At 72.0% G+C, this 42,014-nt stretch carries 40 protein-coding genes (1 of these 40 cut by a window edge); 14 read left to right on the top strand and 26 right to left on the bottom strand.

Annotated elements, in window-relative coordinates; translation table 11 throughout:
* The 8 genes from EU555_RS37530 to tsaD form a co-directional block, all read right to left on the bottom strand.
* On the bottom strand, nt 1-380 hold a 380-nt coding region (locus EU555_RS37530; RefSeq protein ID WP_135418207.1), incomplete at its 3' end, for a PE family protein.
* A gap of 526 nt (nt 381-906) precedes the next feature.
* On the bottom strand, nt 907-1,428 hold the full coding sequence (locus tag EU555_RS36675; RefSeq protein ID WP_135418205.1) for a PE family protein: 522 nt from the start codon (nt 1,426-1,428) through the stop codon (nt 907-909).
* A gap of 585 nt (nt 1,429-2,013) precedes the next feature.
* Nucleotides 2,014-3,480, bottom strand: coding sequence for an outer membrane protein (locus EU555_RS25840; protein WP_135418203.1), 1,467 nt, complete (start codon nt 3,478-3,480; stop codon nt 2,014-2,016).
* A gap of 144 nt (nt 3,481-3,624) precedes the next feature.
* Nucleotides 3,625-4,620: an NAD(P)H-dependent glycerol-3-phosphate dehydrogenase gene (locus tag EU555_RS25835; RefSeq protein WP_135418201.1), complete on the bottom strand. Its 996-nt coding sequence runs from the start codon at nt 4,618-4,620 to the stop codon at nt 3,625-3,627.
* Nucleotides 4,617-4,985 carry a type II toxin-antitoxin system PemK/MazF family toxin gene (locus EU555_RS25830; protein ID WP_135418218.1) on the bottom strand — a complete coding sequence of 123 codons (369 nt, stop codon included), beginning with the start codon at nt 4,983-4,985 and terminating at the stop codon, nt 4,617-4,619. The genes EU555_RS25835 and EU555_RS25830 overlap by 4 nt, the downstream gene beginning before the upstream one ends.
* Nucleotides 4,986-4,996: 11 nt before the next feature.
* On the bottom strand, nt 4,997-5,200 hold the full coding sequence (locus EU555_RS25825; RefSeq protein ID WP_135418199.1) for an antitoxin MazE-like protein: 204 nt from the start codon (nt 5,198-5,200) through the stop codon (nt 4,997-4,999).
* Nucleotides 5,201-5,309: 109 nt separating this feature from the next.
* Complete coding sequence (locus tag EU555_RS25820; protein ID WP_135418197.1) at nt 5,310-6,212, bottom strand: GNAT family N-acetyltransferase; 903 nt, start codon at nt 6,210-6,212, stop codon at nt 5,310-5,312.
* A gap of 14 nt (nt 6,213-6,226) precedes the next feature.
* Complete coding sequence (tsaD, locus tag EU555_RS25815) at nt 6,227-7,270, bottom strand: tRNA (adenosine(37)-N6)-threonylcarbamoyltransferase complex transferase subunit TsaD (RefSeq protein ID WP_135418195.1); 1,044 nt, start codon at nt 7,268-7,270, stop codon at nt 6,227-6,229.
* Nucleotides 7,271-7,404: 134 nt separating this feature from the next.
* On the opposite strand from tsaD, the gene EU555_RS25810 reads away from it, so the two are divergent.
* The 3 genes from EU555_RS25810 (at nt 7,405) to EU555_RS25800 (ending at nt 12,265) form a co-directional block, all read left to right on the top strand.
* A complete protein-coding gene (locus tag EU555_RS25810; protein ID WP_135418193.1) occupies nt 7,405-8,205 on the top strand; it encodes a uroporphyrinogen-III synthase in 801 nt (266 codons plus the stop codon).
* A gap of 121 nt (nt 8,206-8,326) precedes the next feature.
* Nucleotides 8,327-10,639, top strand: a complete 2,313-nt coding sequence (locus EU555_RS37205) for a hypothetical protein (protein WP_245524496.1) — start codon at nt 8,327-8,329, stop codon at nt 10,637-10,639.
* A 141-nt stretch (nt 10,640-10,780) separates the two neighbouring features.
* A complete protein-coding gene (locus tag EU555_RS25800) occupies nt 10,781-12,265 on the top strand; it encodes a heme biosynthesis protein HemY (protein ID WP_135418191.1) in 1,485 nt (494 codons plus the stop codon).
* Between the two features lie 79 nt (nt 12,266-12,344).
* Here EU555_RS25800 and EU555_RS25795 read toward each other — a convergent pair whose 3' ends face one another.
* The gene (locus EU555_RS25795; RefSeq protein ID WP_135418189.1) at nt 12,345-13,115 is read right to left on the bottom strand and encodes a potassium channel family protein; all 771 of its coding nucleotides are present in this window, start codon (nt 13,113-13,115) and stop codon (nt 12,345-12,347) included.
* Between the two features lie 450 nt (nt 13,116-13,565).
* Here EU555_RS25795 and nhaA point away from each other — a divergent pair, with 450 nt between their 5' ends.
* A complete protein-coding gene (gene nhaA, locus EU555_RS25790) occupies nt 13,566-14,777 on the top strand; it encodes a Na+/H+ antiporter NhaA (RefSeq protein WP_135418188.1) in 1,212 nt (403 codons plus the stop codon).
* Between the two features lie 438 nt (nt 14,778-15,215).
* On the opposite strand, the gene EU555_RS25785 is transcribed toward nhaA, so the two are convergent.
* The 7 genes from EU555_RS25785 to EU555_RS25755 all read right to left on the bottom strand — a co-directional run bounded on the left by EU555_RS25785 (nt 15,216) and on the right by EU555_RS25755 (nt 22,507).
* Nucleotides 15,216-16,211, bottom strand: coding sequence for a branched-chain amino acid ABC transporter permease (locus tag EU555_RS25785; RefSeq protein ID WP_135418186.1), 996 nt, complete (start codon nt 16,209-16,211; stop codon nt 15,216-15,218).
* A gap of 27 nt (nt 16,212-16,238) precedes the next feature.
* The gene (locus tag EU555_RS25780; RefSeq protein WP_135418184.1) at nt 16,239-17,126 is read right to left on the bottom strand and encodes a branched-chain amino acid ABC transporter permease; all 888 of its coding nucleotides are present in this window, start codon (nt 17,124-17,126) and stop codon (nt 16,239-16,241) included.
* A gap of 80 nt (nt 17,127-17,206) precedes the next feature.
* The gene (locus EU555_RS25775; RefSeq protein WP_135418182.1) at nt 17,207-18,412 is read right to left on the bottom strand and encodes an ABC transporter substrate-binding protein; all 1,206 of its coding nucleotides are present in this window, start codon (nt 18,410-18,412) and stop codon (nt 17,207-17,209) included.
* Between the two features lie 102 nt (nt 18,413-18,514).
* Complete coding sequence (locus tag EU555_RS25770) at nt 18,515-19,756, bottom strand: ABC transporter substrate-binding protein (protein ID WP_135418180.1); 1,242 nt, start codon at nt 19,754-19,756, stop codon at nt 18,515-18,517.
* Nucleotides 19,756-20,502, bottom strand: a complete 747-nt coding sequence (locus tag EU555_RS25765; RefSeq protein WP_135418178.1) for an ABC transporter ATP-binding protein — start codon at nt 20,500-20,502, stop codon at nt 19,756-19,758. The genes EU555_RS25770 and EU555_RS25765 overlap by 1 nt, the downstream gene beginning before the upstream one ends.
* Complete coding sequence (locus EU555_RS25760) at nt 20,495-21,301, bottom strand: ABC transporter ATP-binding protein (RefSeq protein WP_135418176.1); 807 nt, start codon at nt 21,299-21,301, stop codon at nt 20,495-20,497. The genes EU555_RS25765 and EU555_RS25760 overlap by 8 nt, the downstream gene beginning before the upstream one ends.
* Before the next feature lie 123 nt (nt 21,302-21,424).
* Entirely contained in the window at nt 21,425-22,507 is a 1,083-nt protein-coding gene (locus tag EU555_RS25755; protein ID WP_245524495.1) for an acyltransferase family protein, read from the bottom strand.
* A 242-nt stretch (nt 22,508-22,749) separates the two neighbouring features.
* Between EU555_RS25755 and EU555_RS25750 the strand changes: the two genes are divergently transcribed.
* Nucleotides 22,750-23,460: a DUF4142 domain-containing protein gene (locus EU555_RS25750; protein ID WP_135418174.1), complete on the top strand. Its 711-nt coding sequence runs from the start codon at nt 22,750-22,752 to the stop codon at nt 23,458-23,460.
* Nucleotides 23,461-23,906: 446 nt separating this feature from the next.
* Here the strand turns inward: EU555_RS25750 and gyrA are convergent, their stop codons facing one another.
* On the bottom strand, nt 23,907-26,657 hold the full coding sequence (gene gyrA, locus EU555_RS25745; protein ID WP_135418172.1) for a DNA gyrase subunit A: 2,751 nt from the start codon (nt 26,655-26,657) through the stop codon (nt 23,907-23,909).
* Between the two features lie 287 nt (nt 26,658-26,944).
* On the opposite strand from gyrA, the gene EU555_RS25740 reads away from it, so the two are divergent.
* Entirely contained in the window at nt 26,945-28,174 is a 1,230-nt protein-coding gene (locus EU555_RS25740; protein WP_135418170.1) for an MFS transporter, read from the top strand.
* Nucleotides 28,175-28,250: 76 nt separating this feature from the next.
* On the opposite strand, the gene EU555_RS25735 is transcribed toward EU555_RS25740, so the two are convergent.
* Complete coding sequence (locus EU555_RS25735; protein WP_135418168.1) at nt 28,251-29,183, bottom strand: glycosyltransferase family 2 protein; 933 nt, start codon at nt 29,181-29,183, stop codon at nt 28,251-28,253.
* Between the two features lie 523 nt (nt 29,184-29,706).
* On the opposite strand from EU555_RS25735, the gene EU555_RS25730 reads away from it, so the two are divergent.
* Nucleotides 29,707-29,937, top strand: coding sequence for a hypothetical protein (locus tag EU555_RS25730; RefSeq protein ID WP_135418167.1), 231 nt, complete (start codon nt 29,707-29,709; stop codon nt 29,935-29,937).
* 26 nt (nt 29,938-29,963) lie between these two features.
* Here EU555_RS25730 and EU555_RS25725 read toward each other — a convergent pair whose 3' ends face one another.
* The gene (locus tag EU555_RS25725; RefSeq protein WP_135418165.1) at nt 29,964-30,155 is read right to left on the bottom strand and encodes a hypothetical protein; all 192 of its coding nucleotides are present in this window, start codon (nt 30,153-30,155) and stop codon (nt 29,964-29,966) included.
* An 82-nt stretch (nt 30,156-30,237) separates the two neighbouring features.
* Here EU555_RS25725 and EU555_RS36345 point away from each other — a divergent pair, with 82 nt between their 5' ends.
* Nucleotides 30,238-30,381, top strand: a complete 144-nt coding sequence (locus EU555_RS36345; RefSeq protein ID WP_167858664.1) for a hypothetical protein — start codon at nt 30,238-30,240, stop codon at nt 30,379-30,381.
* A 73-nt stretch (nt 30,382-30,454) separates the two neighbouring features.
* Here the strand turns inward: EU555_RS36345 and EU555_RS25720 are convergent, their stop codons facing one another.
* The 5 genes from EU555_RS25720 to EU555_RS25700 form a co-directional block, all read right to left on the bottom strand.
* Nucleotides 30,455-31,930, bottom strand: a complete 1,476-nt coding sequence (locus tag EU555_RS25720; RefSeq protein WP_245524494.1) for a methyl-accepting chemotaxis protein — start codon at nt 31,928-31,930, stop codon at nt 30,455-30,457.
* 480 nt (nt 31,931-32,410) lie between these two features.
* Entirely contained in the window at nt 32,411-32,650 is a 240-nt protein-coding gene (locus tag EU555_RS25715) for a hypothetical protein (protein ID WP_135418214.1), read from the bottom strand.
* 221 nt (nt 32,651-32,871) lie between these two features.
* Nucleotides 32,872-33,237, bottom strand: coding sequence for a septal ring lytic transglycosylase RlpA family protein (locus EU555_RS25710; protein WP_135418162.1), 366 nt, complete (start codon nt 33,235-33,237; stop codon nt 32,872-32,874).
* Between the two features lie 224 nt (nt 33,238-33,461).
* Nucleotides 33,462-34,088, bottom strand: coding sequence for a response regulator transcription factor (locus tag EU555_RS25705; RefSeq protein WP_135418160.1), 627 nt, complete (start codon nt 34,086-34,088; stop codon nt 33,462-33,464).
* 48 nt (nt 34,089-34,136) lie between these two features.
* Nucleotides 34,137-35,021, bottom strand: a complete 885-nt coding sequence (locus EU555_RS25700) for a fumarylacetoacetate hydrolase family protein (protein ID WP_135418158.1) — start codon at nt 35,019-35,021, stop codon at nt 34,137-34,139.
* A gap of 428 nt (nt 35,022-35,449) precedes the next feature.
* On the opposite strand from EU555_RS25700, the gene EU555_RS25695 reads away from it, so the two are divergent.
* Nucleotides 35,450-36,745 (top strand): OmpP1/FadL family transporter, encoded by a 1,296-nt coding sequence (locus EU555_RS25695; RefSeq protein ID WP_135418156.1) that lies wholly within the window; start codon nt 35,450-35,452, stop codon nt 36,743-36,745.
* A gap of 176 nt (nt 36,746-36,921) precedes the next feature.
* Here EU555_RS25695 and phaC read toward each other — a convergent pair whose 3' ends face one another.
* On the bottom strand, nt 36,922-38,736 hold the full coding sequence (phaC, locus tag EU555_RS25690) for a class I poly(R)-hydroxyalkanoic acid synthase (RefSeq protein ID WP_135418154.1): 1,815 nt from the start codon (nt 38,734-38,736) through the stop codon (nt 36,922-36,924).
* 140 nt (nt 38,737-38,876) lie between these two features.
* Between phaC and EU555_RS25685 the strand changes: the two genes are divergently transcribed.
* The 5 genes from EU555_RS25685 (at nt 38,877) to EU555_RS37200 (ending at nt 41,894) form a co-directional block, all read left to right on the top strand.
* Nucleotides 38,877-39,248, top strand: a complete 372-nt coding sequence (locus EU555_RS25685; protein WP_245524493.1) for a hypothetical protein — start codon at nt 38,877-38,879, stop codon at nt 39,246-39,248.
* A 99-nt stretch (nt 39,249-39,347) separates the two neighbouring features.
* Nucleotides 39,348-40,568, top strand: coding sequence for an LL-diaminopimelate aminotransferase (locus tag EU555_RS25680; RefSeq protein WP_135418152.1), 1,221 nt, complete (start codon nt 39,348-39,350; stop codon nt 40,566-40,568).
* Between the two features lie 175 nt (nt 40,569-40,743).
* On the top strand, nt 40,744-40,959 hold the full coding sequence (locus EU555_RS25675) for a hypothetical protein (protein ID WP_135418151.1): 216 nt from the start codon (nt 40,744-40,746) through the stop codon (nt 40,957-40,959).
* Between the two features lie 103 nt (nt 40,960-41,062).
* Nucleotides 41,063-41,431, top strand: coding sequence for a hypothetical protein (locus EU555_RS25670; protein ID WP_245524492.1), 369 nt, complete (start codon nt 41,063-41,065; stop codon nt 41,429-41,431).
* Nucleotides 41,432-41,459: 28 nt separating this feature from the next.
* Nucleotides 41,460-41,894, top strand: coding sequence for a hypothetical protein (locus tag EU555_RS37200; protein WP_245524491.1), 435 nt, complete (start codon nt 41,460-41,462; stop codon nt 41,892-41,894).
* 73 nt (nt 41,895-41,967) lie between these two features.
* Here EU555_RS37200 and EU555_RS25660 read toward each other — a convergent pair whose 3' ends face one another.
* Nucleotides 41,968-42,014, bottom strand: partial view of a pyridoxal phosphate-dependent aminotransferase gene (locus EU555_RS25660; protein ID WP_135418147.1) — the final stretch only. The gene runs 1,132 nt beyond the window's last position; the window shows 47 of its 1,179 coding nt (coding positions 1,133-1,179); the start codon falls outside the window, past its right edge; its stop codon occupies nt 41,968-41,970.

The raw sequence follows: 42,014 nt of genomic DNA, 5'->3' as shown, positions 1-42,014 counted from the left end.
GAGCCCATGCCGCCCTTGCCGCCGCCGCCGCCCACGCCGCCATAGGCACCCGAGCCGCCGCCGCCGCCGCCGCCGCCCGCACCGCCATAATAGCCGCTGCCGCCGCCGCCGCCCTTGCCGCCCTTGCCGCCGTAGGACCCGGTGCCGCCCCAGCCGCCGCCCCCGCCGCCGCCGCCGTAATAGCCGCTGCCGCCCTTGCCGCCGCCGCCGCCCTTGCCGCCCTTCCAGGCGTCGCCGCCGCCGCCGCCCTGGCCGCCATAGCCGCCGTAGTAGCCCCCGCCGCCCTTTCCGCCATACCCGGCGACACCCTGCGCGAAGGCCTGGGGCGCGGCCGCCATCAGGGCGACGGCCGACACGATCACGGACAGCGTCTTCTTCATGACAACCTCCTGCAGCGGCACGCGCGGTGCCGGCGTGAGCGATGGATCGGGATGGTGGTTGGGGCCGCTTTCTGAGCGCGCCGACCCCTTGCGCGGATACGCCGTGACGAGCGTCGTCTTGCGTCGGAGCCGCTCCGTAACCGGCACCCCCGGGATCATGGGGCGCACGAATGGCTCGCCGTGTCCGTTGGGTCTAGTGTGGTCCTCGCGACTGGACACTTTCGGAACATTAACAAGTTCTTAATCGTGACACAATCCCGATACATGCCAGTCCGGTGCTATTTTTTGCTTCAATTGATCGAAATTGATGATCTGGTAAATACTAGTGCTAAGTTGCTGTATATGCGCCTGTAAAACTGCGAATGTCCCGCCCGCGGCAAGTCTCTGCGAAGCTGCCGTCACGACCACGGTCTGCGTCAGCGACGAGGTGATGCGACCGGATTGGCGGAACGCTGCGGCGCTGCCGCGCGAGAGGCCGAGCGGCCCGGTCAGGACTGCGACCGGGCCGCAGGAGGATTGCGGAACCTCAGTAGACGTTGCCGCCCTGGCCGCCGGCGCCGCCGACGCCGCCGTGGCTGCCGTTGCCGCCGGCCCCGCCCTTGCCGCCCTTGCTGCCGTAGCCCGCGGCCGAGCCGCCGCCGCCGCCCTGGCCGCCCTGGCCGCCATAGGAGCCCATGCCGCCCTTGCCGCCGCCGCCGCCCACGCCGCCATAGGCACCCGAGCCGCCGCCGCCGCCGCCGCCGCCGGCGCCGCCGTAGTAGCCGCTGCCGCCGGCCCCGCCGCTGCCGCCCCTGCCGCCATAGGACCCGGTGCCGCCCCAGCCGCCGCCGCCGCCGCCACCGCCGTAATAGCCACTGCCGCCCTTGCCGCCGTTGCCGCCGCGCCCGCCCTTCCAGGCGTCGCCGCCGCCGCCGCCGGCCCCGCCGTAGCCGCCGTAGTAGCCTCCACCGCCCATCCCGCCGTTCCCGGCGATCCCGCCGGCGAAGGCCTGGGGCGCGGCCGCCATCAGGGCGACGGCCGACACGATCACGAACAGAGTCTTCTTCATGACAACCTCCTGCAGCGGCACGCGCAGTGCCGGCGTGATGGATGGATCGGGATGGTGGTTGGGGCCGCTTTCTGAGCGCGCCGACCCCGTGCGCGGATACGCCGTGACGAGCGTTGTCGTTCCTCGGAGCCGCACCGGAACTGGTACGCATCCTCTGTCTAGAGGATATCTGCGGGCGGCTTGTCGTGTTCGTTGGGACTAATCTGTTCCTGAGGCACTGAACGAAGTCTGAATGTTAACCATTCTCTTGGTTCAGCCGCATCGCCGGTCCGCGCCCGGGCCGGGTAACTGGGAGCCTCCAGAGAGGCGGGCGGGTGCCCCGCCGTCGTCGTGTCGATGTGAAGGTTTCGCCGCGATCACTGTTTGCTCCGGCGATGAGGTGACAGTACCGGATTGGTAAATCGCCGCCGTGCCGCCGCGCACATGGGCGTATCGGCCGATCGGGTCCGCCAATACTCGGTTTGGGAGATCTCGCGAGGCGCGCGGAACGGCTCTGGGCGGGCAGGCCAGCAGAACGACCCGCCGCCCGGCGGATCCGGGGGCGGGTTCTCGTCGCGCGACGATGGACGGGGGAAGCCCCCGCCGTCAGGGCAGGAAGCTGACCGAGAGGCGCGTGCGCAGCACGAGCGCGTCGTTGCCGCGGCCGGCGACGAGGAGGCGGCCGGGACCGGGCGCCGCGGGCGTGAAGGTCCGGTCGGACAGGCCGTAGTACAGGGCCTCGGCGCCGGCGCTGACGCGCTCGCTCAGCCGCGCCTCGAGGCCGCCGCCGACCACGAAGCCGAGCTCGGTGTCGCGGGAGCGGAACGCCAGGGCCGCGCCGCCTGCACCGCCCGCCCCGCCCGGTCCGGCGAGGATGGCGCCGCCATTGCCGCCGGGCCCGCCGTCGCCGGCGAAGACCGCCCGCACGCCCTCGTTGCGGGCGATGGCGAGGCCCGCCGTCCCGTAGAGAAGGGTGGAGCCGACGCTCCAGCCGAGGCGGCCGCGGACCGTCCCGAGGGTGCGATAGCGGTCGGAATCCGCGAAGGAGACGTCGCCCTCGGCGCCGTAGACCAGGGCCGCCCGCTGCCAGTTGTAGCCGAGATGGACGCCGCCGAGGATCGCGGGGCTCACCGCCACGCCCCCGAAGGCGAGGGCACCACCGCCGCCACCGCCGCCGTCGATCCCGCGCGTGCCGGCGCCGCCGGGCTCGCCGCCCGACAGCGCGGTGCTGCCGAAGCTGCCGTTCGAGAGCGCGTGCAGCGCCCCGAGATGGCCGCCGAGATAGGCGCCGGCCCAGGAGGCCGGTGCGGCATCCGCCCAGGCGGCCCCGGGATGCACCGTCAGGCGGCCGCGCACGGTGAGGAAGTCCCGCGGGGCGCCGAGGAGGCGGGGCCCGTCGAAGCTGTAGTACAGGGCCTCGACGCCGGTGCTCACGCCGGGCGTCAGCCGGACCTCGACGCCGCCGCCGCCGACCACGCCGACCCCGTCGGTGCCGCCGCGCGCGAGGGTGAAGGTGCCGAACCCGTTGCCGCCGACGCCGCCTGCGCCGCCCGGGCCGGCATTGCCGCCCGCCCCGCCATTGCCGCCCACGAAGGTGCCGAGGACCAGGCTCGGCACCGAGCGGACCGCGAGGCCGCCGGTGCCGTAGACGAGGACCCGGCCGCTGGCGAAGCCGAGGCGGGCGCGCACGCTGCCCAGCACGTCGTCGAGGGGGCCGAGGCTCGCCACGTCGGCCTCGACGCCCGCCACGGCGGCGCCCCACTGCCCGTTATAGCCGGCATGCAGGCCCTGGAAGACGGTGCGCCCTTCGACCTGTCCGACGACGATGCCGGTGCGCCCGCCCCGGCCGCTGAACACGGTCGGTATCACGCCGCCGCCATCCCCGCTGACGATGCCGCGCGCGCCGCGGCCGGTGACCGCGCCGCCGACATGGCTGCCGACGTAGAAGCCGGACCAGTCCGGAGCGGCGAAGACCGGCACCGGGGCCACTAGCGCCGGCAGATCGGCCGCGCGCGGCGCTCCCACGGCCAGCAGGCTCGCGCCGACCGTGCTGAGAAGGAGGTTGCGAATCATCGTCGGGTCTGCCGCGGGCGCGCTTCTGCTGTCGAGAACTGGCGGAAGACTAGCTTGGCCGGTCCGGCCGGACAGTTAAAAAGCCGCGCCGGCGCGGTTTTTGGGCACTGGCGCGGCTTTTCGGCCACGATCGTACGGGGGCGTTCAGATCTCGGCCCGCAGGGGCCGGCTGAGCAGGCCGGCGATCGCCTCGTCGAGATGCAGGGTCCCGGCGACCAGGCCGGCCACCGCCTCCGCCACCGGCATCTCGACCCCGCGCCTACGGGCGAGCGCCACCAGCCCTTGCGCGGTGAGCGCGCCCTCGGCGAGCTTGCCGCCGGCCGCCTCCGCGGGGCGCGCCCCGCGGCCGAGGCGCTCGCCGAAGGCGAAGTTGCGCGACTGCGCCGAGGCGGCGGTGAGCACGAGGTCGCCGAGGCCGGAGAGGCCCATCAGGGTCTCGGGACGGGCGTCCCAGGCCCGGGCGAAGCGCATCAGTTCGGCGAAGCTGCGGGCGACGAGGGCCGCCCGGGCGCTCTCGCCGAGGCCCCGGCCGATCGCTGCCCCGCACGCGATGGCGAGCACGTTCTTGGCCGCCCCGCCGATCTCGACCCCGCGGGGGTCGTCGCCGTGATAGACCCGGAAGGTCGGCCCCGACAGCGCCGCGGCGAGCTGCGCTGCGAGGGCGCCGTCGCGGCTCGCCAGCGTCACGGCGGTCGGCAGCCCGCGGGCGACGTCCGCCGCGAAGCTCGGGCCAGACAGCACCGCCAGGGGCGATCCCGGCGCGGCCGTGGCGGCGACGTCGGTCAGGAAGGCGTCGGTGCCGCGCTCGATGCCCTTGGCGCAGAGGATCAGGGCCGCGTCCGGCCGCAGCCGGGCGTGCAGGGCCGTCAGCACGCTCCGGAGGGTCTGGGCCGGCGTCACCACCAGCACCGCCTCGGCCACGACCAGGTCCCCGGCCATGGCCGTCGGGCGCACGCCCGGATGCAGCGGCACCCCGGGCAGGTGGCGGGCATTCTCGCGGGTGCGGGCCATGGCGGCGGCGGCCTCGGCGTCGCGCATCCACAGCACCACCGGCCGCGGTGCCGCCGCGGCGGCCGCGTTGGCGAGCGCCGTGCCCCAGGCCCCGCCGCCCAGGACGGCGACCGCGCCGATGTCGGTCATGGCGTCCTGCCGCGGGCGCGACCGCCGCTCGCCAGAGCGCCGGCCAGCCCGAGGAAGACCAGGATGGCCTCGTCGAGGTGTCGCATGTCCGCCGCGTCCAGGCCGCCGACGCGGGTGCCGATCTTGTGCCGCGGCACGGTGGTGATCTTGTCGACCATCAATCGGCAGGGTGCCCGCAAGCCGTTGCCGTCATTCGGGGGAACTGGAATTCGAAACAAAGGGGCGTCCGTGGGATCGGTCGTGAAGGCGCAGATCGTGACGGACTCGGTCGCCGCGAAGGCGTCGTCCTGCAGAATGACGGCGGGGCGCGCCTTCCCGGCATAATCCTTGCCGCCCGATACAGTCCAGATCTCCCCGCGCTCCATGGCGATGCCGGTCACTCTTCCGCATCGGAGGAGACGGCGCCGATGAAGTCCTGGTCGTCCTGCGCCTGCCTGCTCGCAGCGACGGCTGCCGCCTGCCGCTGCGCCTCGAGCCGGAAAGCCGGGGCGTGGACATCCTGTACCAGGACCTCGATGCGGCGCTGACCGGGCGCGGGACTCGCCCGGCGCGGCGGTCTCGACGGCTTCGGCTGCACCATGACGCTCCTTCCAGGCTCCCTGCGCACGCGTCCAGGGCATCGTCCGACAGGATGGCGACCGGCCCGTCGCGCGGCGGAGCCGGGGGTCCGAGGATGGTGCGAGTGAGCGCTACCTTAAGCGGCAAGCGCGCGGCCCGCCACCGTCCAGGACATCGGCCGCCTCCAGCCGGTAGAGCCGGTGCGGCCGCAAGGGGTGGCCCTCGGGCAGGCCGGGATGGTCGAACCCGCCGATCTCGGTCATGCCGAGCCGCTCCATCACCCGCCGCGAGGGCGCGTTCACGTCCGCCGTATAGGCCACGACCTCGGTGAGCGCGCAGCGGGAGAAGACGTCGTCGAGCGCCAGGCGGGCGCCGCGCACGGCGAAGCCCCGGCCCCAGGCGTGGCGGGCGAGGCGCCAGCCGATCTCGACGAAGCCGGTCTCCCGCCCGAGGAGCGGCCCGAAGGGCAGCGGCCGGGCCGGGCGCCAGCAGCCGACGAAACCCGAGAAGCCCTCCGGCGTCTCGAGCGCCCAGGGGCCGAACCCGTCCTCCTCGAAGCGCCGGTCGAGGGCCCGGGCCTCGGCCTGGCTCTCCCGCGCGGTCTTGGGCGCGGGGAAGAACCGCATCACCTCCGGGTCGGCGCAGAGGGCCGCGAAGGGCGCGTCATCCGCGAGGCGCCAGCGCCGCAGGCCGAATCCGTCCCCCGGCAGGCGCGCGGGCGGCGCCGGCACCGGGCGCTTGCGCCGCCACAGCAGGGAGCGGTGGTTCAGCACCGCGAGGTCCTGCCGTCCCGCCAGCACCGCCTCGCCGAGGCTCAGGGCCAGGGCGAGCCGCTCGGGCGGCATGTTGACCCAGGCGGGCGGGGCCACGCTCTCGCGCCAGGGCCCGCCGCAGGCATTGTCGAGCAGGATGCGGGCGAAGCAGTGGTTGCGCGAGACCGGCCAGTCCGGATGCGCGGCCGCGGCGGCGGGCAGGCGCTCGTCGATCAGGTCGCGCCAGCGGCGCCGCTGCGCCTCGACGTCATCGGGTGCCATGGCGGGGTGTCACGTCATCCGGCGGCGGGCGCCTGCGCGAAGGGCCAGCGCGGCCGGGCCGGGGCGGTGATGTCGTCGGTGAGGCCGAGCCGCAGGCGCTCGATGCCGGCCCAGGCGATCATCGCGCCGTTGTCGCCGCAGAGCGGCAGGGGCGGGGCGACCAGCGGCAGGCCGGCCTCGCCGGCCTGCTGGGTCAGCGCCCGCCGCAGGGCGCCGTTCGCCGCGACGCCGCCGGCCACCACCAGGGCGGTCGGGTGGCCGGCGACGTCGCCGAAGTCGCGGAGCGCCACCCGCACCCGGTCGACCACAACGTCGACGACGGCGGCCTGGAAGCCGGCGCAGAGGTCGGCGACGTCCTGGTTGGTGAGCGGCGCGATGCGCTCTGCCTCGATCCTGAGCGCCGTCTTGAGGCCCGAGAGGGAGAAGTTGGGCTCGCGCCGGCCGAGCATCGGCCGCGGCAGGGCGAACCGCTCCGGGTTGCCGCTCTCCGCCGCGCGCTCGACCTCCGGCCCGCCCGGATAGGCGAGGCCGAGGAGCTTCGCCACCTTGTCGAAGGCCTCGCCGATGGCGTCGTCGATGGTGCCGCCGAGGCGGACATACTCGCCGACGCCCTTCACGGCGACGAGCTGGGTGTGGCCGCCGGAGGCGAGCAGCAGCAGGTACGGGAAGGCGAGCCCGTCGGTGAGCCGGGCCGTCAGGGCGTGGGCCTCGAGGTGGTTGACGGCCAGCAGCGGCTTTCGCGCCACCAGCGCCAGGGTCTTGCCGGTGACGAGCCCGACCAGCACCCCGCCGATCAGCCCCGGCCCCGCCGCCACCGCGATCCCGTCGAGGGCGGACAGCGCGAGCCCCGCATTGGCGAGCGCCCGGGCGATCAGCCGGTCGAGCACCTCGACATGGGCGCGGGCGGCGATCTCCGGCACCACGCCGCCATAGGCGGCGTGCTCGGCGATCTGGCTCAGCACCTCGTTGGAGCGGATCTCGCCGCGCCCGTCCTCCCCCAGGGCCACGATGGCGGCCGCGGTCTCGTCGCAGGTGGTCTCGATCCCGAGGACGTTCATGGCAGGACGGTCTTCATGGCAGGACGGTCATGGCGTGAGGCGAGGTCGCGCGAGGGGGCTGGCACGCCGCGCGGCGGCCAGTATGGTGCGTCCAGATAACCCGCCGGCGCGGGGCCGGCCAAGGGGGAGGATGAATGGGGGGAGAGCGCGCGACGCGGGCCACGGACGACCGGACCGCCCTGCGGGTCTGGGTCGCGCGGCCCCTGCCGGCCGGCGCGCGCACGGCCGAGCGCGTCGCGGCGCTGGGCCACCGGCCGCTTCTCGCCCCCGTCCTCGATCTGGCCGCCAGCGGCGCGCCGCCCCCCGCCGGCCCCTTCGACGCCCTGGTGCTGACGAGCGCCAGCGCGGTGCCGGCGGTCGCGGTCTCCCCGCTCGCCGGACTGCCGGCCTATTGCGTCGGGGCGCGGACCGCCGCCGCCGCGCGGGCGGCGGGGCTCGGGCCGGTGCAGGAGGCCGAGGGCGACGCCCGGGCGCTCGCCGAGCTGATCGGCGGCGCCCTGCCGCGGGGGGCGCGCCTCCTCCACGCCGCCGGGCGCGAGCGCAAGGACGAGCCGGGCGACACGCTCGCCGCCCGCGGCTACCGGCTGACGGTCTGGGTCGCCTACGCGGCGCGGCCCCTCCCGGCCCTGCCCGGACCGGTGGCGGAGGCGCTCGCCGGGGGCGGCCTCGACGCGGCCCTGCACTATTCCCGGCGCAGCGCCGCGACGGCGCTCGGCCTCGCCCGCGCGGCGGGGCGGGAGGAGGCCTTTCGGCGGGTGGCGCATCATTGCCTGTCGGCGGACGTGGCCGCGCCCCTGGTCGCGGCCGGCATCCTGTCCCATGTCGTCGCGGTCCGGCCGGACGAGGACGCCCTCCTGGCCGGCCTCGACCCCATCCGAACGGACAGTGACGCAGAGGCGTCGCCGGGCCTTCGCCCCGGCCTGGAGCGATGCTAAGGGACGATGAAGCAGTGCGCGGCCCGGGCGGGATCCTGCCCCGCGGTCGCGCTCCCGCCGAGCCGATGGGCCCGCTTTCCGGCGGGCTCCCGGCCCGGCCCACAGGTGAGGATCTCCGGCCGTGACCCCATCCGACAAGGACCAGAAGGATTCGCGCAACCGCCCCGGCGGCCGCAGCGGCAACCCGGCGGATGGGCCGATCATCGACCTCAAGGCCACCCGCGTCTCCGAGGCGCCCAAGGCCGAGCCTGGCAAGTCCGAACCTGGCAGGACAGAGCCTTTCAAGACCGAGCCGGCAAAGCCCGGGACGCCGCCCGCGGCGGCCGCGAAGCCCGGTGAGCCGCCGAAGGCCCCGGAGGTCAGGCCCGGGGAGACCAGGCCGGCCGAGGCGCCAAAGCCCGCCGTGACCGGCGCGACGCCTGGCGCCGCGACCGCACCGAAGCCGCCCGGCAGCGTACCGGCCGGCGCCGCGACGCCCGCGGGTGCCGCGGCGGCGACCACGCCGCCGAAGCCGGCCGAGGCGGCCAAGCCAGGTGACACCAAGCCAGTTGACACCAAGCCCGGTGCCCCGACCGCCGCGGCCACCTCGACCCCAGGCGCTGCCGCGACGCCGGCTGCGCCGGCGGGAGCTGCGAAGCCCGCGACGACCGGACCGGTCGCCGCGGGACCCGGCAGCGGCCCGCTCAAGCTCGGGGATGCCAAGCCCGGCGAGATCAAGCCCGGCGAGATCAAGCCAGCGGACGGCAAGCCCGGCGCGCCGGTGACCGGCGGGATCGGCACCAAGCCGCCGGAGCCAATCAAGCCGCTCGACGGAAAGCCGCTCGACACCAAATCCTCGACCGCCGGCACCGGCGCGACGGCGGGCGCCGCCTCGGCCGGCTCGGGTCCGAATCCGGCGGGATCGGCCGCGACGGGCGCCGCCGCTCCCAAGCTCTCCACGGTGCCGAAGACCGGTCCGCAGGCCGGTCCTGCCGCCGGTGGTGCGGTGAAGGACGCCCCGAAGGCCGACCCGACCCGGACGGCGAGCGCCGCCCCGGCGGTCGCGGCTGCGCCGCAGGGCCGCTCCGGCGCCGGCTTCGGCTCGCTGCTGGCCGCCTCGCTCCTCGGCGGCGTGGTGGGCGCCGGCCTCCTCTACGGCGTGACCACCTACGGCCCGGCCTACGGCATCAACCTGCCCAAGCCCCCGGCGCCCCAGGCCGACGCGCCCGGCGCCGTGCCGCTCGAGCAGCGCCTGGCCGACCTCGCGCCGCGCGACAGCGTCCAGGCCCTCGACCGCCGCATCGCCTCGATCGAGACGACGGTGCGCCCGCTGCCCGACGCGGTGCGCTCCGCCGACGCCGCCGCCAAGGCGGCCGGCCAGCGCGCCGACGAGGCCCTGCGCAAGGCCGAGGCGGCACCCGCCGCGGCCACCCCGGCCTCCGGGCAGCCGGCCCCCGCCGCCGCCTCGACCCCGAGCGCCGGCATCGACCCGGCCCGCCTCCAGGGCATCGAGAAGCAGCTCGCCGACCTCCAGGGCCGGTCGGGCGGTGATCCGGGCCTGCGCCAGCGGGTCGACAGCCTCGCCCAGGCCGTGACGGCCCTGCAGGGCCGCGGCGACAGCGCCGACCTGCGCGGCCGCCTCGACGGGCTCGACAAGGGGCTGAAGGCCCTCCAGGCCGATCTCGGCGCCCGCGCGGCGGCCGACGAGCAGGCCGACAAGGCGCTCGGCCAGCGCCTCGACGAGCTGCGCCAGGCTCTCGACGGACGCGCCAAGGCGGCAGACCAGCGCTTCGACGGGCTTCAGCAGGCGCTCGACGCCCGCACCAAGACCGTCGACCAGCGCCTGGCCGACCTCGCCAAGGCCGTCGAGGGACGGGCCGAGGCCGGCACCGTGCAGGCAGCGCTCCGGGTGGTGGCCTCCGACCGGATCGCCAGCGCGCTCGCCTCCGGCGCGCCCTATGCCGACGCCCTCGCGACCCTCAAGCAGCTCGATCCCGGCCAGGCCGGGGCGCTGGCGCCGCTCGAGGCCTTCGCCCAGGGCGGCGCCCCGACAGCCGCCGCGCTCGCCCAGAGCTTCCAGCCCGTCGCCGCGAAGCTGAACGCCGCGGCCCAGGCCGCGCGGCAGCGGGCGATCGCCGAGCGCGGCAGCCTCACCGATCGCCTGACCAGCATGGCGGGATCGATCGTCCAGGTGCGCAAGGTCGGGGCCGACGGCGCGGCCCCGGCGGCGCCCGCCGCCGACCCGACCGAGGCCGGCGTGGCGAAGATCCAGGACGCGCTCGCCCGCGGCGCGGTGGCCGAGGCAGCCCAGGCCTTCGACGCCCTGCCGGAGGCGGCCCGCCAGGAGGCGGCGGAGTTCGGCCGGCGGCTGAAGGCCCGGGCCGCGGCCGGCGAGTCCGCCCGGGCGCGCCTGGCCGCCTCCTTCGCGGCCCTCCAGGGTCCGGCGACCCGCTGATGCCCGCGCCCGCCCCGGCGGTCGCGCGGCCCGTTTCCGGTGCGGCCGCCCGCGAGGCGGCCGCCGTGATCTCTCGGGGCTCGATCGACGCCCCCCCGCGCGCCCGGAGCGGCCGCGCGGAATTCTGGAGTTGATGGACCGATGTGGCGCGCACTCGCCTTCGTGGCTCTCCTCGCCCTCGCCGCCTACGGGGCGGTCTGGCTCGCCGACCGGCCCGGCGTGGTCACCGTGTCCTGGGGCGGCTACGAGGTCGCGACCAGCCTCGCGGCGGCGCTCGTCGGCGTCATGGTGCTGGCGGTGGTGCTCGGCTTCGTCTGGGCCTTCGCCCGCGGCATCCTGAACCTGCCCGAGCGGCTGACGCTGTCGAGCCGGCGCCGGCGCCAGGCGCGGGGCTACAACGCGCTCTCCCGCGGCATGGTGGCGGTGGGCTCCGGCGACCCGATCGCCGCCCGCCGGCATGCCGGCGAGGCCGAGCGCCTGCTCGGGCCTGAGCCGCTCGCCCTGCTACTGACCGCGCAAGCCGCACAGATCTCCGGCGACCGCGCCGGGGCCGAGCGCGCCTTCCGGCGCATGGTCGACGATCCCGAGACCCGGGTCCTCGGCCTGCGCGGCCTGTTCGTCGAGGCGAGGCGCCAGGACGACGAGGCCTCCGCCCGGGCCTATGCCCTCGAGGCGTCGCGCCTCGCCCCGAGCGTCACCTGGGCCAACGAGGCGGTGATGGAGGGCCAGTGCGCCGACCGCGACTGGTCGGGCGCCCTCGACACCGTGTCCCGCCGCGCCGCCCTCGGCCTGTCCGACAAGGCCGCGATGCGCCGCCAGCGGGCGGTGCTCCTCACCGCGAGCGCCCTCGACCTCGAGGCGGGCGACCCCGAGCGCGCCCTGGCGCAAGCCCGCGAGGCGGTGAAGCTCGCCCCCGACCTCGTGCCGGCGGCGGCCCTGGCCGGGCGCCTGTTCGCCCGTCGCGGCGACCTCAAGCGCGGCGCCCGCGTGGTGGAGGCGGCCTGGCGCGCCAAGCCGCATCCGGACCTCGCCCGGGTCTATCTCGACCTGCGCACCGGCGATTCGAGCCGCGACCGGCTGGCCCGCGCCGAGACCCTGGCCCGGCTCTCGTCCTGGCACCCGGAGGCGCGCTTCGCCATCGCCCGCGCGGCGATCGACGCCCGCGAGTTCGGCCGCGCCCGCGACGTGCTGGCGCCGCTCCTGGCCGAATCCCCGACGGCGCACGCCTACGCGCTGATGGCCGAGATCGAGGAGGCCGAGCACGGCGCGAATTCCGGCAAGGTCCGCGAGTGGCAGGCCCGCGCGGCCCGCGCGCCCCGCGATCCCGCCTGGTGCGCCGACGGCCTCGTCACCGACCGCTGGGCCCCGATCTCGCCGGTGAGCGGCCGCCTCGACGCCTTCGTGTGGCAGACCCCGCCGGACCTGCTCGGCCGCGCCCACGACGCCGAGCCCGCCCCGGCCGCGGGCTCGCTCGCGGCGCCCGAGCCGGCGCCGGTCGGAAAGCCCGGCAATGGCCTCGACACCGCGAGCGCGCTGCCCGTCGGCACCGCCACGCCGGCGGTCACGCCGATGACCGTCAAGGCGGCTCCGGCGAAGATCCCCGAAGGGGTCGGGCCGGGCCGCTGAAGCGGCGGGGCGGTGTCAGGGACGAGGCGGATCCACGCCGCTTCGTCCTCCGACCGCCAGCGGCGATCCCGCCGCCGCTCTAATCGACCCCGTCATCGGGGATGTTCAGCGTCGTGCCGCATGCCTTGCAGTGCACCGCATCCGGCTCGTGCCGCTGCAAGCCACAGGTCGGGCAAGGGAAGCGCACCTTGTAGGGCCGGAACACGACCTGAGCGAGACGGAAGAACAGCGTCACGCCACAGATCATCACGAACACCGAGATCAGCCGCCCGGAGGTCCCCGGCAGCGTGATGTCCCCGTAGCCGGTCGTCGTCAGTGACGTGACCGTGAAGTACAGCGCATCGACCGGGGTACCGATCGCCGGGTTGCTGCCGGCTTGCGTGACGTAGACCACGCCCGTCATCACGAAGACGAATACGACCAGGTTGGTGGCCGCCAGAATCGCCTCCTCGTTGCGCAGGAAGACGCCGCTGTCCTGGCGCAGGCGGTCGAGGAGCTGGTAGGTGCGCAGGAGGCGGAGCGTGCGCAGGATGCGCAGGAAGCCGACCCCCTGCATGAACATCGGCGCCAGGAACGAGACGATGGCCACCACGTCCGTCCAGGTGCTCAGGCGCAGGAACTCGCGGGCGGGCGCCCGGCTGATCACGAGGCGCCCGAGAAAGTCCGCCAGCACCCCAAGACCCAGCATCACGTCGCAGACGATGATCCAGGGCGCGAGCGGCAGGAACGAGGTCACGATCACGAAGGCGATCGTCGCGATGTCGAAGGCGAGCAGGGCGTAGCGGAAGCGGTGCGCCTGGTCGGTGTCGCCCTCGTAGAGGGCCTGCAGTCGGGCTTTGAGGGAGATCATGGGTCCGGTCGGGCGGGGAGGCGTTCCATAGCGCATCGGGGCGGACGGCGCCCCATTGCGCGGTGCGCTCATCGATGAGATACGGGCGCCAAGGTGTGCGATCCCATGCTGGGGTTTGCAGGATCTCTACCGCTGGTCGGGCCGCCAGTGGCGGAGACCTCTGCCCATGCCTTGCCCGATCAGACATCGCCGTTCCAGGCTGCCGGCAGCATGGCGCCGCGCCCCGGCCGATCGTCGCGCCTCTGACGCGGTGCCGGGTGTCCTGGTTGCCGGCCTGTTCTGCCTCACGCGGCCGGGCGTCTCGCCGGTCTGGCTGACGGCATCGCCATCGCGTCTCCTGCGGCGCGGGCGTCGTCCTCCCTCGCATGAGCCTTCCCGTCATGACGATCCCCGGTTCTCCGAGGAGAGGTGGATGCTGCTGCCTCGTCGGTCGTGAGAGGGCGACGTGAAATGACGACGACCAAAGTCCATGCGCCGCTCCGTCGCCCGTTCTCGGCCCTGCGCAGACTGCTGCATAACGAGGCCGGCGGCGGCTTGGTGCTGATGGCGAGCGCCGCACTGGCGCTCGTCGTGGCCAATTCGCCCTATGCGGAGGCCTATTTCACGACCCTGGAGACCTATCTCGGCCCCTTGACCCTGCTGCACTGGATCAACGATGCCCTGATGGCCGTGTTCTTCCTGCTGGTCGGGCTGGAGATCAAACGCGAGACGCTGGACGGGCGGCTGCGCACCTGGCCGGACCGCATCCTGCCCGGTATCGCCGCCCTCGGCGGCATGCTGATGCCGGCCCTCGTCTACGTGGCGGTCAACCGGCACTCACCGGAAACCCTGCGCGGCTGGGCCATTCCTGCCGCAACCGACATCGCCTTTGCGCTCGGGGTGCTGGCGCTCCTCGGCTCGCGCGTGCCGGTCTCGCTCAAGGTGTTCCTGACCGCCCTGGCGATCATCGACGACCTCGGGGCCGTGGTCATCATCGCGGCGTTCTACACCGCCGACCTGTCGCTGCCGATGCTCGGCGGCGCGACCCTGACCCTCGCGGCTCTCTACGGGCTGAACAGGGCCGGGGTGGCCCGCCTGTGGCCCTACCTGCTGCTCGGCGTGGTGCTCTGGGTGTTCATGCTGCAATCCGGCGTGCACGCGACGATCGCGGGCGTGCTGCTCGCGCTGGCGATCCCCCTTCGCCTCAGCCTCGGCACGCCGGATGACCCGACCTCGCCGCTGCATATCCTCGAGCACGCGATCCATCCCTGGTCGTCGTTCCTGATCCTGCCGATCTTCGGGTTCGCCAATGCCGGCGTGTCCCTGGCCGGGTTCGAGCCGGCCATGCTGCTCGACCCTGTCACGCTCGGGGTGGCGCTGGGCCTGTTCGTCGGCAAGCAGCTCGGCGTGTTCGGGTTCGTGCTGGGCGTGGCGAAGCTCGGGTGGGCAGCGCGGCCGGCCCACGCGACCTGGCCGCAGGTCTACGGGGTGGCGCTGCTCTGCGGGATCGGATTCACCATGAGCCTGTTCATCGGCCTGCTCGCGTTCGCCGCGAGCCCCGCGCTGGAGGCGAAGACCAAGATCGGCGTCCTCGCCGGGTCGGTGCTCTGCATGGCGGCCGGCGCCCTGGTCCTGCGGCTGGCGCCGCCTGCGCCCTCGGTGGCGGTCCCGCGACGATCCTGATCTCCGGGTCCGTGCTCAAGCGACCGAACGGACGGCCTCGGTCCGAGCTACGGACGCCGCGATACGGACGCTCCCGGCGCAAGCACCGGGCAGCTCGCATCGATGCCTCGCCGTCCTTCAAGAGGCCAAGCTGATCGGGCTGGATGGGTGCACCGGACTCCCGTGTCCTCGAGACGTGCCGAGTGATAGGTCCTCGGGGCGAAAGGCTCTCGGGGCGGCAGCTCCGCGATGACCGCGATCATCGTGCCACGCGCGGCGCCCCGCCGGTCCGGGGAGCCCGTTCTGCCAGCCCGGCGACCGGTGAGGCGCCACGGGAGACCGCCCGCTCGACGATCCGCCACGACCCTGCCGTCGTCGGAACCGGGACGGCAGCTCCCGACACGACAGCGCCGGCCCCTCGCGGGGCCGGCGCGCCTCACCGCAACGAACCGGCGACGATCAGAGCGGCCGCTTCAGCGTGCGGGCGACGAGGCCCAGGATGCCCTCGCGGAACACCAGCACGCAGACCACGAACACCACGCCCTGGATGATCGTCACCCAGGCGCCGAACTGCGCCAGGTAGTTCTCCATCGCGATGATCACGAAGGAGCCGAGGATCGGGCCGAACACCGTGCCCATGCCGCCGACCAGGGTCATCAGCACCACCTCGCCCGACATCGACCAGTGCACGTCGGTCAGCGAGGCGAGCTGGAACACGATGGCCTTGGTGGCGCCGGCGAGGCCCGCGAGCGTGGTCGAGAGCACGAACACCGCGAGCTTGTACTGGTTGGCCCGGTAGCCGAGCGAGATCGCCCGGGGCTCGTTGTCGCGGATCGCCTTCAGCACCTGGCCGAAGGGCGAGTGGATGATGCGGTAGATCAGCAGCAGCCCGGCGAAGAAGATCAGCGCCACGAGGGCGTAGAGCACCCGGTCGTCGGCGAGGCTGATGACCCCGAACAGGTTGCCGCGCGGCACCGCCTGGATGCCGTCCTCGCCGCCGGTGAACTTCGCCTGCAGCGAGAAGAAGAACACCATCTGGGCGAGCGCCAGGGTGATCATCGAGAAGTAGATGCCCTGGCGCCGGATCGCGAGCGCGCCGAAGACGAGGCCGAGCAGGGCCGCCACCAGGGTGCCGGCGATGATCGCCAGTTCCGGGGTCAGGCCCCAGACCTTGGCGGCGTAGGCCGAGACGTAGCTCGCCATGCCGAAATAGGCGGCGTGGCCGAACGACAGCAGGCCGCCGTAACCGAGCAGCAGGTTGAAGGCCAGCGCGAACAGCGCGAAGCACAACACCTTCATCAGGAAGACGGGGTAGAGGATGAAGGGCAGCACCGCGAGCAGGACCGCGATGATGACGAAGACCAGGCGGTGAAAAACCTTGGCGTCCTTGCCCTCGGGCAGGGTGGTGGCGATCGGGGTGGCGTCCTCGGACGCCGCGGCAGCGGAATGGGCCATCTTGGGCGGTCCTTCAGGGCGGGGCGGTCAGGCGGTGCGGCCGAACAGGCCGGCGGGCTTCACCAGCAGCACCAGCACCATGATGACGAAGATCACGGTCGAGGAGGCTTCCGGGTAGAACACCTTGGTCAGGCCCTCGATCAGCCCGAGGGTGAAGCCGGTGACGATCGAGCCGAGGATCGAGCCCATGCCGCCGATCACCACGACCGCGAACACCACGATGATGATGTCGGCGCCCATGTTCGGGTTCACCGAATAGACCGGCGCCGCGAGCACGCCCGCGAAGGCGGCGAGCGCGACGCCGAAGCCGTAGGTGAGGGTGAGCAGCAGGGGCACGTTGACGCCGAAGGCCTGGACCAAGGTCGGGTTCTCGGTGGCGGCCCGCAGGTAGGCGCCGAGCTTCGTCTTCTCGATGACGAGCCAGGTGGCGATGCAGACGACGAGCGAGGCGACCACGACCCAGCCGCGGTAGTTCGGCAGGAACATGAAGGGCAGGCGCTGGCCGCCCGACAGCTCGGAGGGGATCGCGTAGGGCAGGCCCGACACGCCGTACTCGTTGCGGAACAGGCCCTGGATGATCAGCGCCAGGCCGAAGGTCAGGAGCAGGCCGTAGAGATGGTCGAGCTTGTAGAGCCGCGAGATCAGCAGCCGCTCGAGGATCACCCCGAAGATCCCGACCACGATCGGCGCGAGGAGCAGCGCCCACCAGTAGCCGAGGCCGGCGTAGTTCAGCATCATCCAGGCGACGAAGGCGCCCATCATGTACTGGGCGCCGTGGGTGAAGTTGATGATGTTCAACAGCCCGAAGATGATCGCCAGCCCGAGCGACAGGATGGCGTAGAACGAGCCGTTGATGAGGCCGAGCAGGAGCTGGCCGAAGAGCGCCTGCATGGGGACGCCGAAGATCGTGGGCATGGGGTCTGGCGACTCGCGTGGGGGCCGGGCCGGGTTTCAGGGGAGGCCGGCGGCACCGTGGGGCGCCGCCGGGGATGGTGTCAGCTCTTGTTCACCAGCGGGCAGTTGCCCTGGTTGAGCGGGCGGAAGGCGTCCGCGCCGGGAATGGTCGCCAGCGTCTTGTAGAGGTCCCACGGGCCCTTCGACTCGGCCGGCTTCTTGACCTCGAACAGGTACATGTCGTGGATCTTGCGGCCGTCCGGCCGGATCGTGCCCTTGCCGAACAGCGGATCGTCCGTCGGCAGGTCCTTCATCTTCGCCACGACCTTGCCGCCGTCGGAGGCCGACTTCAGTGCCTCGACCGCCTTGAGGTAGTGGATCACGCCCGCATAGACGCCGGCCTGCACGGCGGTCGGCTTCTTGCCGCCGGCCTGCTTGGCGAAGCGGTCGGAGAACGAGCGCGTGGCGTCGTTGAGGTCCCAGTAGAACGGCTCGGTGAGCACCAGCCCCTGCGCCACCTTCGGGGTCAGGGCGTGGATGTCGGAGGAGAAGATCAGCAGGCCGGCGATGGCCTGGCCGCCCTCGGTGATGCCGAACTCCGCCGCCTGCTTGATGGCGTTGATGGTGTCGCCGCCGGCATTGGCGAGCCCGATCACCTTGGCGCCCGAGCCCTGCGCCTGGAGCAGGAACGACGAGAAGTCGGCGGTCGGGAACGGGGTCTTGACCGCGCCGATCACCTTGCCGCCGTTCCTGACCACCACCTCGGTGGTGTCGCGCTGCAGCGCCTGGCCGAAGGCGTAGTCGGCGGTGAGGAAGAACCACGTCGAGCCGCCGCGCTTGACCATCGCGCCGCCGGTTCCGTTGCCGAGGGCCACGGTGTCGTAGGTCCAGTGCACCGTGTTGGGCGAGCATTGCGGCCCGGTGAGGTCGGCGGTGCCGGCGCCCGAGTTGATGAAGGCCTTGTTCTTCTCGCGGGTGACCTGGTTGATGGCGAGCGCCACCGACGAGGTCGGCACGTCGAAGATCGCGTCGACGCCGTCGCGGTCGTACCATTGCCGGGCGATCGAGGCGCCGACATCGGGCTTGTTCTGGTGGTCGGCGGCGACGATCTCGACCTTCAGGCCCTTCTCGGCGGCCTTGAAGTCCTCGACCGCCATGCGGGCGGCGGCGACCGAGCCCTCGCCCGAGATATCGGCGTAGACGCCCGAGCGGTCGTTGAGCACGCCGATCTTCACCGGCGTCTGCGCGAGCGCCTGGGTCGCGGCGGCGGCGCAGAGCGCGCTCGCGAGCAACAGCCGTTTCAGCATTGTATCATCCTCCCGTTTGGCGCCGCCCGCACGCGGCGACGGTCTGGTCAGGTCCGGCGGGCCTTGGCGGTCGAGCGCCGCGCCCGCTTCTTCCGGTGTCGCTCAGGGCCTCGCTCCCGCGGCCTGCGCCGCCTTCTCGGGCTTGGCGACGAGCGGGCAGCCGCCCTGGTCGAGGGGCCGGAACGCCTCCGTCCCGGGGATCGTCGCGAGCACCCGGTAGAGGTCCCACTCGCCCTTCGACTCGGCCGGCTTCTTGACCTCGAACAGGTACATGTCGTGGATCTTGCGGCCGTCCGGCCGGATCGTGCCCTTGCCGAACAGCGGATCGTCGGTCGGGATCTCCTTCATCGTCGCCACGACCCTCGCCCCGTCGGAGGTCATCCGCAGGGCGGCGACGGCCTTCAGGTAGTGGAGCACCCCCGCATAGACACCGGCCTGGGCGGCGGTGGGCTTGCGGCCGCCGAACTGCCGGGCGAAGCGGTCGGAGAAGCTGCGCGTGGCGTCGTTGAGGTCCCAGTAGAACGGCTCGGTGAGCACCAGCCCCTGCGCCACCTTCGGGGTCAGGGCGTGGATGTCGGAGGAGAAGATCAGCAGGCCCGCGAGCGCCTGGCCGCCTTCCGTCACCTTGAGCCGCGCCGCCTCGCGCACCGCGCCGATCGTGTCGCCGCCGGCATTGGCGAGCCCGATCACCTTGGCCCCGGACCCTTGCGCCTGCCGCAGGGAGGGCGCGAAGTCCGAGGCCGGGAACGGGGTCTTGACGGCCCCGACCACCTTGCCGCCCTGGCGCAGGATCAGCGCCGTGGTGTCGCGCTGCACCGCCTCGCCGAAGGCGTAGTCGGCGGTGACGAAGAACCAGGTGTCGCCGCCGCGCTTGACCATGGCGCCGCCGGTGCCGTTGGCCAGCGCCACGGTGTCGAAAGTCCAGTGCACGGTGTTGGGCGAGCATTGCGGGCCGGTGAGGTCCGCGGTGCCGGCGCCGGAATCGACGAACACCTTGTTCCTCTCGCGGGTCACCTGGTGCACCGCGAGCGCCACCGAGGAGGTCGGCACGTCGAAGATCGCGTCGACGCCCTCCCGGTCGTACCAGGTCCGGGCGAGCGCCGCGCCGACGGCGGGCTTGTTCTGATGGTCGCCGGACACGATCTCGACCGCGAGGTCGTGGGCCTTCGGGCGGAAATCCTCCACGGCCATGCGGGCCGCCACCACCGAGCCCTCGCCGGAGATGTCGGCGTAGACGCCCGAGCGGTCGTTCAGCACGCCGATCTTCACCAGCGTCTCGGCCGAGGCGGCCACGCTGGTTGCGAGGCCCGCCAGCAGGGCCGTGAGGAGGACCCGCGCCCGCATCACACGCCGAGATAGGTGTGCAGCTTGTCGATGTTGGCGTCGAGCTCGGAATTCGGGATCATGTCGATCACCCGGCCCTGCTCGACCACGAAGTGCCGGTCGGCCACGGTCTGGGCGAAGCGGAAGTTCTGCTCGACCAGCACGATCGTGTAGCCCTCGGTCTTCAGGCGGGCGAGCGTCCGGCCGATCTGCTGCACGATGACCGGGGCGAGGCCCTCGGTCGGCTCGTCGAGCAGGATCAGCTTGGCGCCGGTGCGCAGGATGCGGCCGATGGCGAGCATCTGCTGCTCGCCGCCCGAGAGCTTGGTGCCCTGGCTGCCCGAGCGCTCCTTGAGGTTCGGGAACAGCGTGTAGATCTGGTCCACCGACAGGCCGCCGGGCTTCACCCGCGGCGGCAGCATCAGGTTCTCGTAGACCGACAGGCTCGAGAAGATCCCGCGCTCCTCCGGCACGTAGCCGAGGCCGAGCTTGGCGATGTTGCGCGAGGCCATCGCGATGGTCTCGGTGCCGTCGTAGCGGATCGACCCTTTTCGCTTGCCCAGGATCCCGATGATCGCCCGCAGGGTCGTGGTCTTGCCGGCGCCGTTGCGGCCGAGCAGCGTCACCACCTCGCCGGGCTTCACGTCGAAGCTGATGCCGTGCAGCACGTGGCTCTCGCCGTACCAGCCTTCGAGGCCCTGCACCGCCAGCAGCGGGGCGGCGCCCGCCGCCGCTGCGACCGGCTTCGTCATCACCGCCTCAGCCATGACCGGCTCCAATGTAGGCCTCGACCACGCGGGGATCCTTCGACACGGTGGCGTAGTCGCCCTCCGCCAGCACCTGGCCGCGCGCCAGCACGGTGATGCGGTCGGAGAGCGAGGCGACGACCGACAGGTTGTGCTCGACCATCAGGATGGTGCGGTTGGCCGAGACGCGGCGGATGAGCGCCGCGGTGCGGTCGACGTCCTCGTGGCCCATGCCGGCCATCGGCTCGTCGAGGAGCAGCATCTCGGGCTCGAGGGCGAGCGTGGTGGCGATCTCGAGCGCCCGCTTGCGGCCGTAGGACAGCTCCACCGCCGGAATGTCGGCGAAGTCCGACAGGCCCACCGCCTCCACGAGGGCGAGCGCCTCCTGGTTGAGGGCGCGCAACACCGTCTCGGAGCGCCAGAAGTCGAAGGAATCGCCGCGCTTGCGCCGCTGCAGGGCGATGCGGACGTTCTCCTTGACGGTCAGGTGCGGGAAGACCGCCGAGATCTGGAACGAGCGCACCAGGCCGAGCCGGGCGACGTCCGCCGGCTTCATGCCGGTGATGTCGCGGCCGTTGTAGCGGATCGAGCCCGCCGACGGCGTCAGGAACTTCGTCAGCAGGTTGAAGCAGGTGGTCTTGCCGGCGCCGTTCGGGCCGATCAGCGCGTGGATGGTGCCGCGCGTCACCTCGAGCGTCACGCCGTTCACGGCGCGAAAACCCTTGAACTCCTTGGTCAGCCCCTCCGTGGACAGGACGATGTCCTGGCCCGCGGCGCTTGCCCGAGCGCTGCCTTCAGCGTGGGTGGTCGGTTGAGCCATGTTGGCGCGTCACCCCTGCGTTTCCTCTATCGCGCTCATGCGCTTATCGCATGGCGAAACAGCATGGCGCCGAGGGAGTGTCAACGGGTTCGGGCGGCCCGGATCCCGGGCGGTCCCGGTCTGTCAGACCTTATGCACCGCAGGCGCTGGGCCGGAGGGCGGATCGAGCAAGGCCCGCCCGGCGCGGGTGAGAGGGCGCTCGACGCTGCGGTGCACCAGGAGCGCCGCCGCGCAGGCGAGGGCGAGCATCAGGACCGTCAAGGGCCACAGGCCGACGCGTCCCGCCAGGCCGCCCGCCTCGATGATCATCCGCACGCCGCGTACGACGAAAGGATGCACCAGATAGAGTGCGTAGGACGCGTCTCCCAGCATGACCGCAGGGCGCCAGGCGCCGCCGCCGGTCCCCGCGGGCCCGAGCGCCGCGGCGGCGACCAGGAGGGCGGCGGGCCCGCCCCAGGCCAGGCAGCGGGGGAGGGTGGGCGCGTCGCCGGCGAGCGACAGCAGGACGAGCCCCGCCACGGCGAGGGCGAGGCGCACCGGTCCGGCGAGGCGAAGGCCCTCCTGCCGCGCCAGCCCGAGGGCGACCCCGCAGGCGAATTCGAGCACGATCGGATCGCTCCAGAACGCGAGCGGCACCGGCAGCGGCGGGAGGAGCCGCCCGGCCAGCGCGAGGCCGGCGAGGAGCGCGATCACGCCGGCCGCCGCCCGGCGCCGGTCCCACGGCAGCGCCAGGGCGAAGAGGACGTAGAACGCCATCTCGTAGTTCAGCGTCCAGCCGAGCGAGTAGAGCGGCTGCACCGCCCCGTCGCCCCGTGCCGTCGGCCAGAACAGGTAGGAGGCCGCGAGAGTGGCCGGGCCCTCGGCCGTGCCGCCGAGCAGGCCCGGCCGCAGCCAGGCGAGGGCGAGATAGAGCGAGGTGGCGAGCCAGTAGAGCGGCACCACCCGGGCGATCCGGTGGGCGAGGAAGACCCGCCGCGCACCGGGGCGCCCGTGCAGGGGCGCCGCCGCGTGCACGATGATGAAGCCGGAGATGACGAAGAACACGTCGACCCCGGCCGGCCAGGGCAGCCAGGTCGCCGGGGCGAAGGCCAGGCCCGCCCGGGCAGCGAGGTTTGCTGCCTCGAACTGCGCGTGGCCGGCGGCGACCATCAGGGCGGCCAGTGCCCGCAGGGCCTGGATCAGCGGCAGGGAGGGAGGGCGCGTCACGGGCAGAGAATCGCATCGCGGCGCGCCGGACCGTCCGGGGCGCTGGCCGGCCGTCATACCGGAGACCCTCCGCCCACCGCCAGAGCGGGCCGTCCGCCTGCATGACGCAGCGGCGGGAACAATGCTCGCGCAACGTCGTTGTCCAGCCCGAAAGCGTCCTGCCACACCGGACCGAGCGGACGCCCCGATGTTCAAAGGATCCGGGGCGTTCCTGACAATAACAAACTACCAGGAGAAGACCGATGAAGAACCTCGTTGCCCTGACCGGCCTCGCCGTTGCTCTCGCGACGCCCGCCTTCGCGCAGCAGATCGGCAACTTCAACGAATTCCGCTCGATGGCCCTGATGTCGAATGCCTTCGAGGTCAAGTCGAGCCAGATCGCCCTCGAGAAGTCCCGCAACCCGCGGGTGCGCGACTATGCCCGCGAGATGATCCGCGATCACCGCGCCGCCAACGTGGCTTTGCTCGGCGGCCGTGAGACCGTGGCCCGCGGCACCGGTATCGGCGGGCTGATCGAGGCGCCCTTCGCCATCGCGGGCGGTGCGGTCGGGGCGGCCACCGGCGCGGCGGCGGGCGTGGTCGGCGGCACCCTGCAGGGCGGCCCGGTCGGCGGCCTCGAGGGTCTCGGCACCGGCGCGGCCCGCGGCGCCCAGGTCGGCGCGAACGCGGTCGACCTCGACGGCGACGTGACCACCACCGCGGCCACCCAGGCCGTGCCGCTCAGCCCGCAGCAGCAGGCGATGCTGGCCGAACTCGCCGACACCCCGGCCGGCCCGGCCTTCGACCGCACCTACGCGCGGATGCAGGTTCAGGCCCACAGCATGACGGTCGCCAACTACCAGGCCTACGCCCAGACCGGCCCGAACCCGGCCCTGCGTTCCTACGTCCAGCAGGCTCTGCCGGTGATGCAGCAGCACCTGGCCATGGCGCAGCGGCTGCCGGGCGCCCGCTGAGATCGAGTGATGCGCTGACGTGATGAAGCGGCGGGCCGAAGGGCCCGCCGCTCTTTTCGTGCGGCGCGCCCAGCAGCCTCCCCGCAGCCTACGGCGCCGGGTGAGCGATACGGATGTCGTCTGATCTGCTCCAAGACCAGTGAAGCGCGGGATCCCCTCTCCCGTGTGGGAGAGGGGTAGGGGCGATCGAAGATCGCGCGAGGGTGCTACGGTTCTGAGTCTAGCTCCGACGGTCCCGCTGCCAGCACGACGCCCAGTGCTTCATATTGAAGCGTGTCACCCTCACGTGCGATCTTCGATCGCCCGGCCCCTCTCTCACACGGGAGAGGGGAGATGCGCTCTATCTTTACTCAGCCGGACCAAGACGACATCGTATGAATTCGTCGAGGCCCAGACCTGCCAGGGTCCGGGCCCCATTTCCCTGGGGCGTTCATTGAAAAGCCCGCTCAGGCCCCCTCGACCTCCCCGTCACCGTCAACCTCCGCCTCGCCCTCGCCCTCGATGTGCTCGACCGACACGACCTTCTCGGTCTTGTCGGTGTTGAACACCGTGACGCCTTGCGAGGCGCGCCCGACGACGCGGATGTCGTCGACCGGGACCCGGATCAGCTTGCCGGCATCGGTCACCAGCATGATCTGGTCGCTGGTCTCGACCGGGAACGAGGCGACGAGGCTGCCGTTGCGGGCGTTGACCTCCATCGCCTTGATGCCCTTCCCCCCGCGACCGGAGATCCGGTACTCGAAGGACGAGGTGCGCTTGCCGTAGCCGCGCTCCGACAGGGTGAGGACGAACTGCTCCGCCGCCCCCATGGCGATGTAGCGGTCCTGCTCGAGGTCGATCGAGGCCGCGGCCTCTTCGGCCTCGGGCTCCGGCGCCGCCGGCAGCTCGATCGCCTCGCCGGTGGCGCGCCGGTCGGCATTGGCCCGCTTCATGTAGGCCTGCCGCTCCTCGGGCGAGGCCTCGAAGTGGCGCAGGATCGTCATCGAGATGACGTGGTCGCCCTTGGCCAGGTTGATGCCGCGCACGCCGGTGGAATCGCGGCCCTTGAACACCCGCACGTCGGTGACGGGGAAGCGGATGCACTGGCCGGCTGCCGTGGTCAGCAGCACGTCGTCGGCTTCGGTGCAGATCTCGACATGGACGATGTGGTCGCCCTCGTCGAGCTTCATGGCGATCTTGCCGTTGCGGTTGACCTGCACGAAGTCGGACAGCTTGTTGCGCCGCACGCTGCCGGAGGCCGTCGCGAACATCACGTCGAGGGTCTCCCACGACGCCTCGTCCTCGGGCAGCGGCATGATCGTGGTGATGCGCTCCGCCCCCTGGTCGAGGGGCAGGATGTTGACGAGCGCCTTGCCGCGCGCGTTCGGCGCGGCGAGCGGCAGCCGCCACACCTTCTCCTTGTAGGCCTGCCCTTGCGAGGAGAAGAACAGCACCGGCGTGTGGGTGTTCGCCACGAACAGCCGGGTGACGAAGTCCTCGTCGCGCATCGACATGCCGGCCCGGCCCTTGCCGCCGCGGCGCTGGGCCCGGTAGGTCGAGAGCGGGACGCGCTTGATGTAGCCGGCGTGGGACACGGTCACGACCATGTCCTCGCGCTGGATCAGGTCCTCGTCCTCGACGCTCGAATCCCAGTCGAGGATCTCGGTCTTGCGCGGGGTCGCGTATTCGGCCCGGACCTCCGCCAGCTCGTGCTTGACGATGCCCATGATGCGGGCGCGGGAGCGCAGGATGTCGAGATAGTCGGCGATCTCGTCGGCGAGCCGCTTCAGCTCGTCCCCGATCTCGTCGCGGCCGAGCGCGGTCAGGCGCTGCAGCCGCAGGTCGAGGATGGCGCGGGCCTGGGTCTCGGACAGGCGGTAGGTGCCGTTCTCGCTCACCCGGTGGCGCGGATCGTCGACGAGCGCGATCAGCGGCGCGATGTCCTCGGCCGGCCAGTCGCGGGCCATCAGGGCCTCGCGGGCGGTGTTCGGATCGGGCGAGGTCCGGATCAGCCGGATCACCTCGTCGATATTGGCGACCGCGATCGCGAGGCCGCACAGCACGTGGGCCCGCTCGCGCGCCTTGTTCAGCAGGAACTTGGTGCGGCGGGAGACGACCTCCTCGCGGAAGTCGATGAAGGCCTGGATCAGGTCCTTGAGGTTGAGAAGCTCAGGCCGCCCGCCGTTGAGCGCCACCATGTTGCAGCCGAAGCTCGTCTGCAGCGGGGTGTAGCGGTAGAGCTGGTTCAAGACCACGTCGGCCACGGCGTCGCGCTTCAGCTCGACCACGATGCGCATGCCGTCGCGGTCGGATTCGTCGCGCAGGTCGGCGATGCCCTCGACGCGCTTCTCGCGCACCAGGTCGGCGATCTTCTCGACCAGCGAGGCCTTGTTCACCTGGTAGGGGATCTCGGTGAAGATCAGCGCCTCGCGCTCTTTCCGCAGCTCCTCGCTGTGGGACTTGGCCCGCATGATCACCGAGCCGCGGCCGGTCATGTAGGCCGAGCGGGTGCCCGAGCGGCCGAGGATCGTGCCGCCGGTCGGGAAGTCCGGCCCCGGGATGATCTCGTTCAGGCCCTCGATGGTGATCGCCGGATCGTCGATCAGGGCGATGCAGCCGTCGATCACCTCGCCGAGGTTGTGCGGCGGGATGTTGGTCGCCATGCCGACCGCGATGCCGCCGGCGCCGTTGACGAGGAGGTTCGGGAACCGGGCGGGCAGGACCGCCGGCTCGTCCTTCGACTCGTCGTAGTTCGGGTTGAAGTCGACCGTGTCCTTGTCGATGTCCTCGAGCAAGGCCATGGCGGGCTTGGCCAGCCGCGACTCGGTGTAGCGCATCGCCGCCGGCGGATCGCCGTCGACCGAGCCGAAATTGCCCTGGCCGTCGACCAGCATCAGCCGCATGGCGAAGTCCTGCGCCATGCGCACCAGCGCGTCGTAGATCGACTGGTCGCCGTGCGGGTGATACTGGCCCATCACGTCGCCGACGATGCGCGCCGACTTCACGTACTTGCGGTCCGGCAGGTAGCCGTTCTCGTACATGGAGTACAGGATGCGGCGGTGCACCGGCTTGAGGCCGTCACGCGCATCCGGCAGCGCCCGGCTGACGATGACGCTCATCGCGTAGGCCAGGTAGGACTGGCGCATCTCGTCGGTGATCGAGACGGGCTTGATGTCGGTCGCGGGCGGGGGGGCGCCGGTCGGGTCGTTCTCTGCCAAGGTCTGTCTCTCGTCGCGGCCCGCGCGGGCTCACACTCTGCGCGCCGCCGGCTTAGCCGATTTGCGCCCCGGGCACCAGCGCGAAGCTTGGAAGGCGAGGCAAATCAGCATCTTAGATGGGTGTTCCGGGGTCGCTGCACAAGCCCGCGCCACCCTCGCGAAGGAGTGTCCCGCGGAAGCGTTAGAGATTGGCAAAGGACGTCGGAAGGGGCCAGAACGGCGGGTGCCCGACTCGCCCCGCCAGGCCGGGCAGGCTCTGACAACTCGACGGATTCCCGACACCCGCAATGTCACCGCAACGACGCTGGCCGGCGATCTCGGCCCTCGGCATCGTGCAGATCCTCGCCTGGGGCTGCAGCTACTACCTGCTGACGGTGCTGGGACCCTCGATCGCCCGGGAGACCGGCTGGCCGCTCGCCTGGATCTTCGGCAGCCTGTCGGCCGGCATGCTGATGGCGGGCCTGGTCTCGCCCCTCGCCGGCCGCTCCATCGGCCGTTACGGCGGCCGGCCGGTCCTGGTGGTCTCGACCCTGCTCCTCGCCGCCGGCCTCGCGCTCCTGGCGCTCTCGCCGAACCTGCCGGTCTTCGGCCTCGCCTGGCTGGTGATCGGCGCCGGCATGGGGTCGGGCCTCTACGACGCCGCCTTCGCGACGCTGGGCCGGCTCTACGGCGCCGATGCAAGGCCGGCGATCACGGCGCTGACCCTGTGGGGCGGCTTCTCGAGCACCCTGTGCTGGCCGCTCTCGGCCTTCCTGCTGGCGCATCTCGGCTGGCGCGGCACCTGCCTGACCTATGCGGGCATCGAGCTCGGCATCTGCCTGCCGCTGATCCTCGGGCTCGTCCCGCGGGCCGCGCCGCGTCCCGTCGCGGCGGGGCCGGCGCGCTCCGACGCGGTCGTCCTCGCACCCGCGGAGCGCCCGGTCTTCCTGGTCCTCGCCGCGGTGGTGACCTGCACGGGCATCGCCACCTCGGTCTTCTCGGTCCACCTGCTGACGCTGCTGCAGGATCGCGGCCTGTCGCTCGCCGCCGCGGTGTCGCTCGGCACCCTGATCGGCCCGTCGCAGGTCGGCGCGCGCTTCCTTGAGATCGCCAACCGCAGCCGGCACCACCCGATCTGGACGCTCACCGTCGCGGTGGCCCTGATGGCCGTCGGCCTCGTCCTGCTGTGGGGCGGAGTCGACGCCCCGGCCGTGGTGCTGATGATCTACGGTGCCGGCAACGGGCTCTACTCGATCGGCCGCGGCACCCTGCCGCTCGCCCTGTTCGGGCCCGAGCGCTACGGGGCCATCCTCGGCCTGCTGGCGAAGCCGAGCCTCGCCGCGCAGGCCCTCGCGCCCTCCGCCGCCGCCTTCCTGATCGCCCATGGCGGCGCCGACGCGACCCTCGCCGCCCTCGCGGTGCTGGGCCTGATCGACCTCGCCCTCGTCGGCGCCCTGTGGCGGGTCCGGCGCCGGGGAGCGGCGCGGGCGCAGCCCCGGCGTGACGACAAGCCTGTCCCGCAGGCCGGACGGGGCTGAGCGCGCCGCGGACCGGTTCCGGCGCGGCGGGCGGGACGGGCCGCTCCCATCGTGCGAGGCCCCCCGCGCCGGCGGCTCACCGCGACGGCACCACCTGCCGCGACAGCACGTAGAGCCGGTGCCCGAACGACCATGTGCGCAGGAAGCGCCTGGCGTAGCGCAAAGGATCGTCGGCGAGGCGGCAGTGCCGGCGCAGGACCTCCCGGGCCGCCTCGGGGTCGCCGACATCGAGGAGCTGGCGGGCGTATTCGAGCATCAGGAAGTTGCGGTATCGGCCGGCGGAGGGGACGAGCCGCGGCGGGACCGCGCCGAGGCGCAGGAGGGCGGTCAGGGTCCGGTCGAAGGGCGGCGGCAGGGGGCGCTTGCGCATCTGGCCGGCGAGCACGCTGGTCGGGTGGCCGTCGCGATAGACCGCGGTAGGCTCCGGCACGTACCGGAAGGCGCCCTCGAGGGCGAGGCGGCAGAAGGTGTCGGTGTCGCCCCCCATCGGGGCGCCGAGCGGGAACAGGCCGGCCCGCCGCAGGGCCGCGCGCTCGATCATCACGGCGCTCGGATGGACGGCATAGGGGTAGGTCGCGAGCGCGAAGGCGAAGAAGTCGTCGGTCACCTGCGCCGGTATGCCGGCCGGCATCACCGGCGCAAAGCGGCTGGCGAGCAGGTAGTTGCTGAACACCACGACCGCGTCGCCCTGGGCTGCGGCGGTGGCCAGGTTCTCGAGGTGGCGGCCGGCCCAGAGGTCGTCGGCGTCCAGGAAGGCGATCCAGTCATGGCGGGCCTCGGCGACGCCGCGGTTGCGCGCCGCCGCCTCGCCGCCATTGGGCTGGCGCACCAGGCGGATGCGCGGATCGGTGAGCGCCGCCACGACGTCGCCGCCGCCGTCGGTCGATCCGTCATCGACCACGATCAGCTCGAAATGGGGATAGGACTGGCGGAGCACCGCCTCGATGGTCTCGGCGATCACGTCCGCCTTCTGGTAGAGCGGGATCACCACGGAGAGGGTCGGCAGCACGGGTCGGCCTCCGGGTTCGCGGGCAGTGTTCGCGGGCAGGTCTTCGCAAGCAGGTCGCGCCGCATCCTGATTAACAAAGTGCCGGGCGCGCCGGACCCGCCGCTTCCGGTGCTGTCGCCTCCGCGCGCCCTTCGGCGGTCGGCGGGGGCCGTAAGCCTATCGGGGGAGGGCGCCCCGCCCAAGACGATGCTTCCGCAGCGCCAGCGCCATGTGAGCCTCGTCCCGCCGGGCGCGGCGGCGGTCGCTCCTTGGGGGCCCCCGGAGGGTCCATGCGGTGACCGAAGCGATCCGGGCGGCGCTGGCGCGCAACCTCGCCCAGGCGCGAGGGGGCGAATGAAAATAGTGCCGATCCGACCAGATCAAGGGCGCGGACGCTCGCCGATGGGACCGGACGGCCAGAAAATGTCCACCTTGGGACGTTCAGGCCAGAAATTGGGACGTTCGGGCGTTTCCCGCCACCGGCATCCGTGTTGAACCTTCGGACCCTGCCCTCCATTCCGGCCCACGGACGATGTCGAAGAGAATGTCCACCTCGATTCCGGCCTGGCTGCGCCGCCGCGGGTACTCGCCCCGCACGAAGCGCGTGCTCGCCTCCGCCTGCGAACGCGCGGCGCGCCGGCGGGCCGAGGCGGCGGAGCCGGGGAGCGGCGGATGCCGGATCATCCCGTTCCCGGCCCGGCCGCAGGCCCTGGCCCGGCCGGCACCGGATGCCGACGCGGCCCGGGCCGGGACGGACGCGGCCCTGCAGGCCTGACGACCCCGTGCGGCCGGCGGCACGCCTCAGCCGCCCGGATGCACGAACAGGCTGTCGAACTCGCCGGGCTCGTAATCGCGGCCGGTGATGTCGGTGATCACGACGCGCTCGTGGCCGTCCGCCGCGAGTTCGTCGGCCTTCTCAAGCGCCGCCTCCGGCGAGGTGCGCTGATACGAGAGGTGCCCGTCCGAGGTGTGGGCCGTCACGACAAGATGCATGGCTCTCCCTGTTTGCCGAGGAAGCCATACTATATGAGCATGCCTCCCGGGGCCAGCCGGGCCGCCATCCGGCGGCTGCCGCATGGTCACGGAGCGGCCTTACTCCGGCGCTACCACGCCCCGTTGCCGCTCCCTGGAGGCCTCTTCGATGCCCGTCGTGCTCGCCGCCGCCTCGTGCCTCGCCCTCGGGATCGCCCTGGTGGTGCTCCTCGGGCTGAGCGCCTGATCGGGAGAGCCGGTCGGACCAGCGCCTGCGCCGGGTTGTTCACGGTCAGCGCACCGCGCCGCTTGGCCCACCGTCACAGCAGCGCGCGCGCTGCTTGGCCCACCTTTCGGAGCGAGGCATCGACCTCCCCGGCCGAGCCGGTGATCCGCTCCATGTTCCGGTGCACCGACGCGACGCTCCGGGCGGCGTTCTGCATGCTGACCGACATCTCGCGGGTGACGGAAGCCTGCTGGGTCACGGCGGAGGACACCCCGACCGAAATCTCGCTGACATGCCCGATCGCCGCGACGATCGCCTCGATCGCCGCCACCGCCGCGGCGGTCGCGCCCTGCACGGCGTCGATCTGCGTCCCGATCTCCTGGGTCGCCCGGGCCGATTGCCCGGCGAGCGCCTTGACCTCGGCGGCGACCACCGCGAAGCCCTTGCCGGCGGCCCCGGCCCGGGCGGCCTCGATCGTGGCGTTGAGGGCTAGCAGGTTGGTCTGCTCGGCGATGGAGCGGATCAGCGACACCGCCTCGCCGATGCGGTCGGCGGCCTGCGTCAGGCTCGCGACGATGCCGCCGGCATCCTGGGCCTTGCTGACCGCCATGTCCGAGGCGTGGCGGGCCTCGGCGGCGTGGCGGCCGAGCTCGGCGATCGAGGCGGCGAATTCCTCGGTGCCGGCGGCGACCGCCTGGACGTTGCCCGAGGTCTGGGTCGTCTGCTCGGTGGTGGCGCGGGCCTGCTCCGCCATCGCGGAGACCGCGCGGGTGATCGCCGCGATATCGACCTCGATTGCCTGCTGGCCGGCGCTCCGGCGCCGGCGGTCCAGCACCTGCTGCGTGATGTCGGTGGCGAACTTCACCACCGCGCAGGGGCGGCCGTCGAGGTCGAGGACCGGGTTGTAGGCGCCGAAGATCCAGACGTCCTGGCCGGTCTTGGCGACACGGCGGAATTCGCCCGCCCGGTAGCGGCCGGCGGCCAGGGCCTTCCAGAACGCGGCGTAGTCGGCGCTGCGCCGCTCGTCCTCGGCGACGAAGAGGCTGTGGTGGCGCCCCACCACCTCGTCGCGGCTGTAGCCCATCACGGCGAGAAAGTTCGGGTTGGCCTCGGTGATCAGCCCCTCGGGCGTGAAGTGGATCACCCCCTGGGAGCGGTCGAGCGCCGCGATCTGCCCCGCGAGATAGGTGTCGCGCTCCTTGCGGGCGGTGATGTCGGAGGCGAGCTTGACGATCCGGACGACCCGGCCGCGGCGGTCGAGCACCGGGTTGTAGCAGGCCTGGATCCAGAACGTCCGGCCGTCCCTGGCGACGCGACGGAACTCCCGGGTCTCGAACCGGCCCTGCCGCAGGTTGTGCCAGAACGCGGCGTAATCGGGGCTCTCGCGTTCGGCAGGCGGCACCAGCAGGCTGTGGTGCCGGCCCTTCAGTTCCCCGAGCGCGTAACCGGTCAGGGCCAGGAAGCTGGCATTCGCATCCAGGATCGTCCCGGACGGGTCGAACTCGATCCTGGCCTGCGACCGGTCGACGGCCGCGAGCAGCGCGGCGTGGCTCGAATTCAGAAAGGACACGTCTGCCTTCTCTCGCATGACCCACGGGACCATGCGGCGAGATGATTATTGAAGAATGAAGGGATATCGGAATCGATCGTCTTGCATCGCGCACGGATCGATAAAAATTATGGAGCGCGGACGGGATTTACCGGCCGCGTCAATTTATTCCTATCGTCTGTAAAGGCGCAGATAAATCCGGCACATGCAAATATGACCTTGGGTCACGGCAGATCATATGGGCACGGCCATCCGCGATCGTGTTCCGCAGGCCGCTCGGGTGAAGGATCGAAGAGCACTGCGACGAACGCCCTGGCCGGGATCTGGACTTGCAACTGGAAGAGGCAGCAAGACGGCACCAGCCAAGACGGCACCAGCCAAGACGGCACCAGCCAAGACGGCACCAGCCAAGTGCTTGGGACACGATGGACCCTGCCGGGCGGACCGGCTCGCACGCCGTGCCGTTGCGGCATTCCGGGGCGCGAGCCTGGTCCGTGCGGCTCAGCCCTTGCGCTGCGCCTTGACGTAGCTCGTGATCGCGGCCTGGCAGTTCGGCGACAGCTTGGCCCGGTTCTGGCGGAAGCAGGCCTGCACCTCGGGCCCGTCGGGCGCGAGGTTGCCGCAATAGGTGAGGTAGTCGCCGGTGCAGTACTGCTTGAGCACCGCACGGTCGGCGAGGACCGGCTCGGCGAGGGCGGCGCCCGTGGTCAGGGCGAGGAGGAGGAGGCTGGAGCGCAGCAGCACGACGTTTCTCCGCGAGGACGGGTTCGAACCGGCACAGGCCAGAGGATTCTGGCCTTCATGGGTTACCGCGGCCGTTCGCGAGCTTTAGCAGCCCGGACCGCGCCGACAAGCTTCCGCCGGGACATCACCCCGAATGTGAACGGCGAGGGAGGGCCCGGCGCCCGGACGACGGCCCTCGAAGGACGCGCGGTCCGGCCCGGGGCCGGGATCGCGGCGGGTCAGAGGCGGCTGAGGCGCACCCGGGCGACGCCCGACATGCCGATCGCCCGGGCCGAGGCCTGCGACAGGTCGATCACCCTGCCGCCGACATAGGGGCCGCGATCGTTGATGCGCACCACCACCGAGCGGCCGTTCGCCGTGTTGGTGACCCGGACCCGGGTGCCGAAGGGGAGGCGGCGGTGAGCCGCCGTGAGGGCGTGCGTGTTGAAGCGCTCGCCATTCGCAGTGCGCCGGCCCTGAAATCCGGGGCCGTACCAGGAGGCCGCACCGGATTGAGCTTCGGCGGGCGTGCTGGCTTGTAGCGTCACTCCGACAGCACCCGCCGCCGCGAGACCAATGATCGCCAGCTTTGCCTTCGAAACCATTTCGCATTCCCGTTTTGTTGCTTGACGCGGTGCAACATAAAACGGAACAAGGCGACATTATGGAACAGCAAATTACAGGTCTATCTCGCGTATTGTCGCCGCAATGTGTTTGGAAAAATTAACCGGTTTACATTCGTTAACTGATTTCGCAGGTCGAGCGAGGGCGGCCCGGGCGGCGGCCCCGCCATGCTGGGGCCAAGGTTCGCTCATCCGCGGTTCACCGATCACGGAGCCCGCCCGGCCTCCCGCAGGGCGACGCGGATCAGGTCGGCGAGGGTGCGGGCGCCGAGCTTGCGCCGCATCTGCGTGCAGGCATTGGCGATGGTCTTGTAGCTCAGGCCGAGCTCCTCGGCGATCGCCCCGTGCGAGCGGCCGGCGCCGAGGCGCTCGAGGATCTGCCGCTCGCGTGGGGTGAGGGACGGGGCCGCCGGCGCCTCGCGCCGCAGCCGGGCGACCTCGGCGGCGAGGGAGGGCGCCACGTAGGTGCCGCCGTCGCGGACCCGCTCGAAGGCGAGGTGCAGCTCCGCCGAGGCGGTGTCCTTCAGGACGTAGCCGGACGCCCCGCTCTCGAGCGCCCGGGCGACGATCTCGGGATCGTCGTGCATGCTGAAGACGAGGATCCGCGTCGCCGGTGCCACCGCGCGGATCCGCCGGATCAGCGCCAGCCCGCTCAAGGACGCGCCCTGGAAGGTCAGGTCCGCCACCACGATCGCGGGCCGGTGGCGGCGGAAGCGCCGGTACCCGGCGGCGATGCCGGTCGCCTCGTGCACCGTGCCGATGCCGGCATCCTCCAGCACCCGGCGGCAGCCCTGCAGCACGATCGGGTGGTCGTCGACGACGAGCACGTCCATGGCCTGCCCCTCCGGGAGCGCCCGCGGCGGCGCCGCGGGCATACCGCCTCAGTTGGTCGGCTGGCCGGCCGCGACCTTGGCGGTCCAGTCGTCGAAGGCGACGATCGTCTGGCGCTGCTCGCCCAGCCCCTCGATGCCGAGCGTCACGACCTCGCCGGCCTTCAGGAAGCGGGCCGGCTTCATGCCCATGCCGACGCCGGGGGGCGTGCCGGTGGTGATGACGTCGCCGGGCTCGAGCAGCATGAAGTGCGACAGGTAGGAGACGATCTGCCGGCAATCGAAGATCATCGTGCTGGTCGAGCCGGTCTGCATCCGCTGTCCGTCGACGTCGAGCCACATGCCGAGATTCTGCACGTCGGGGATCTCGTCCGGGGTGACGAGCCAGGGGCCGAGGGGGCCGAAGGTCGGGCAGCCCTTGCCCTTGGTCCAGGTACCGCCGCGCTCGAGCTGGAACTCGCGCTCCGAGACGTCGTGGCAGACGCAGTAGCCGGCGACGTAGTCGAGCGCCTCGTTGGCGTGGACGTAGGACGCGCGCTTGCCGATCACGATGGCGAGCTCGACCTCCCAGTCGGTCTTGGCCGAGCCCTTGGGCAGGATCACGTCGTCGTTCGGGCCGACGATGCAGGACGGCGCCTTGTTGAACAGGATCGGCTCGGGCGGGATCGGCGAGCCGGTCTCGGCAGCGTGGTCGGCATAGTTGAGGCCGATGGCGATGAAGTTGCGCACCTGGCCGACGCAGGGGCCGAGCCGGGTGCCGGCCGGCACCTCCGGCAGCGTGGCGGGGTCGATCCGGCGCAGATTCGCCAGGGTGTCGGCGGAGAGGGTCGGGCCGGCGATGTCGTGGATCAGGCCCGACAGGTCGCGGATCGCGCCGCCCTGGTCGACGAGGCCCGGCTTTTCCGCACCGCTCTCGCCCCAGCGCACAAGCTTCATTGGTCGTCTCCCGAAAAATCCACGCGGGCCGGACGCGACGCGGCGCCCGCGGGCGCGCGACCGGCCCGGGCCGGGACATTGGCCCCCGCGGGAAGCCGCCGCAAGCGGCAACCGGCACCGCCGGCGGGCCCGTGCCCGTTGCAGATTCGTCACATGTGGGGCAAAAGCGTGTCGGCGCGGCGTTCTGGGGCTGCCAGTGACGTCTGTGGTTGCACAGCCCTAGACAGGGCGGATGGACAGGAATCCTGGCCTGATCTTCGTTGGTTTTGAATATAAAAATAGTTTCCCGACTGTGATCACAGAAAACCTGTAAGCATCTGGTCCTCCGCCGGGATTGCGCCACGACTGCCTGCTGCCGCATCATCGCGCCCAAGCTGCGGGCGTCGGGAAGCCGCGCGGCACGCGATTTTGGGTGTCGAGGTAACGTCATGATGGGTTCGAGGAGGGCGGCGCTGCTGGCCGGCGCGTCGCTGACGCTGCTGGCGGGGGCCAACGGGGCGGCGCAGGCGGGGGCCTTCGGCCTGCGCGAGCAGAGCGCCCAGGCGATGGGCGTCGCCTTCGCGGGCGCGGCTTCCGGCTCCGGCGGCCTGTCGTCGATGTTCTGGAACCCGGCGGTCGTCACGATGAAGCCGGGCTGGAACTCGGACTTCAACGCCACCCTGGTGGCGCCCTCCTCCACGATCACGCCGGTCACCGGCACCTTCCCGCCGCTGATCGGGCTGGGCGGCTCGGGCGATATCGGCCAGGCGGCGGTGCTGCCGGCGACCTACACGAACTACCAGATCAACGACCGCCTGTTCCTCGGCCTCTCCGGCGCCGCACCGTTCGGCCTCATCACCAAGCCGAACACGGTCTGGGCCGGCCAGACCTACAGCCGCTCGTCCAAGATCTTCAGCCTGAACTTCAACCCGGTGATCGGCTACAAGGTGAACGACTGGCTGTCGGTCGCCGCCGGCCCGGTGCTCGAGTACTTCAAGCTCACCCTGCGCCAGGCCACCGGGATCACCCCGACGGCGCCGACGGCGTTCCTGAAGGGCGACGACTGGGGCTGGGGCTTCACCGCCGGCGTGGTCGCCAAGCTCTCGGAGGGCACCACGGTCGGCGTCGGCTACCGCTCATCGATCAACCATCAGATCGAGGGCTCGGCCTTCGGCATCGGCCAGGTCCGCGCCAGCCTCAACACCCCCGACAAGGTCTCGGTCGGCCTGACCCAGGTGATCACCCCGGTGTTCCGCCTGAACTTCGGCTTCGAGTGGGACAACTGGTCGAGGCTCGGCACGCAGGCGATCATCTCGAAGGCGCTCAACCTGCCGGTCACGCGGCTGCCGCTGAACTACAAGGACGGGTTCTACTACTCGCTCGGCGCCGAGTACGACTTCACCCCGCAATGGACCGGCCGCATCGGCTTCGCCTACGAGCAGTCGCCGATCGACAACTCGAACCGCTCGACCCGCCTGCCGGACGGCGACCGCTACTTCGCGTCGGTCGGCGCCAGCTACCGCTACAGCGAGAAGATCCAGTTCGACGTCTCCTACCAGCACCTGTTCGCCGCCGGCCGCAACCGGATCGCGCTGGTGCCGGGCGAGCCGCTCTACACCCCGCCGCTCGCCTTCCTGGCCACCACCGATTCCAGCGCCGACATCGTGGCGGTCGGCCTGAAGTACCGCTGGGATACCCCGCCGGCCCCGGCGCAGGTCGCGGTGCCGCTGGTGCGGAAGTACTAGGACGGGGAGGGGCCGGGCGTCCTCCGTCCATTCCCATACCCGCTCCGTCATCCCGGGGCTCGCCGAAGGCGAGAACCCGGGATGACGGAGCGTGCTTAGGCACTGTCGGTCGGGACGAAGACCTCTCCGATCAGCAAGCCCCCGGGGAGCGGCCTCCCGGGGGCTTTCTCGTCGTCTCACGCCTTCGCGAGCACGTAGGTCCCGGGCGCCTGACCGAGGGTCGGCAGCACGCCGCCGCCGGGCTGGCGCGCCGGCACCCGCTCGCCGTTCTGCTGCTCGAGCCAGGAGAACCAGTACGGCCACCACGAGCCCTTGTGCTCCGTCGCGGCGGCGATCCACTCCTGGAGCGTGCCGTGGGCCGGACCGCCGGTCCAGTACTGGTACTTGGGCTTGGCCGGCGGGTTGACCACGCCGGCGATGTGGCCCGAGCCCGCCAGCACGTAGTCGACCGGGCCGCCGAAGGCGCGGCAGCCCTCGAACACCGAGATCGCCGGGGCGATGTGGTCCTCCCGGGTCGCGAGGTTGAAGACCGGGATCGTCACCTTGCCGAGGTCGAGCCGCACGTTGCCGAGCATCATCTCGCCGCGCGACAGCTTGTTGTCGAGGTAGCAGTTGCGCAAATAGAACGAGTGGTTGGCGGCCGGCATCCGGGTCGCGTCGGAGTTCCAGTACAGGAGGTCGAAGGGCAGCGGCGACTTGCCCTTCAGGTAGTTGTTGACGACGTAGGGCCAGATCAGGTCGTTCGGCCGCAGCATGTTGAAGGCGTTGGCCATCTTGGCGCCCTCGAGGTAGCCGCGGCTCTGCATGCCGGCCTCGATCGCGCGGATCTGCGCCTCGTCGACGAACACCTTGAGGTCGCCGGCATGGGTGAAGTCGACCTGGGTGGTCAGGAAGGTCGCGCTGGCGATGCGGTCGTCGTTCGTGGCCGCCATGTAGGCCAGGCTCACGGCGAGCATCGTGCCGCCGACGCAGTAGCCCACCGCCGAGACCTGGCGCTCGCCGGTCGCCCGCTCGATCGCCTCCAGCGCCGCGAAGACGCCCTCGCGCATGTAGCTCTCGAAATCCTTCTGTGCGTGGCGCTCGTCCGGGTTGACCCAGGAGATCACGAACACCGTCAGGCCCTGGCTCACCGCCCAGCCGATGTAGCTCTTGTCCTTGTTCAGATCGAGGATGTAATACTTGTTGATCCAGGGCGGCACGATCAGCAGCGGGCGCTTGATCACGGTGTCGGTCTGCGGCGCGTACTGGATCAGCTCGATCAGGTCATTGCGGAAGACCACCTCGCCGGGGGTGTTGGCCATGTTGACGCCGACCTGGAACTGGCCCTGGTCGGTCTGGCGCACGCGCAACTCGCCGCCGCCGGCCTCGACGTCCTCGGCCAGCATCGTCATGCCGCGCACGAGGTTGGCGCCGTTCTCCCGGAAGGTCTCGCGGATCAGCTCCGGGTTGGTGGCGAGGAAGTTCGACGGCGAGAGCGCGCCCGAGATCTGCCGGACGTAGAACTGCGCCTTGGCGCGGGTGTGGTCGTCGAGCCCCTCCGCCTCGTCGACCATGATCTCGGCCCAGCGGGTGGTGATCAGGTAGCCCTGCTTCAGGAAGTCGAAGACGGGGTTCGTCGTCCATTCGGGAGCGGAGAAGCGCTTGTCCTTGGGGTCGGGCATCGCGACCGGGGGCACCTGCTCGCCCTGCATCTTCTGCAGGGTCGAGCCCCACAGGGCCATGAACTGGCCGCCGATCAGGGTCTGGGCCTCGAGCGCCTTCTGCGGGTCGGTGAACCATTTCTCGGCCACGGTGCCGAGCGTGCGCACCACCTCGGTGACCGATTCGGCCAAGGCCGTGTTGGGCTTGCCCTCCTCGAGGGGCTTGGCGTAGGCGACGAGCGCCCGGCTGAACTGCTCGGTCATCAGGCCCGCATTGCGCGACAGGGCCTCCACATCCGCAACTGGGACTCCCGCAACCGGCGCCGTACTCCTCTCGGTCGTCACGCGCATTCTCCTCCCTGTGTGTGGGCGGCCCGCCGCGACGGGCCGCCTTTCCGACAAAATATCGGCGCAAACCACCGGTTCCGCCAGATCACCGGACCGGGTTTCATTACGACCACGGTGCCCTCGCGCAAGGTTCCCCCCACGTCATGCCCGCGTTCCCCGCTCTCGTCCCGGCCGCGACCCGTGCGGCCGTGCTCCTGGCCTGCCTCGCCGCCGGCAGCTGCGTCCTCGACGGCGCCGGCATCCGCGACGCCGCGAAATCGGCGGGCTTCGGGCCGAAGGAGGTCACGGCGCCCGACTTCGTGGCCCAGTCCCGCCGCGGGGGCGGCGACTTCCTCCCGGTCGGCGTCTCGGCCCCGCCCCGCGAGACTCGTGCCAAATCGGCCGCCGGCGTGAAGGCGCTCGAGGCCGAGCTCGACGCCAGCCGTCAGCGCAACGAGGCGAAGGGCCGCGACGCCGCCAAGGTCGGCGGTGCCGTCAAGCCGCCGGCTCCGCCCAAAGTCCCGCCGGCAGAGTAACGCCAGGGCGCCCCTCGAACTTCCTCTTCCCCCAAATCCCCTCTAGACAGCGTGTGTGACACGCGCGTCGCAGCGGCGGCGCCGATCCAGGACCCGGCCATGACCGATTTTCATCGCATCAAGCGACTGCCCCCTTACGTCTTCGAGCAGGTCAACCGGATCAAGGCGGCCGCCCGCGCCAACGGCGCCGACATCATCGACCTCGGCATGGGCAACCCCGACCTCGATGCGCCCCGTCACGTGATCGAGAAGCTGGTCGAGACCGCCGGCAAGCCGCGCACCGACCGCTACTCGGCCTCGAAGGGCATCGCGGGCCTGCGCCGCGCCCAGGCGAACTACTACCAGCGCCGCTTCGGCGTGAACCTGAACCCCGACACCCAGGTGGTGGCGACGCTGGGCTCCAAGGAGGGCTTCGCCAACATGGCGCAGGCCATCACGGCGCCGGGCGACGTGGTGCTGGTGCCGAACCCCAGCTACCCGATCCACGCCTTCGGCTTCCTGATGGCGGGCGGCGTGATCCGCTCGGTCCCGGCCGAGCCGACCCCGGCCTTCTTCCCGGCGGCCGAACGGGCGATGCAGCACTCGATCCCCAAGCCCGTGGCGCTCGTCGTCTGCTACCCGTCGAACCCGACGGCCTACGTCGCCTCCCTCGACTTCTACCGCGACCTCGTCGCCTTCGCGAAGAAGCACGAGCTGATCCTGCTCTCCGACCTCGCCTACGCGGAGGTCTATTTCGACGACAGCAACCCGCCGCCCTCCGTGCTGCAGGTGCCGGGCGCGATCGACGTGGCGGTGGAGTTCACCTCGCTGTCCAAGACCTTCTCGATGGCCGGCTGGCGGATGGGCTTCGCGGTCGGCAACGAGCGGCTGCTCGCGGCGCTGACCCGGGTCAAGTCCTACCTCGATTACGGCGCCTTCACGCCGATCCAGGTCGCCGCCACCGCGGCGCTCAACGGCCCGGAGGCCTGCATCCACGAGATGCGCGCCACCTACCGGCGCCGCCGCGACGCGATGGTCGACGCCTTCCAGAAGACCGGCTGGGACATCCCGGTCCCGTCCGCCTCGATGTTCGCCTGGGTGCCGATCCCGGAGCGGTTCCGCGGTCTCGGCAGCCTCGAATTCTCGAAGCTCCTGGTCGAGAAGGCCGACGTCGCGGTGGCGCCGGGCATCGGTTTCGGCGAGCACGGCGACGACTACGTGCGCATCGCGCTGGTCGAGAACGAGCAGCGCATCCGCCAGGCGGCCCGCAACATCCGCCGCTTCTTCGACAGCGCCGACCGCACCCTGCACAACATCGTGCCGATGCAGAAAGCCGGTTGAATGCGGCGCGCGCCCGATCACCAGGGCGCGCTCCCCATCCTGCGGCTTGTGGCCGGGGGGCGACAGGAGGGCGGAAAGGTGCCGCGCTCGCGCCCCTAAGGCCGCGCTTCGGGTTGATCCGCCCGGTCCCGGGCGTCAGGGTGCGGCAACGGTCACGCTCCACCCTGGGTATCCGATGCGTCGCTCGCTGAAGCTCGTCGTTCTCGCCGCCGCGGCCGCCCTGCCGGCCGCCTGCGCGCCGAACCCGATCATCGCCCGCGACCCCGTCCCGGCCCCCGGTCCCGACGTCGCCTATCGCTGCTCCTCGACCCCGGCGCTCCTCAACGGCTACTGGGCCGATTGCGAGCGGGTGCGGCGCGAGCGCGAGGTCGTGGTCCGCACCAAGGGCTGACAATCAAGGCCGACAACCGCACCACGAGACAGCACGCCGCGCCCCGGAACCGCGCGCGGCCGCTCGAGCGTTGACTGGCATCCGCTCAACGAGGATGCCCCGCGTGGTCCCCCGTCTCCTCCTGCCCCTCGCCGCCCTGGCCGGCCTCGTCGGCCCGGCCCTCGCGCAGTCGCCCCTGACGGTGCGGGTGCGCCCGCCCGCCGCCGCCGAGCAGGACATCTACGCCCGGGCCGCCGCGCGCGGGCCCGTCGTGCTGCAGGTCGACCCCGATGTCGTCGCCGGGCCGCTGCCGCCCGGCATCGGGCCTGGAACCGGGCTCGTGGCGATCCGCGCGGTGCCGGTGGCCGCCGTCACCAATGGCGGCGGATTCGGGCCGACCGGGTTCGGCTATTACGGCGACAGCGTGAGCGAGGGGCCGCTCGACGGCCGGCGGCGGGTGACCACCTACATCCTGGGCAGCCGGGCCTACTGACCCCTCGAGCATCACAAGGAAACGCCCCATGAACCGCCCCTTGCGCGCGCGCATCCTCGCGGCCGGCCTGCTCGCGGGCCTCGCCACCGTCGCGGCCGCCCTGCCGGCCGCGGCCCAGAGCGTCGGTTACGTCACCGGCATCCCGGGCCGGGATCCGGCCGGCGACGACGAGATCGGCTGGGGGCCGGCCTACCGCCCCGAGACCAGCTTCTCCCAGCCCGGCACGCCGCCCACCCCCGGCGACTTCGCCGGCGCCGCCTACCGGGCCCGGACCGGGCGAGGGCCCTACGACGCGGTCCAGGCGCCGCTGCGGCCGGTGCGCGGCTACGCGCCGGGCTATGACGGCGAGGAGCCCGACTCTTATGCCCCGCGGATGCGGACCGTGCGGACCAAGCAGGTCCATCGGCAGCGGCATCACCTCGGGGCGGCGACGGTCCGGGCGCACCGGCAGGCCTGGCGCTGAGGACCCGGCCAGGGACGCCGCCCGCGCGCAGGCCCGCGGCAGGATCGTGCCGAAGCTGGAACGAGGCCGGCGCTCAGCGCCGGTTCGTCTCCAGGAAGGCGCCGATTCGCTCCAGCGCGC

Origin of the sequence: Methylobacterium nonmethylotrophicum, from assembly GCF_004745635.1 — a bacterium.
Classification (GTDB): Bacteria; Pseudomonadota; Alphaproteobacteria; order Rhizobiales; family Beijerinckiaceae; genus Methylobacterium; species Methylobacterium nonmethylotrophicum.
Note: the sequence above shows the minus strand (reverse complement) of the source record. Positions and strands in the feature narration are given on the sequence as shown.

Coding starts and splice junctions, on each gene's coding strand:
- EU555_RS25750 (WP_135418174.1), top strand. CDS start 22,750: ATGAAGAACCTCGTTGCCCTGACCGGCCTCGCCGTTGCTCTCGCGACG.
- nhaA (WP_135418188.1), top strand. CDS start 13,566: ATGACGACGACCAAAGTCCATGCGCCGCTCCGTCGCCCGTTCTCGGCC.
- EU555_RS25810 (WP_135418193.1), top strand. CDS start 7,405: ATGGGGGGAGAGCGCGCGACGCGGGCCACGGACGACCGGACCGCCCTG.
- EU555_RS36675 (WP_135418205.1), bottom strand. CDS start 1,428: ATGAAGAAGACTCTGTTCGTGATCGTGTCGGCCGTCGCCCTGATGGCG.
- EU555_RS25710 (WP_135418162.1), bottom strand. CDS start 33,237: ATGGTTTCGAAGGCAAAGCTGGCGATCATTGGTCTCGCGGCGGCGGGT.
- EU555_RS25820 (WP_135418197.1), bottom strand. CDS start 6,212: ATGGCACCCGATGACGTCGAGGCGCAGCGGCGCCGCTGGCGCGACCTG.
- EU555_RS25795 (WP_135418189.1), bottom strand. CDS start 13,115: ATGATCTCCCTCAAAGCCCGACTGCAGGCCCTCTACGAGGGCGACACC.
- EU555_RS25695 (WP_135418156.1), top strand. CDS start 35,450: ATGATGGGTTCGAGGAGGGCGGCGCTGCTGGCCGGCGCGTCGCTGACG.
- EU555_RS25825 (WP_135418199.1), bottom strand. CDS start 5,200: ATGGTGCAGCCGAAGCCGTCGAGACCGCCGCGCCGGGCGAGTCCCGCG.
- phaC (WP_135418154.1), bottom strand. CDS start 38,736: ATGCGCGTGACGACCGAGAGGAGTACGGCGCCGGTTGCGGGAGTCCCA.
- EU555_RS25780 (WP_135418184.1), bottom strand. CDS start 17,126: ATGCCCACGATCTTCGGCGTCCCCATGCAGGCGCTCTTCGGCCAGCTC.
- EU555_RS25700 (WP_135418158.1), bottom strand. CDS start 35,021: ATGAAGCTTGTGCGCTGGGGCGAGAGCGGTGCGGAAAAGCCGGGCCTC.
- EU555_RS25830 (WP_135418218.1), bottom strand. CDS start 4,985: ATGGAGCGCGGGGAGATCTGGACTGTATCGGGCGGCAAGGATTATGCC.
- EU555_RS25775 (WP_135418182.1), bottom strand. CDS start 18,412: ATGCTGAAACGGCTGTTGCTCGCGAGCGCGCTCTGCGCCGCCGCCGCG.
- EU555_RS25760 (WP_135418176.1), bottom strand. CDS start 21,301: ATGGCTCAACCGACCACCCACGCTGAAGGCAGCGCTCGGGCAAGCGCC.
- EU555_RS25675 (WP_135418151.1), top strand. CDS start 40,744: ATGCGTCGCTCGCTGAAGCTCGTCGTTCTCGCCGCCGCGGCCGCCCTG.
- EU555_RS25785 (WP_135418186.1), bottom strand. CDS start 16,211: ATGGCCCATTCCGCTGCCGCGGCGTCCGAGGACGCCACCCCGATCGCC.
- EU555_RS36345 (WP_167858664.1), top strand. CDS start 30,238: ATGGTCACGGAGCGGCCTTACTCCGGCGCTACCACGCCCCGTTGCCGC.
- EU555_RS25685 (WP_245524493.1), top strand. CDS start 38,877: ATGCCCGCGTTCCCCGCTCTCGTCCCGGCCGCGACCCGTGCGGCCGTG.
- EU555_RS25730 (WP_135418167.1), top strand. CDS start 29,707: ATGTCCACCTCGATTCCGGCCTGGCTGCGCCGCCGCGGGTACTCGCCC.
- EU555_RS25680 (WP_135418152.1), top strand. CDS start 39,348: ATGACCGATTTTCATCGCATCAAGCGACTGCCCCCTTACGTCTTCGAG.
- EU555_RS25770 (WP_135418180.1), bottom strand. CDS start 19,756: ATGCGGGCGCGGGTCCTCCTCACGGCCCTGCTGGCGGGCCTCGCAACC.
- EU555_RS25765 (WP_135418178.1), bottom strand. CDS start 20,502: ATGGCTGAGGCGGTGATGACGAAGCCGGTCGCAGCGGCGGCGGGCGCC.
- EU555_RS25705 (WP_135418160.1), bottom strand. CDS start 34,088: ATGGACGTGCTCGTCGTCGACGACCACCCGATCGTGCTGCAGGGCTGC.
- EU555_RS25800 (WP_135418191.1), top strand. CDS start 10,781: ATGTGGCGCGCACTCGCCTTCGTGGCTCTCCTCGCCCTCGCCGCCTAC.
- EU555_RS25725 (WP_135418165.1), bottom strand. CDS start 30,155: ATGCATCTTGTCGTGACGGCCCACACCTCGGACGGGCACCTCTCGTAT.
- EU555_RS25840 (WP_135418203.1), bottom strand. CDS start 3,480: ATGATTCGCAACCTCCTTCTCAGCACGGTCGGCGCGAGCCTGCTGGCC.
- EU555_RS25740 (WP_135418170.1), top strand. CDS start 26,945: ATGTCACCGCAACGACGCTGGCCGGCGATCTCGGCCCTCGGCATCGTG.
- EU555_RS37200 (WP_245524491.1), top strand. CDS start 41,460: ATGAACCGCCCCTTGCGCGCGCGCATCCTCGCGGCCGGCCTGCTCGCG.
- tsaD (WP_135418195.1), bottom strand. CDS start 7,270: ATGAACGTCCTCGGGATCGAGACCACCTGCGACGAGACCGCGGCCGCC.
- EU555_RS25835 (WP_135418201.1), bottom strand. CDS start 4,620: ATGACCGACATCGGCGCGGTCGCCGTCCTGGGCGGCGGGGCCTGGGGC.